38 protein-coding genes and 1 pseudogene (1 of these 39 running past the window's edge) are annotated in these 47,793 nt (G+C 73.2%); 27 read left to right on the top strand and 12 right to left on the bottom strand.

What is annotated here, in order from left to right:
- Positions 1-188: 188 nt before the first annotated feature.
- The 4 genes from AB8A24_RS14810 to AB8A24_RS14795 all read left to right on the top strand — a co-directional run bounded on the left by AB8A24_RS14810 (position 189) and on the right by AB8A24_RS14795 (position 3,151).
- Positions 189-1,133 carry a hypothetical protein gene (locus tag AB8A24_RS14810; protein ID WP_030719245.1) on the top strand — a complete coding sequence of 315 codons (945 nt, stop codon included), beginning with the start codon at positions 189-191 and terminating at the stop codon, positions 1,131-1,133.
- 154 nt (positions 1,134-1,287) lie between these two features.
- Complete coding sequence (locus AB8A24_RS14805) at positions 1,288-1,776, top strand: hypothetical protein (RefSeq protein ID WP_328964336.1); 489 nt, start codon at positions 1,288-1,290, stop codon at positions 1,774-1,776.
- Positions 1,757-2,587 carry an inositol monophosphatase gene (locus AB8A24_RS14800; protein ID WP_328964337.1) on the top strand — a complete coding sequence of 277 codons (831 nt, stop codon included), beginning with the start codon at positions 1,757-1,759 and terminating at the stop codon, positions 2,585-2,587. Before AB8A24_RS14805 ends, AB8A24_RS14800 begins: the two co-directional genes overlap by 20 nt.
- Positions 2,588-2,722: 135 nt before the next feature.
- The gene (locus AB8A24_RS14795) at positions 2,723-3,151 is read left to right on the top strand and encodes a hypothetical protein (RefSeq protein WP_369475999.1); all 429 of its coding nucleotides are present in this window, start codon (positions 2,723-2,725) and stop codon (positions 3,149-3,151) included.
- 148 nt (positions 3,152-3,299) lie between these two features.
- Here the strand turns inward: AB8A24_RS14795 and AB8A24_RS14790 are convergent, their stop codons facing one another.
- Entirely contained in the window at positions 3,300-4,490 is a 1,191-nt protein-coding gene (locus AB8A24_RS14790; RefSeq protein ID WP_328964339.1) for an SLC13 family permease, read from the bottom strand.
- 156 nt (positions 4,491-4,646) lie between these two features.
- Here AB8A24_RS14790 and AB8A24_RS14785 point away from each other — a divergent pair, with 156 nt between their 5' ends.
- Together AB8A24_RS14785 and AB8A24_RS14780 are read left to right on the top strand one after the other, a co-directional pair.
- Entirely contained in the window at positions 4,647-10,499 is a 5,853-nt protein-coding gene (locus AB8A24_RS14785; protein WP_369475997.1) for a TIR domain-containing protein, read from the top strand.
- Between the two features lie 45 nt (positions 10,500-10,544).
- Complete coding sequence (locus tag AB8A24_RS14780; protein WP_328964341.1) at positions 10,545-11,474, top strand: aminoglycoside phosphotransferase family protein; 930 nt, start codon at positions 10,545-10,547, stop codon at positions 11,472-11,474.
- Between the two features lie 16 nt (positions 11,475-11,490).
- On the opposite strand, the gene AB8A24_RS14775 is transcribed toward AB8A24_RS14780, so the two are convergent.
- Positions 11,491-12,081 carry an isochorismatase family protein gene (locus tag AB8A24_RS14775; RefSeq protein ID WP_328964342.1) on the bottom strand — a complete coding sequence of 197 codons (591 nt, stop codon included), beginning with the start codon at positions 12,079-12,081 and terminating at the stop codon, positions 11,491-11,493.
- Between the two features lie 167 nt (positions 12,082-12,248).
- Here AB8A24_RS14775 and AB8A24_RS14770 point away from each other — a divergent pair, with 167 nt between their 5' ends.
- Positions 12,249-13,244, top strand: coding sequence for a DJ-1/PfpI family protein (locus tag AB8A24_RS14770; protein WP_328964343.1), 996 nt, complete (start codon positions 12,249-12,251; stop codon positions 13,242-13,244).
- A gap of 23 nt (positions 13,245-13,267) precedes the next feature.
- Here AB8A24_RS14770 and AB8A24_RS14765 read toward each other — a convergent pair whose 3' ends face one another.
- Complete coding sequence (locus AB8A24_RS14765) at positions 13,268-14,026, bottom strand: anti-sigma factor (RefSeq protein WP_328964344.1); 759 nt, start codon at positions 14,024-14,026, stop codon at positions 13,268-13,270.
- Positions 14,023-14,607: a sigma-70 family RNA polymerase sigma factor gene (locus AB8A24_RS14760; RefSeq protein ID WP_328964345.1), complete on the bottom strand. Its 585-nt coding sequence runs from the start codon at positions 14,605-14,607 to the stop codon at positions 14,023-14,025. The genes AB8A24_RS14765 and AB8A24_RS14760 overlap by 4 nt, the downstream gene beginning before the upstream one ends.
- 222 nt (positions 14,608-14,829) lie before the next feature.
- On the opposite strand from AB8A24_RS14760, the gene AB8A24_RS14755 reads away from it, so the two are divergent.
- From AB8A24_RS14755 to AB8A24_RS14740, 4 genes are all read left to right on the top strand, one after another.
- On the top strand, positions 14,830-15,468 hold the full coding sequence (locus AB8A24_RS14755) for a fasciclin domain-containing protein (RefSeq protein WP_328964346.1): 639 nt from the start codon (positions 14,830-14,832) through the stop codon (positions 15,466-15,468).
- A gap of 114 nt (positions 15,469-15,582) precedes the next feature.
- Positions 15,583-17,163, top strand: coding sequence for an SDR family oxidoreductase (locus AB8A24_RS14750; protein WP_328964347.1), 1,581 nt, complete (start codon positions 15,583-15,585; stop codon positions 17,161-17,163).
- Between the two features lie 76 nt (positions 17,164-17,239).
- A complete protein-coding gene (locus AB8A24_RS14745) occupies positions 17,240-18,619 on the top strand; it encodes a deoxyribodipyrimidine photo-lyase (RefSeq protein WP_369475992.1) in 1,380 nt (459 codons plus the stop codon).
- A 45-nt stretch (positions 18,620-18,664) separates the two neighbouring features.
- The gene (locus AB8A24_RS14740; protein WP_369475990.1) at positions 18,665-19,603 is read left to right on the top strand and encodes an alpha/beta fold hydrolase; all 939 of its coding nucleotides are present in this window, start codon (positions 18,665-18,667) and stop codon (positions 19,601-19,603) included.
- Here AB8A24_RS14740 and AB8A24_RS14735 read toward each other — a convergent pair.
- Positions 19,591-20,697, bottom strand: a complete 1,107-nt coding sequence (locus AB8A24_RS14735) for a MerR family transcriptional regulator (protein WP_369475988.1) — start codon at positions 20,695-20,697, stop codon at positions 19,591-19,593. The genes AB8A24_RS14740 and AB8A24_RS14735 overlap by 13 nt on opposite strands.
- A gap of 99 nt (positions 20,698-20,796) precedes the next feature.
- Here AB8A24_RS14735 and AB8A24_RS14730 point away from each other — a divergent pair.
- From AB8A24_RS14730 to AB8A24_RS14690, 9 genes and pseudogenes are all read left to right on the top strand, one after another.
- Positions 20,797-21,366: pseudogene (locus AB8A24_RS14730) on the top strand (sigma-70 family RNA polymerase sigma factor); the annotation flags it as partial.
- Between the two features lie 194 nt (positions 21,367-21,560).
- Complete coding sequence (locus AB8A24_RS14725; RefSeq protein WP_328966066.1) at positions 21,561-22,823, top strand: FAD-dependent oxidoreductase; 1,263 nt, start codon at positions 21,561-21,563, stop codon at positions 22,821-22,823.
- The gene (locus tag AB8A24_RS14720; RefSeq protein ID WP_328964351.1) at positions 22,820-23,611 is read left to right on the top strand and encodes a DUF1365 domain-containing protein; all 792 of its coding nucleotides are present in this window, start codon (positions 22,820-22,822) and stop codon (positions 23,609-23,611) included. The genes AB8A24_RS14725 and AB8A24_RS14720 overlap by 4 nt, the downstream gene beginning before the upstream one ends.
- On the top strand, positions 23,608-24,906 hold the full coding sequence (locus AB8A24_RS14715; RefSeq protein WP_369475986.1) for a class I SAM-dependent methyltransferase: 1,299 nt from the start codon (positions 23,608-23,610) through the stop codon (positions 24,904-24,906). Before AB8A24_RS14720 ends, AB8A24_RS14715 begins: the two co-directional genes overlap by 4 nt.
- Complete coding sequence (locus AB8A24_RS14710; protein WP_369475984.1) at positions 24,903-25,718, top strand: DUF1295 domain-containing protein; 816 nt, start codon at positions 24,903-24,905, stop codon at positions 25,716-25,718. Before AB8A24_RS14715 ends, AB8A24_RS14710 begins: the two co-directional genes overlap by 4 nt.
- On the top strand, positions 25,715-26,374 hold the full coding sequence (locus tag AB8A24_RS14705) for an alpha/beta fold hydrolase (protein WP_328964354.1): 660 nt from the start codon (positions 25,715-25,717) through the stop codon (positions 26,372-26,374). The genes AB8A24_RS14710 and AB8A24_RS14705 overlap by 4 nt, the downstream gene beginning before the upstream one ends.
- 382 nt (positions 26,375-26,756) lie before the next feature.
- Positions 26,757-27,884, top strand: coding sequence for an ATP-binding protein (locus AB8A24_RS14700; RefSeq protein WP_328964355.1), 1,128 nt, complete (start codon positions 26,757-26,759; stop codon positions 27,882-27,884).
- The gene (locus AB8A24_RS14695) at positions 27,872-28,546 is read left to right on the top strand and encodes a response regulator transcription factor (RefSeq protein ID WP_328964356.1); all 675 of its coding nucleotides are present in this window, start codon (positions 27,872-27,874) and stop codon (positions 28,544-28,546) included. Before AB8A24_RS14700 ends, AB8A24_RS14695 begins: the two co-directional genes overlap by 13 nt.
- Positions 28,547-28,653: 107 nt before the next feature.
- Positions 28,654-31,605, top strand: coding sequence for an AAA family ATPase (locus AB8A24_RS14690; protein WP_328964357.1), 2,952 nt, complete (start codon positions 28,654-28,656; stop codon positions 31,603-31,605).
- Positions 31,606-31,626: 21 nt separating this feature from the next.
- Here the strand turns inward: AB8A24_RS14690 and AB8A24_RS14685 are convergent, their stop codons facing one another.
- The 3 genes from AB8A24_RS14685 to AB8A24_RS14675 all read right to left on the bottom strand — a co-directional run bounded on the left by AB8A24_RS14685 (position 31,627) and on the right by AB8A24_RS14675 (position 36,152).
- Positions 31,627-33,225 (bottom strand): ATP-binding cassette domain-containing protein, encoded by a 1,599-nt coding sequence (locus AB8A24_RS14685; protein WP_369475980.1) that lies wholly within the window; start codon positions 33,223-33,225, stop codon positions 31,627-31,629.
- On the bottom strand, positions 33,222-35,915 hold the full coding sequence (gene lanKC / locus AB8A24_RS14680; protein WP_369475978.1) for a class III lanthionine synthetase LanKC: 2,694 nt from the start codon (positions 35,913-35,915) through the stop codon (positions 33,222-33,224). Before lanKC ends, AB8A24_RS14685 begins: the two co-directional genes overlap by 4 nt.
- 111 nt (positions 35,916-36,026) lie before the next feature.
- The gene (locus AB8A24_RS14675) at positions 36,027-36,152 is read right to left on the bottom strand and encodes a class III lanthipeptide (RefSeq protein WP_199810350.1); all 126 of its coding nucleotides are present in this window, start codon (positions 36,150-36,152) and stop codon (positions 36,027-36,029) included.
- A gap of 256 nt (positions 36,153-36,408) precedes the next feature.
- On the opposite strand from AB8A24_RS14675, the gene AB8A24_RS14670 reads away from it, so the two are divergent.
- The 7 genes from AB8A24_RS14670 (at position 36,409) to AB8A24_RS14640 (ending at position 43,603) form a co-directional block, all read left to right on the top strand.
- The gene (locus AB8A24_RS14670) at positions 36,409-38,754 is read left to right on the top strand and encodes a WD40 repeat domain-containing protein (protein ID WP_369475975.1); all 2,346 of its coding nucleotides are present in this window, start codon (positions 36,409-36,411) and stop codon (positions 38,752-38,754) included.
- Between the two features lie 143 nt (positions 38,755-38,897).
- The gene (locus AB8A24_RS14665) at positions 38,898-39,572 is read left to right on the top strand and encodes a hypothetical protein (protein ID WP_328964361.1); all 675 of its coding nucleotides are present in this window, start codon (positions 38,898-38,900) and stop codon (positions 39,570-39,572) included.
- 88 nt (positions 39,573-39,660) lie between these two features.
- The gene (locus AB8A24_RS14660; RefSeq protein ID WP_369475973.1) at positions 39,661-40,314 is read left to right on the top strand and encodes a M15 family metallopeptidase; all 654 of its coding nucleotides are present in this window, start codon (positions 39,661-39,663) and stop codon (positions 40,312-40,314) included.
- 232 nt (positions 40,315-40,546) lie between these two features.
- Complete coding sequence (locus AB8A24_RS14655; RefSeq protein WP_328964363.1) at positions 40,547-41,149, top strand: hypothetical protein; 603 nt, start codon at positions 40,547-40,549, stop codon at positions 41,147-41,149.
- Positions 41,150-41,251: 102 nt separating this feature from the next.
- A complete protein-coding gene (locus AB8A24_RS14650) occupies positions 41,252-41,725 on the top strand; it encodes a helix-turn-helix domain-containing protein (RefSeq protein WP_328964364.1) in 474 nt (157 codons plus the stop codon).
- A 155-nt stretch (positions 41,726-41,880) separates the two neighbouring features.
- Positions 41,881-42,444: a hypothetical protein gene (locus AB8A24_RS14645; protein ID WP_369475970.1), complete on the top strand. Its 564-nt coding sequence runs from the start codon at positions 41,881-41,883 to the stop codon at positions 42,442-42,444.
- A 142-nt stretch (positions 42,445-42,586) separates the two neighbouring features.
- Complete coding sequence (locus tag AB8A24_RS14640; RefSeq protein WP_328964366.1) at positions 42,587-43,603, top strand: serine/threonine-protein kinase; 1,017 nt, start codon at positions 42,587-42,589, stop codon at positions 43,601-43,603.
- A gap of 57 nt (positions 43,604-43,660) precedes the next feature.
- Here the strand turns inward: AB8A24_RS14640 and AB8A24_RS14635 are convergent, their stop codons facing one another.
- From AB8A24_RS14635 to AB8A24_RS14620, 4 genes are all read right to left on the bottom strand, one after another.
- Positions 43,661-43,891 (bottom strand): response regulator transcription factor, encoded by a 231-nt coding sequence (locus tag AB8A24_RS14635; RefSeq protein WP_266388474.1) that lies wholly within the window; start codon positions 43,889-43,891, stop codon positions 43,661-43,663.
- 198 nt (positions 43,892-44,089) lie between these two features.
- Positions 44,090-46,528 carry a SpoIIE family protein phosphatase gene (locus AB8A24_RS14630; protein WP_369475967.1) on the bottom strand — a complete coding sequence of 813 codons (2,439 nt, stop codon included), beginning with the start codon at positions 46,526-46,528 and terminating at the stop codon, positions 44,090-44,092.
- Between the two features lie 129 nt (positions 46,529-46,657).
- Entirely contained in the window at positions 46,658-47,323 is a 666-nt protein-coding gene (locus AB8A24_RS14625) for a 4'-phosphopantetheinyl transferase superfamily protein (protein ID WP_328964368.1), read from the bottom strand.
- Positions 47,320-47,793 carry the end of an aminotransferase class I/II-fold pyridoxal phosphate-dependent enzyme gene (locus tag AB8A24_RS14620; RefSeq protein ID WP_369475965.1) on the bottom strand. Its footprint extends 4,395 nt past the window's final position, so only the last 474 of its 4,869 coding nucleotides appear in the window; the start codon falls outside the window, past its right edge; the stop codon is at positions 47,320-47,322. The genes AB8A24_RS14625 and AB8A24_RS14620 overlap by 4 nt, the downstream gene beginning before the upstream one ends.

Genomic DNA, 47,793 nt, shown 5'->3' with positions numbered 1-47,793 from the left:
CAACCACCACCGCTGCCACACCGCACTCGACGGACACCCACCCATCAGCCGAGTCAACAACCCTGCGAGTCAATACACCTAGGGGGTGTCCTGTCGATCAGGGCGTCCGCGCGACGTGAAGTCGCTCTGGTGGCGCCACCGGCGCATCTCCTACCATCGGAACACGGGTGGGGGAGGGGGGTGCGTTCATGGCAGCGCACGTAGGGCGGTTGGAACGCTTCGTTGCCTGGGTGCTGCGGAACGCCGACGTCGTGGTCGCCCTGGGCATCGCGATGGCGGTCGGACTCCTCGACATCTTCGGCGACGTCATCAGTGACGACGTCTCCTCCGGCGCCACCCTCGTCGTCCTCGGCCTCCTCGCGACCGGGTCGATCGTGGAGCGGGTGCGCCGGCCCGCGAGCATCCAGGAGGCGATGAGCGGGACCCGGCAGGCCCTGGAAGACCTGGCGATGGTGCGTTCGCTCTCGGGCAACGAGGTCGGCGAGGCGCTGCGCAAGGCCCGCCAGCACACCAACCTCTGGTACTTCAAGGGCGGTACGGGCACCTACCTGCGGGCGGTCACACTGCCCCTGTGCGTGGCCGCCGCGAAGGAACAGCGCTCGCAGCTCAACGTGAAGATCGACATCGTCAATCCGGCCGACGAGCGGGCCTGCGCCGCGTACGCCCGGTTCCGGCAGATGTTCGGCGCGCAGCGTCGCGGAGACGATCTGTGGACCACCGACCGGGTCCGCCGGGAGTCGTACGCGACCGTCCTCGCCGCGTGCTGGTACCAGCGGCAGCTGACCACCCTGGAGATCAGCGTGCATCTGTCGGCCGCCGTGCCGACCCTGCGCTTCGACCTGTCCGAGACCTGCCTCATCATCACCCAGGACGATCAGTCCCGGGTGAACCTGCTGGTGGAGCGCGGGCAGCCGCTCTACGACTACTACGTGACCGAGCTGCACCAGAGCCGCGAGCAGGCGACCGTGCTCGACCTGCGCGTCGCCTCCCCGCTCGGCCAGGAGCCCACCGTCGACGAAGTGCGGACGCTCTTCGACGACCTGCGGCTGCCACTGCCACGCGTCTTCACCGACAGCGACATCGGCAAGATCATCGAGAAGGCCCTGCACGCGGAGGACCCCTACAGGAGGTGATGCGCTCCGGCGCGTGCCCATGGACCCCGAGCTCGAAAGCACTCTCGTCACCTTGGAGGAAATAGCCTCCGGCGCCCGGGAGTTACATGCCGTCCGACATCCGCTCGGATTCCTCTGCCTGCCATTGCTGAGAGAGGGGCCACGCGGAATCTGCGTGCATCTCTTCGAGATCGGCAACCGCGCCGATCCGGACGCGTCACCGATGCACGCCCACAGCTGGGAACTGCGCAGCCGCGTGCTGTACGGGCGGGTGGCCAACCTGCCCGTACGGACGAGCGCGGTGCGGGACCGCGAGGAGGGCGCCACCCACCGGATCTTCGAGGTGTTCAGCGGGAGCGACGGCGTGGACGAGATCCGGCCGACCTCCCTCCTGGTACGGAGCGAGCCCGGACCCGCCCACATCAGCGCGGGCGGGGAGACGTACACGCTGGCGGCGGGCGAGTTCCACGCCACCGCACTGGAGGGGGCGGAACCGGCGGCCACCCTGGTGCACGGGACGTCGATCCCCGGGCAGCTCGACCTCTCGCTCGGCCCGCTCGACGGCCGACCGCGCCGCACGACCCGCCGACTGTGCGACACCGCGCAGACCGTGCGCAGCGTCCACACCGTCCTCAGGAGGATCGATGCCCAACAGCGGGCCTGACTTCGACCACGAGAGGCAGGTCGCCGTCGCCGCGGCGGAGGAGGCGGGCGGCCTGCTGCGCAGGCGCTTCGGCACGGCGCGGTGCGTGCGGACGAAGGGCGCTTCCGGGGACGTGCAGATGGACCTCGACCTCGCCGCCGAGAAACTCGTACTGAGCCGGATACAGCGCCACTTCCCGCGGGACCGGATCCTGTCCGAGGAGGCAGGGCTCCTCGACGCGGCGGGCGAACGCACCTGGCTGGTCGACCCGTTGGACGGCAGCAACAACGTCGTGATCGGGCTGCCCACCTACGCGGTGGGGATCGGGCTGTGCCTGGCGGGCACCCCCGTGATGGGAGTGGTGCACGAGCCGGTCACCGGGGAGACCTGGCACGCGGTCAAGGGGTACGGAGCCCACGGACCGTCCGGCGAGCTGCCCGGCCCCGCCCGCACCCTGCCGCGCCCCGGGCCCGTCGTCGCCTGGACCCAGGGATACGCCGTGGAACGGGGCGACCCGACGGCGGTGGCCCTGCGCGCGGTGCTGGAGCTGCGCTGCCGGCGCGTCCTGCAGCTGTGGGCGCCACTGCTCGGCTGGAGCCTGCTGGCGCGCGGCACCATCGACGCCTTCGTCGGCTACCGCGCCGAGGGCGTGGACCTGCCGACCGGGGCGCTGCTCGCCGCCGAGGCGGGCGTGGAGCTGCGCACGCTGTCCGGGGCGGAGTTCAGACCCGGTTTCGCCGGGGCCGACACCGGGCGCAGCTTCGTCGCGGCCCGCGGCGAGACCCTCGCGTACCTGCTGGAGGAGGTGGGGGCCGTCACCCCGAGCGGCTAGGGGTGCTGCGACCGGGAAGGTTCACCGGGCCGGGCCGGGTCGGGTCCTGCCGGGCCCGGCAGGCGGTCACCGTTGTCAGACCCTCTTGTTACCGTCGCGAACCTCGCGAACCCGAAACGATCGAGGGCGGTCTTGATGAGCGACAACGAAGTGCGGCAGTTCGGCATCCACACCTACGACCGGTGGACGGCGATGTGGAACGGTGATCTGGACCTTGCCGAGAAGATCATGGCGCCGGAATTCGTCCTACGTTACGCCCAGGCAGGCACCGAGGCCTTCGACGACGTCCGCACTCCGCAGCAGCTCGCCGACATCATCGCGGCCTGGCACCGAGAGCGACGTGGGCTTCGCTTCGTCGCCGAGGGTGCGGCGGTCGTGGACCTCGCGCTTGTCGATGGCGCACCGACCGGCCTGGTCGCCCGCCCCTATCTCGCTTCCGTCAGGGACGAAGACGCCCGAACCGTCGCCAGGAGCGGGACCGACACCCTGAGGATCACCAACGGTTTGATCAGCGAGGTGTGGTCCGTTTCCTCCGGCTCCGGCGGCCGGACCTTCTACCGCTAGGCCGGCTCTTTCGGATCTTGCCGGGCCCGCGCCGCCCGGCACCGCACCTCGCGGCGTTGTCGGAGCGTCCGAGTACGTCCGGTACAAGGGAGCCCCTCCGCCTTGCGATGCACGGCACCGGACGACGCGGGCTCGGCCGACAAGATCCCTAGGTCGTGGCCGCCAGGGCCAGCGTCGCCGCCAGCGTGCCCGCCACCGCCAGCACGACGCCCGTACCGAAGAAGCGGCCCAGGTCGATCCGGGTTCCGTGCCAGCGGCACCGCTCGAACCACAGCAGGGTGGCCAGCGAGGCCCACGGCGTGATGACCGGCCCCACGTTGACGCCGATCAGCTGGGCGAGCAGCTGCTCGTGATTGGCCACCGGAATGGCCGCCTCGCCCGCCAGATAGGCCGGGAGGTTGTTCAGCACGTTCGAGAAGCCCGCACCGACCGCCGCCGACCTCAGCATGCCGACGACGTCGTTGTCGGACCCCATCGCCGCCGCCAGGATGTCGTGCAGCCCGTGGGCGTTGACCGTCTCCACGACCAGGAACATCCCCGGGACGAGGACGAGGAGCCGCCAGGGGATCAGGGAGAGGCGCAGCGTCTCCCGGCTGCGGAACCAGAAGGCCACGACCACGATCAGCGCGGCCGCCATCGACGCCGACCACAGCGGCACGTCGGCGAGCAGGATCGCCAGCAGGAATCCGGCGCACGCCACCGCGCTCACCCGGAACAGGACCCGGTCCGCGGGCCGCGGCAGGGGCGGCGGCGTGTAGCGGGTCTCGGCGCGACGCCCCGGGCGCCAGTAGAAGCCCCACAGGCAGGCCATCGTGACCGCGATCGCGGCCAACTGCGGCGCCCACATGGTGGCGGCCATCTCCGACGGGGTCAGCGCGATGCGGTCCGCGGCCAGCAGGTTCGTCAGGTTCGACACCGGAAGCAGCAGGCTGGCCGTGTTGGCCAGCCACACCGTGGTCATCGCCAGCGGTACGGGCGCGATACCGACCCGGGTCGCCAGCGCCAGCATCACCGGGGTCAGCAGGACCGCCGTCGTGTCCAGGTTGAGGGTGATGGTGGTGACGGACGCGAACAGCACGCAGAGACAGAAGAGGAGGGGGTATCGGCCGCGCCCCGCCCGGGCCACCCAGGTGGCGACGACGTCGAAGACCTCCGCCTTGCCGGTCAGCTCCGCGAGGACGATCACGGTGGCCAGGAACACCACCAGCGGACCGATGCGCTGCAGCACGTCCGTGGCGGGTCCGGTGGGCAGCAGGCCCGTGGCGACGCACAGTGCACCGAGTGCGAGCAGGCCGCCGGCCAGCCAGTCCAGTGGATGCAGACGCCTGAGGAGGGACACGGCGAACAGGTTCGCACATACACACGCCCCGGCATCAGACGGGGCGGAAGGAATCGGACAGTCCCGCCCGGGCGGCGGGTCCGGCGTCCCGCGGGGGACCACCTCGTCCTTGCCGGGACAAACCCGCAGACGGGGGCACGGCCCTACGATGGACTCATGATGACGGACGGGCAATTCGGCGCTCCCGCAAGAGAGTTCGACTTCTTCATCAGTTACTCCCCGGCAGACGAACAATGGGCCGCGTGGATCGCCTGGACCCTGGAGGAAGCCGGCTACCGCACGGTGGTGCAGGCCTGGGACTTCGTACCGGGAACCAACTTCATAGACTTCATGGACAGGGGCGTCAGCGAGTCCCTGGCGGTCATCGCCGTACTGTCACGCCACTACGAGCGTTCCACCTACGGTCGCATGGAATGGCAGGCCGCGCTCCGGGCCTCGCCCGAGTCGCCCGAACGGAGGCTGCTGACCGTCCGGGTGGACGAGATCCCGATCGAGGGACTCCTCGCCACGATCACCTACGTCGACCTCGTCGGCGTCGCGGACATCGACGCGGCCCGCTCCCTGCTGCTGAACCGGGTCGGCCAGGCCGTCGACGGCCACGCCCGCCCGGGCCGCCGCCCCGGCTATCCGGGGAGCGGGCCGGGACCCGTCCGTCACCCGGAGCAGCCCAACCCCGGGCAGCCGCAGCCGAGCGCGCTCGCCGGCCCCGGCTGGTCCGGGCGCCGGCGGGCGGCCAGGGCGCCGCTCTACCCGCAGGCCGCCGCGGCCGGCCACAACCCCCAGGACACCGTGACCGTCCTGCACCTGGCCGGGCCCGACTTCGGGCGCGGCCGCGAACCCGACTCGCTCAGCCGGCAGATCCGCGGCGACCTCATCATGCTCAGGGACGCCGGGGCACCCGCCCCCGATCTGATGGTCGTCACCGGCGACCTCACCGCGTCCGGCAGCCCGCGCGAATGCGACCAGGCCCTCAGCTTCCTCACCGCCCTGCGATCCCAGCTCGACCTCTCCCCCCAGCGCGTGATGGTGGTACCGGGCGCGCAGGACGTGAACCAGGCCGCGTCCCAGGCCTACTTCCACACCTGCGAGGCCGACGAGGTGGCACCGCAGCCGCCGTACTGGCCCAAATGGCGCCACTACACCAGGCTGTTCCGCGGCCTCTACCAGGGCCTGGACACCGTCTTCGACAGCGACCAGCCCTGGACCCTCTTCCCGGTGCCCGAACTGAGCACGGTCGTCGCCGGATTCAACTCCTCCATGGCCTACAGCCACCGCCCCGAGGAGCAGTACGGCTTCATCGGCCGCGACCAGGCCGCCTGGTTCGCCGAGGCCATGCGCCGCTACGAGGAGGAGGGCTGGCTGCGCGTCGGCGCGCTCCGCCACCCGCTCACCGACGGCCGCCGCCCCGGCGACGCGGTCGGCGGCCCCGGCGGGCTGCGGGACGCCGACACCTTCGCCCGGCTCGCCGCCCCGCGGCTGCACCTGCTGCTGCACGGGCCGACCGGCGGCCCGCGCAGCACCACCTCGGCCCCCAGCCGCACCCAGCTCGCCGGGACTTCCGGCGCCGCCGCCGCTGCCGGAGCCGGCGGTGAGCTGCCCCTGTTCGGCTCCGCCGCCCCCGCCAGGTTCCAGCTGCTGCAGATCGGCGCCCAGGGCGTGACCCGCTGGGACGACCGGATCACCTCCGCGTCCGAGACCTTCCCCGCCGCATGGCGACAGACCCGCCGGGTCTTCCCCGTACCGGAACTGCCCGCCGTCATCGACGTCGAGCGGCCCGGCGGACGGGCTCCCCTGGACGACCCGGCCGCCTCGCTGGCCGAGCGCGTCAAGGAGATCTGCCGGGTGCGCCGGGAGGGCGTGCGGCTGCGCGACGTCCCGCGCCGCGAACCGGCCGACATGGCACAGATCATGGCCACCTGGCGGGAGCAGGAGGACGGCGTCGTCCAGCAGCAGCGCATAGCCGTCCACCCGGGGAGCCCCACCGAGGAGGAACTGGACCGCTTCATCGCCCAGGTGCACGCCACCGACACCGGCTCCGAGGCCGTCCTGGTGTACGCGGGCGACGCCCCGGCCGCCGGGCTGCGCCGCCGGGCCGCCGCCCACGGCGTCCGGGTCCGGGTCCGCAGCTTCATCGAGTTCCAGGGCCTGCTCGACCTGCGGGGCTACGTCGCCGCGCAGACGGCCCGGCTCAGCAGCAGCGAGCAGTACGCCCCCGGCCTCTACCTCCCCCAGCGCTACCGCGACGCCGACCGCCCCGACGGCCAAGAACGTGACGGACTCGTCGAGGAGCTGCTGGAACTCCTCGAATCCGACCACGGCCGGTTCGTCCTGCTCCTCGGCGACTTCGGACACGGCAAGACCTTCGCCCTGCGCGAGCTCGCCCGGCGCATCCCCGAACAGCTCCCGCACCTGACCCCGTTGCTGATCCCGCTCAACTCCCTGGACCGGGCGCACAGCCTCGAAGGCCTGGTCGCAGCCCATCTGGCCGGCCACGACGTCGACACCATCGACCTGCGCGCCCTGCGCTACATGCTCGCCCAGGGCCGCGTCGTCCTGCTCTTCGACGGCTTCGACGAACTGGTCAACCGGGTCAGCTACGACCGGGCCGCCGACCACCTCCAGGTCCTCCTCGACGCCGCCGTCGACCACGCCAAGATCGTCGTCAGCAGCCGCACCCAGCACTTCAAGTCGCACGCCCAGGTCCTCACCGCGCTCGGCGAGCGCGTCGGCCTGCTCCCGCAACGCAGGATCCTGGCCGTCGAGGGCTTCACCCCGGCCCAGATCCGCTCCTACCTCGTCCGCAGCTACGGCGACGAGCACGCCGCCGACCGCCGCTACCAGCTCCTGCGCAACATCCCCGACCTCCTGATGCTCTGCCGCAATCCCCGGCTGCTCTCCTTCGTCGCCGACCTGAGCCAGGACCAACTGCGCGCGGTCGCCGGAGCGGGCCGCGCGCTCAGCCCCGCCCGGCTGTACGAGGACGTGTTCACCTCCTGGCTCGGTCACGAGGAACGGCGCGGCCAGGGCGGTCCCGGTGCGCCGCCCGGGCTCACCCTCGACCAGCTGTGGGCGGCGGTGACCGCGCTGGCCTGGCGGTTGTGGGAGAGCGGCCGCAGCGCCCTGCGGCTCGACGAGCTCACCGAGACCGTGGCCGGCACCCTCAGCGAACTCACCGAGTCCCCGCTCACCGCGTCCGAGCGCGCCCAGGCGGTCGGCGCGGGCAGCCTGCTGGTCCGCAGCGACGACGGGGTCTTCCAGTTCATCCACGGCTCCGTCATCGAATGGTTGGTGGCGCGGGAGGCTGCCCGTCAGCTCGCCCGCGGGCAGCACACCGTGCTGCTCGCGCGCCCGCTCAGCCAGCTCGCCGTCGAGTTCTTCTGCGACCTCGCCGACCACGAGCAGTGCGCCCGCTGGGTGCGCGAGGTCCTCGACTCCCCGGGGCGGGCGGTCAGCGAGGCCGCCCGCGCCAACGCCGTACGGATCTCCGACCGGCTGCGGGTACCGGCCAACGCCGATCTGCGGGGCGCCCGGCTGGCCGGCGAGGACCTCTCGCACCGCGACTTCTCCGGGGTCGACCTCTCCGACGCGGATCTGACGGACGCCCGGCTGATCGGCGCCAACCTCTCCGGCGCCCTGTTGCGGGGCACCCGGCTGACCGGCGCCCGTCTCGACCGGGCCGACCTGAGCCGGGCCGACCTGTCCGGCGCGAACCTCAGCCGGGCGCGGCTGACCCGGACCGATCTGCGGGGCGCCCTGCTGACCGGCAGCCGCTGGCACCGGGCGGCGCTCATCGACGTGACGATGGACGACGAGGTGCGGGCCGCCCCCGAGCTGGGGACCGCCGCGATCGCCCCCGGGATGCCCGTGGACGCCGGGTTCCGGCCCTCCGCCGTCGGGGTCCCGTACGGGTTCGGCATGCGCACGAGCCGCCTTCCCGAACCCATCGCGTACAGCAGCGACGGCGAACTCCTCGCGGTCGGCAGCGAGGACGGCTCCGTCCTGGTCTGCGGCGCCGACGACGGCCGGGCCGTGCGCACCCTCCAGGGGCACGAAGGGCGCGTGTACGCCGTGAAGTTCCGGCCGGACGTCATCGCCACCGGCGGCTCCGACGGTGCGGTGCGGCTCTGGGACCCGGTGACCGGGGTCTGCCGCCACCACCTGCGGGTCCACCCCGACGGGGTGTGGCCGGTCTCCTTCGACGCGGCCGGCACACTGCTCGCCACGGGCGACCGCGAGGGCCTGGTCACGGTCTGGGACGTGGCCACCGGCGAGCCCCTGCAACGGATGCCGGGCCACACCGCGCCCGTCTACACCGCGGTCTACGGACCGGACGGCCTGCTGCTCACCGGGGACGCGAGCGCGAAGGTACGACTGTGGGACCTGACCACCGGGCACTGCGTCCGGGAGATCGAGGGCCATCAAGGGGCCGTCTACCGGGCCCGGTTCAGCCCCGACGGGACCCTCTTCGCCACCGCCGACCGGGGCGGTCCCGGACAGGGCGGCACGGTGCGGATCTGGCGGACGGCCGACGCGCGGCTGCTGCACGAGTTCACCGGACACACCGGGCGTGTGTACGTCCTCGACTTCCACCCCGAGGGAAACCTCCTGGCCAGTGGTGACACGGACGGCCAGATCCGGCTCTGGGACCCGGTGGTCGGGACCCCCGCCGGAATCCTCGAACGGGGCACCGGCGCCGTCTACCAGGTGCTCTTCGGCGACGACGGGAAGCTCCTCGCCGCCTGCGACAGCAACGGCGCGGTCCGGCTGTGGACGGTCACCGGGCGCCCCCACGGGTACACGATCGCCCTTCATCTCCAGCAGCCGACCGAGCACCGCGGCACCGCCTGGGCCTGCGCCTTCCGGCCCGGCGACAGCCAGTTGCTCACCGTCGGCAACGACGGCGGCGCGCAGATCTGGGACGCGGCCACCGGCCAGGGCAAGCGCATCCTGCGCGGCCACGGCCGCCGGATCAGCGGGGTCGCCTTCAGCGCGGACGGCACGCAGCTGGCGGCGGCCGGCAACGACGGGGTCGTACGGCTGTGGGAGACGCGCACGGGCCGCCGTACGGACGAACTCACCGGGCGCGGCGACCGGCTGGTCTCGGCGGCCTTCAGCCCTGTCGAAGCCGTCCTGGCCACGGCCAGCAACGACGGCGACATGTACCTCTGGAACCCGGTGGGCGGCGAGTACCTCAGGGAGCTCGACGCCGAGACCGAGCACGTCTGGGCGGAGGCCTTCAACGCGTCCGGGACCCTGCTCGCCACCGCCAACGACGACGATTCCGTCCGCGTCTGGTTCCGCCCCACGGGTTCCCCCGTGTCGACGCTGACCGAGCACCGGGGCCGGGTCCGCTCCATCGCCTTCCGCTCGGACGCCGATGTCCTGGCCACCGGCTGCGACGACAGTTTCGTCCGGGTGTGGGACGCCCGGAACGGCGCCCTCCTGCATCAGCTCGGCGGGCATGCCGACCGGGTGTACGGCGTCGCGTACGGCCCGGGGAGCGACTGGCTCGCCAGCGCGAGCTGGGACGGTACGGCCATCGTCTGGCGGGACGGGCAGGCCGGTCCGCGGCTGCGCGGACGCGGCGGCCGGCTGTGGGCGGTGGCCGCCCACCCGAGCCGCCCGCTGCTGGCCATCGGCGGCGACGACCGGGCCGTCGCCCTGTGGGACGCCGTGACGGGCGAGCACCTGACCGACCTCGTCGGGCACACCGGACGGGTGCTCTCGCTCGCCTTCTCCCCGGACGGTACGACCCTGGCGAGCGGCGCCGAGGACGGCACCGTACGGCTCTGGAACGTCCCGGCGGACGGGGAACCGCCGTCCCCCCGCGCGACGCTGATGGGTATGGCGGGCGGCTGGGCGGCGCTGACACCGGCCGGCGGGTACAAGTACGAGGGCGATGTGGCCGGTGAGTTCTGGCACGTCGTGGGCATGTCCCGGTTCACGCCGGGCGAGCTCGACGAGTACCTGCCGGGCATCCACCGGCTGCCGCTCGGCGAGGACCTCTGAGTCCCGCCGGCTCTGCGCAGGCGGTCCCGACTACGGTTGGCGCGTATGACACATACCGAGACGCACGACCGGACAGAGGTCACCGCGGAGCTGGTCCGGGACCTGTTGCGCGATCAGCACCCCGACCTGGCGGACCGCCCCGTGCGGTTCGGTGCCCGTGGCTGGGACAACCAGCTGTGGCGGCTCGGGGAGGACCTCGCCGTCCGGCTGCCCTGGGCGACGCCGGCCGCGGACGCGCTGCTGCGCAAGGAGCACGCCTGGCTGCCCGTCCTCGCCCCGGGCCTGCCGCTGCCGGTTCCCGTACCGCAGCGCATCGGCGAGCCCTCCGAGAGGTTCCCGCGTCCCTGGATCGTCACCACCTGGGTGCCCGGTGAGCCCGCCGACCGCGCCCCCGCCACGAACGCCACGGCCGCGGCCGACGCCCTGGCCGCCTTCCTGACGGCCTTTCACCGACCGGCTCCCGAGGGGGCACCCGTGGGCAACCACGGCCGTGGGGGGCCACTGGCCGAGCACGCCGACGCGTTCGCCGACGGGCTCGCCACCGCCGCCGACATGGGGCTGATCCCCGACCCGGACGCCGTTCGCGCGGTCTGGGAGGACGCCGTCGCCGCGCCCGTCTGGGCGGGCCCGGCGATGTGGCTGCACGGTGACCTCCACCCGGCCAACGTCCTCACCGCGGGCGGCACCCTGTGCGGCGTGATCGACTTCGGTGATCTCTGCGCGGGCGATCCGGCCTGCGACCTCGCCGCCCCGTGGACCCTGCTGCCGGACGGCGCCGTCGACCGCTTCCACGCCTCCTACCGGCCGGCCGTGGACGACGCGACCCGGCGCCGCGCCCGTGGCTGGGCGGCGCAGCGAGCCCTCGGCGGCATCCTCATCGGCGAGGCGGGCGTCCGCGGCCGCCCGGGCGGCAAGCCCACCTGGGGCCCACCCGCCCAGGCCGCCCTGCGACGCCTCGTGGCGACGGCGGGCTGACGGACCGGCCGCCGCCTCAGCCGAGGGAGGAGACGGACGGGACGACGACCCCGTAGAGATCGGCGATCGTCGCGAGCGCGGCGTGGTGGAGCTGTTCGGCGGACACCTCGGCCACCGCCGTCCGCAGCGGCCGGGTCGCGCACGCGTCCGCGACCACGGTGGGCCGGTTGCCCCGCAGGAACGCGCCCTCCGCGGTGAAGGTCACGCACATGTGGGTCATGAACCCGGCGAGGAGGACGTCCTTGTGGCCGGCGGCGTCGACGTGGTCGCCCAGGTCGGTCTCGACGAACCCGTTGGGGACCGTCTTGACGACCACGACCTCGCCGTCGACCGGAGCCACCCGGGGATGGATCCGGCCGATCTCGGCCCGGATGTCGTACGGGCTTCCCTCGCCGCCGTCGTTGATCACATGGATGACCTTCGCCCCGGCCGCACGGGCCCGGTCCAGCAGCGCGGCGCCGGCGTCGAGGGCGGCCTCCCACCCCGTCAACTCCATCACGCCTCGGGTGTAGGTGTTCTGGTAGTCGATCAGGATCAGCGTCGCCTCGGCCGGTGACGCCGGGTTCCGGTCGAGGCCGATCAGATCGCGCAGGGTCGCCTTGGACATGGAAATACCCTCCTGGGGTGTCGTTCGAGAGGTTCCGGGCCGCGGAGCGGCGGCCGTGCTCTCCACGCTATGACCGCCCCCGGATGTCGGCAATGTCATCCAACCCGCAGAAACCGACATACGGTGGGTCCTGACACGACCGTCGTCGCACCGAACGGAGACACCCCTTGAGCACCGCCGGACGGTTCATCGTCGTCGTCCTCTTCGACGGCGTCGACCTGCTGGACGTCACCGGCCCGCCGGAGGTGTTCGCCCTGCTGCGGCGGGAGCTGGGCGAGGCGTCGGGCTACCGGGTGGCCCTGGCCGCCGAGACCATGGACCCCGTCACCACCTCCGCCGGGGTCCGCATCCTCCCGGACACCACCTTCCAGGAGGTGGCCGGGCGGAGCATCGACACCCTGCTGGTGCCCGGGTCGGTCGAGGTGGACGAACGGGGTCGGGTCCGCGCCGTCGCCGACCCCGCCGTGGTCGACCGGGTACGGACCCTCGCCGCCACGGCCCGGCGCGTCGCATCCGTCTGCGTGGGCGCGCACATCCTCGCCGACGCCGGGCTGCTGGACGGCAGGCGGGCCACCACCCACTGGTCGACCGCCCGCCAACTCGCCGACGAGCACCCCTCGATCGAGGTCGACGCCGATCCGATCTTCATCCGGGACCGGGACGTGTGGACCGGCGCCGGCATCAGCTCCTGCCTCGACCTCTCGCTCGCCCTCGTCGCCGACGACTTCGGCGAGGCCGTCGCCCTGCGCGTCGCCCGGCAGCTGGTGATGTATCTGAAACGGCCCAGCGGACAGAGCCAGTTCAGCGTTCCGCTCGAACCGGTGTCGACCACGCGGCGCATCGAGGACCTGCGCCACTACATCACGCGCAACATCGCCGAGCAGCTGACCGTCGCCGACCTCGCCGAACAGGCGCACGTCGGCGAACGGCAGCTCACCCGGATCTTCAAGACGGAACTGGGCATGACCCCGGCCGCCTACATCGAATCCGCCCGGGTCGAAGTGGCCCGCAACCGGCTGGAGTCCACGGACGACACCCTCGAACGCGTCGCGACCGTCTGCGGCTTCAACACGACCGACACCCTCGTCCGTGCCTTCCGCCGCAAGCTCGACACGACGCCGACGGAGTACCGCAACCGCTTCCGGGCGTCCTCCACGGTCTGACCGGGGAGGGGCCCGGAGGCCGGTCAGACCGTCGGGAAGGTCAGCAGGGCCACCGGATTCGAGGTCGGCCGCGGCGAGCCGCCGGCCGGTTCGACGGTGACACCCATCCCCGACGCCGTGTCGACCGGACCGTCGAGGAGCGTGGCCGTCGCCGGGGTACCGGAGCCCATCAGGCCCGCCGGACGCATCTTGCCGCCGCCGTCGTTGTACCAGAGCTGGTACACCTTCCCGCTGGGCGGCGCCGGCAGCCCGGAGGCCGCGAAGACCGCCTGGTTACGGGAGTCCGAGACCACCACGGTGCCCACCGCTCCGTCCCGCAGCGGCGCCGTGGCCACCCGGGCGTCGGCGGCCGCGAGGACCGCGCCCACGGCATCGTTCGCGAGCCTGGCCCGCTGCGCCTGCTGCCGGGCGTCCTCGGCCTGCTCGTACTGCGCCACGGCGACACCGCCCAGCGCCACGGCCCCCGCGAGGCAGGCCGCCAGGGCCCAGCTCGGCACCGGCCGCCAGCGGGGCCGTACGTGGCCGCCGCGACCGGTCCGCGCCGTCGTGGGTGGATCCTGGCGTACGGTCGCGATCCGGCGCAGCACCTCGTCGCGCAGCGCGGCACTCGGCGGCGCCGCGACGGCGAGCCCGAGGCGCGTGACGGTCTCGGAGAACTCCCGGACCTCCTGGGCGCAGGACGCGCAGTCGGCGAGGTGCCGCTCGACGGCGGCCCGCTCGCCCGGATCCAGGGCGTCGAGCACGTACGCGCCCGTCAACGTGTGCAGATCCGCGGTGTTCACACGCCCACCCCCAGGCAGTCACGAAGCCGGATGAGCCCGTCGCGCAGCCGTGTCTTCACGGTACCCAACGGAAGGGCCAACAACTCCGCGACCTCCCGGTGGGTCAGGCCGCGGTAGTACGCCAGAGTGACCGCCTGGCGCTGCATCTCGCTGAGTCCGTGCAGACAGCGCCGTACCTGCTCGCGCTCCAGCCGGCTCTCCACCTGCTCCACCACCTCGTCGTAGGCCGTGGTGTGGTCCAGCAGCGCCGCCCGCTTCTCGCGGTTGGTCGACGCCTGCGCGGAACGCACCCGGTCGACGGCCCGGCGGTGGGCCAGGGTCAGCACCCAGTTCATCACCGAGCCCCGCGCGGGTTGGTAGCGGGCGGCGGTCCGCCAGAGCTCGACCAGTACCTCCTGGGCGACCTCCTCGGACTGGGCCGGGTCCCGCAGCACGGACCGTACGAGGCCCAGTACGGGGCCCGACACCGCCTCGAAGACGGCCGTGAACGCCTGCTGATCACCGCGGGCCACCCGGCCCATCAATTCCGGCAGGTCGGGAGCGGCCGACGGGTGCCGGCCTATGCGCACGTTCTCTCTCACCGGGGAGGTCCTCCAGGAGTACTCGGTTGCACAGCTCGTTCGGAGCCGAGGGGCAGGCGGATGGGTCGCGGCGGGCGGTGCCTTCGGCAGCCCCCGGGCCGTCGATCGGCAGCTTGTACGAGCTGCCACTCGTTCGGGTGAGGAGGCCATCCGGATGAGGGCCCGTGCCGAATTGCCGGCGTGATTCACCGATGGGTGGGTCCCGTAGACGCAGGAGAGACCATGAGCATTCACACCTTCCGTCGTGCCGCCCTCGCGGTGACCGCCGCAGTGCTGCTTCCGCTGGCACTGTCCGCCTGTTCGGAGGAGAGTACGAGCAATGAGGGGGCCGCCGCGCCCGACGCGGTCTCTTCGCCCGATCCGATCGGCGACACCGGCCCGGGAGCGGGCGCTCCGTTCGGCCCCGCGTGCGCCTCGGTGCCCAAGAGCGGCGCGGGTTCCTTCGACGGCATGGCGCAGGACCCGGTCGCCACCGCCGCCTCGAACAACCCGGCGCTGTCGACCCTGGTCGCGGCCGTGAAGAAGGCCGGCCTGGTGGACACGTTGAACAATGCCCAGAACATCACGGTGTTCGCGCCGACGAACGACGCGTTCGCGAAGATCCCGAAGGCGGACCTGGACAAGGTCCTCGCCGACAAGGAGACCCTGACCAAGATCCTCACCTATCACGTGGTGGGCGAGAAGCTCACCCCGACGCAGCTGGGGAGCGGCTCCTTCCAGACCCTCCAGAAGGGAATGATCACCACCAAGGGCTCGGGCACCGCCTACCAGGTGAACAACACCTCCAAGGTGGTCTGCGGCGACGTCCCCACCGCCAATGCCACCGTCTACATCGTCGACACGGTCCTCATGCCGAAGTAGGCGCGCTCGCGCTCCGCACGATCACCTCGTGGGCGGCGGTCCGTGCATCCGGCCGGACCGTACCCCCGGAAGAACTCCGGGGGAGCACCCGCGACACCCGATCGGAGCAACTCGATGACGGACGCACAAGGACCCTCGGCCCCGGGCACACTGTGCCTGGTCACCGGAGCCACCGGCTACATCGGCGGCCGGCTCGTCCCCGAGCTCATCACCGCCGGCCACCGGGTGCGCTGCCTCGCCCGCACTCCCGAGAAACTGCGCGACCACCCCTGGGCCGGGCAGGCGGAGATCGTCCGCGGCGACGTCACCGACGCCGTGTCGCTCGCCTCCGCCCTGCGGGGCGTCGACGTCGCCTACTACCTCGTGCACGCCCTCGGCACCGGGCGCGACTTCGAGCACACCGACCGCCTGGCCGCGCGGAACTTCGCCGAGCAGGCCCGCGCCGCCGGCGTCCGCCGCATCGTCTACCTGGGCGGACTCACCCCGGGCGGGGTGCCCGACCGCGACCTCTCGCCCCATCTGCGCTCCCGCGCCGAGGTCGGGCGCATCCTCCTGGCCTCCGGGGTCCCCACCACGGTGCTCCGCGCCGCCGTCATCATCGGCTCCGGCTCGGCCTCCTTCGAGATGCTCCGCTACCTGACCGAGCGGCTGCCCGTGATGGTCACCCCCAGCTGGGTGCGCACCCGTATCCAGCCCATCGCCGTCCGCGACGTGCTGCGCTACCTGGTCGGCAGCGCCCGGATGCCCGCCGAGGTCAGCCGCGCCTTCGACATCGGCGGCCCCGACGTCCTCACCTACCTCGACATGATGCGCCGCTACGCCCGCGTCGACGGGCTGCCCCAGCGGCTCATCCTGCCCGTACCGGTCCTCACCCCGCGGCTGTCCAGCCACTGGGTCGGCCTGGTCACCCCGGTGCCCCGCGCCATCGCCCGCCCCCTCGCCGAATCCCTCAAGTACGAGGTCGTCTGCGACGAGCACGACATCGCCACCTGGGTGCCCGACCCGCCCGGCACGCCCCTCGACTTCGACACGGCCCTCACCTACGCCCTCAGGAAGGTCCGGGACGCCGAGGTCCTCACCCGCTGGTCCTCCGCCTCGGTGCCCGGCGCCCCGAGCGACCCGCTGCCCACCGACCCGGACTGGGCCGGCGGCAGCCTCTACTCCGATGTCCGTGAGCGCACCGTCGAGGCCTCGCCGCAGGCCCTGTGGCGGGTCGTGGAGGGCATCGGCGGGGAGAACGGCTGGTACTCCTTCCCGCTCGCCTGGGCCGTCCGCGGCTGGCTCGACCGGCTCGTCGGGGGCGTCGGACTGCGCCGGGGCCGCCGCGACGCCGCACACCTGAGGGTCGGCGACTCCCTGGACTTCTGGCGGGTCGAGGAGATCGAACGCGGCCGGCTGCTCAGACTCCGCGCCGAGATGCGGCTGCCGGGCCTCGCCTGGCTGGAGATGCACGCCGAGCAGGACGGGGACGGGCGCACCCGATACCGGCAGCGGGCGCTGTTCCACCCGCGCGGCCTGGCCGGTCACCTGTACTGGTGGAGCGTCTCCCCGTTCCACGCCGTGGTCTTCGGGGGCATGGCCCGCAACATCGCGCGCACGGCGGAGGCGGGTGACGACCGCGGGCCGGCCGCGTCCACGGAACCCGCCGCGGCCGGCGCGTCCGGTGCATCCGCCGCGGCCGCCCGCGCCGAATGACGGGCAAGGCCAGCCCAGCGACCACCGCGCGGCACCCGCAGGGTCCGCCCGGTGGCCCGATGCCAGGAGCAGCACCATGAACGTCTCGGTCGTCCTGTTCACCTCGGACCTCCGCGTCCACGACCATCCGCCGCTGCGCGCCGCGCTGGGTTCGGGGAACGAGACCGTCCCGCTCTTCGTCCGCGACCCGGCGGTGGACCGCGCCGGCTTCGCGGCCCCCAACCGGCTCGCCTTCCTCGCGGACTGCCTCGCCGGACTCGACGCCGGGCTGCGCGAGCGCGGCGGCCGGCTCGTGGTGCGCTCGGGGGACCCCGTCGCCGAGGTGTGCGCCGTCGTACGGCAGGCCGACGCCGACGAGGTGCACATGGCGGCCGGGTGCAGCGCCTTCGCCCTGCACCGCGAGCAGCGGCTGCGCAGCGCCCTGGAGGCCGACGGGCGACGGCTGTACGTCCACGACGGTGTCGTCACCGCCCTGCCCGCCGGCGCCGTGACCCCCGGCGGATCCGATCACTTCGCCGTCTTCACCCCCTACTTCAGACGCTGGTCGCGCGAGCGGCTGCGCGAGCCGCTCGCCGCTCCGCAGCAGGTCCCGGTGCCCGGCGCGATCCGCTCGGAGGCGCTCCCGTCCCGCGACGAGGTCGCGTCCGTCTCGGCGGGCCTGGCCACCGGGGGCGAGCGGGAGGGCCGGCAGCGGCTCACGGACTGGCTGGGGGAGTACGCCGACGGGTACGAGGAAGGCCACGACGACCTCCCCGGCGACGCCACCTCCCGCCTCTCCCCGTACATCCACTTCGGCGCGGTCTCGGCGGCCGAGGCCGTGCACCGGGCGCGATCCCGGGGCGGAGCTGGCGCCGAGGCCTTCGTACGGCAGCTCTGCTGGCGCGACTTCCAGTACCAGCTCCTCGCCGCCCGCCCCGGCGCGGCCGTCCGGGACTACCGCTCCCGGGCCGACCGCTGGCGGCGCGGCAAGGCGGCCGAGGCCGACCTGCGGGCCTGGAAGGAGGGCCGCACCGGCTATCCCGTGGTCGACGCGGCCATGCGGCAACTCGCCCACGAGGGCTGGATGCCCGGCCGGGGCCGGCTGCTCGCCGCGTCCTTCCTGACCAAGACGCTCTACATCGACTGGCGCGCCGGAGCCCGTCACTTCCTCGATCTGCTGGTCGACGGCGACGTGGCCAACAACCAGCTCAACTGGCAGTGGGTGGCCGGTACCGGGACCGACAGCCGCCCCAACCGGGTGCTCAATCCGGTGATCCAGGGCAAGCGGTACGACCCCGACGGCGCGTACGTGCGGCGCTGGGTCCCGGAACTCGCCGAGCTGCCGGGCCCGTCGGTGCACGAGCCCTGGCAGCTGGCCGGCCTGGAACGGGCCCGGTACGACTACCCCGACCCCCTGGTCGGGCTCCCCGAGGGGCTGGCCCGCTTCCGCCGGGCCCGCGGCAAGGACGGTCCGTGACCCCACCGGCTGTCGGTGGTCACCGCACGGTGCCAGACTGGACGGGTGTTCGGAAGTCGCCCGGTCCGGGCCCGTCACGTGTCCGCCGCCGTCGTCACCCTCACCGTCTCGCTCGCGCTGTGCGCGGGGGCGGTGCCCGTTGCGGCCGCGGACGACGGGGCCGACCCGGCCCGCCCGGTGGACATCGGCGGCGCCCGCCGCGTGCTGCTGGACTGCCGCGGATCCGGGTCCCCCACGGTCGTGCTCGTGTCCGGGGCCGGGGGCGCGTCGGACGAGTGGACCCACATCGTGGACGCCGCCCGGCCGGAAGCCGAGCCGAAGCCCGATCCGTCGGCCGTGCTCACGGAGGTCGCCCGGTTCACACGGGTGTGCGCCTACGACCGCCCCGGCACGACCCGGCTGGACGGCACGCCGAACCGTTCGACGCCGGTCACCCGGCCCACCACGGCGGCGGCCGGCGTCGAGGACCTGCGGGCGACGCTCGCCGCGGCCGGTGAGCATCCGCCGTACGTCCTGGTCGGCGCCTCCTGGGGAGCGATGATCGCCTCGCTGTACGCACGGACCGAACCGGCGCGGACCGCCGGGCTGGTGACCGTCGACGGGGCCTCCCCGTTCCTGAAGGACACCCTGACACCGGCCCAGTGGGCGACGTGGATGGACAAGATCCGGGCCGCGGACTCCGGGAAGGGCCTCGAAGCACCCGACTACCCCGCCGCCGTACGGGAACTGCGCGCGGCGCCGGCCCCGCCGCGCGGCCTGCCCGCCGTCGTGCTCACCTCCGACCGTCCGTGGGACCTCGCGGTCGGAGGCGGATCGACCTGGCCGGCCTGGTTGGCCGCCCAGCGGAGCCTGGCCGAGGAGTTGCGGGCCCGGCACGTCACCGACACCGACAGCGGCCACGGCATCGCCGTCGAGCGGCCGCGACTCGTCGCCCGGGCGATCCGCGACGTGGTCGAGCAGGCCCGCGCCGGTCAGGAGCGTTGAAGGGCCGCTCCGCCGCCGCTTCCCGCTCCGCCGCCTCCTCCCACCGACCCGTCGCCTCCTCCTCCCGGCGCGGTCGTCGCCGCCTCGCACAGTCCGCGCAGCAGGCCCAGGGCTTCCCGCAGCCCGCCGGGGCGCAGCATGCCCGGAGCGGGCGCCGGCCCCGCCCAGCCGGGGCCCGCCAGGAGGACCGTGGTCCGGGCCCGGGCGCCCTTGACCCCCCAGGCGGTGTCGGCGACATGCCGGGCCAGGGCATGGTGCGCGGTGGAGCGGGCCTGGGCCCACAGCACGACCGCGCCGGGCCCCGTCCGGCGCACGGCCTGGACGAGCGCCTCCGGCGGTACCGCTGCCCCGAACATCCGGGCGGGCAGGCCCAGTTCGGCGAGACCCGCGGCGAGCGCCTCCAGTGGGAGGGTGTGCTGCTCGCCCGGTACGCACGCCAGCAGGATCGGGGGAGCGCTCGCCCGGGGCCCGGACAGCGCCCCGATGCTCACGCGGCGCAGCGCCGTCGAGACGTGCCAGGAGAGCAGGTGCTCGACCTCGACGTACTGGTCGCCCGAGGTCTCCCACTTGCGCCCCACCGCGTGCAGGGTCGGCACCATCACCTCCTCCCAGGTGGTGACCAGGCCGTACTCGCCGATCAGGGAGCCGAGCATCTCGTCCATGGTCGGCGAATCGAGGCGGACGGCGGCCCGGCCGAGCCCCCGGCACTCCTGGCGCACATCGCCGAGCGGCAGGCCGTTGCCCGATCCCGGCTGACGGGCCGGCGCGGGGGAGGCAGCCGCAAGCGCGACGGGCACCGACCGGGCCCGGGCGGCGCGTGCGGCCTCCGCGGGCGGCACCCCCGACGCGGTCAGGCGGCACATCTCCTGCAGGACGGCGATGTCCCCGGGGGTCCACCGCCGGTGCTTGCCATCCTCGCGGGCGGCGGGCCCGATGCCGTACCGCCGGTCCCAGGAGCGCAGCGTCGTCGGGGCGACCCCCAGCCGGCGTGCCACGGCGCCGGTGGTGATTCCGTGCGCGGGACCGGCGGGCTCGGCGGTCCCGCCGGTCCCGCGGATCCCGCCGATCTCGCCGGGCTGTGCGGACTCGTTCATGGATCCATCATGCGACGCACAAACGATGCGAGTGGAATCGATGCGCGAGCGGGTCGGAATCTGGACGGGAACCGGACCCGGCCCCGAGGAGCAGTCGCCATGACCGCACAGAGCGTCACCGCCCGGCCGTCCCCCGTGTCCGCCGTCCGGGAGCAGCTCCTCGACCACGAGGTCGTCGAGGGTTTCGTGCGCGGCGACGAGCGGTGCCTGAGCGCCGCGTACCGCCGCTGGGGCGGCCTCGTCCTCGCCCTGGCCACCCGCACCCTCGGCGATTCCAGAGAGGCCGAGGACGTCAGCCAGCAGGTCTTCCTGGCCGCCTGGCAGGGCCGCGCCAACTACCGGCCGGAGCGCGGGCCGTTTCCCGGCTGGCTGGTCGGCATCACCCGGCGGAAGATCGCCGACGCCCTCACGGCCCGGACCCGGCGGCTCGACCTGGTCGCCGCGGCCGGCGCCGCCCTGCCGCCCACGGACGCGCCGCCGGCGGGCCCGGAAACCGTCCTGGACCGGCTGCTCCTCACCGGCGAACTGGCGAAACTGCCCCGCGCGCAGCGGGAGGTACTGGCGATGGCCTTCTACGCGGACCTCACCCAGGCCCAGATCGCCGAGCGCACCGGACTGCCGCTGGGCACCGTCAAGAGCCACGCCCGGCGGGGGCTGCACCGGATGCGCCACTGCCTCGGCGGCGAGGCGCGCGCCGGCGCCAGTGGCAGCGGCAGCGGTGGTGTCAGCGGTGGTGGGGCAGCGGTTCCGGCCGGCCCCCGGCGCCCGTCGGAACAAGATTCCCATCCGCGGGTCGACCGGCGCCGAAGTACCCGTGAAACGCCCGGCACCGGTCGTGCCGGGCAGGCGAGCGCGAGGGGTTGATCGACGTGGACCGGCGGAGAGTCGCTGTGGTGGGCGGGGGCGTGGCGGGACTGACGGCCGCCCACATCCTGCAACGCGCCTACGACGTGGTGCTGTACGAGGCGGACGACCGCCTCGGCGGACACGCACACACCCATGAACTGACCACCGAGGACGCGGGAACGGTCCACGTGGACAGCGGATTCATCGTGCACAACGAGCGCACCTACCCGCACCTGCTGCGGCTGTTCCGGGAGCTCGGCGTCACCACGCAGGAATCCGAGATGAGCATGTCCGTACGGTGCGACGGCTGCGGCCTGGAGTACGCGGGCGCCCGGGGCGCGGCCGGACTGCTCGGCGGAGGCAACCTGCTGCGCGGCCGCCACCTGCGCATGCTCGCCGAGGTGCCGCGCTTCCACCGCGCCGCCCGGCGACTGCTCGCCTCCCCCGACAGCGGGCAGACCCTGGGGGAGTTCCTCGACGGGCACGGCTTCTCCCGCTACTTCGTCGGCCACTTCGCCATCCCGCTCGTCGCGGCCGTCTGGTCGTGCGCGCCGGACACCGCTCTCCAGTACCCCGCCCGGTACCTCTTCCGCTTCCTGGCCCACCACGGACTGCTGTCCGTCAAGGGATCCCCGCAGTGGCGTACGGTCACGGGCGGTTCGGCCGACTACGTGGCCAAGGCCGCCAAGCACCTCACCTCCGTCCGCACCTCGACCCCGGTCCGGGCCGTCGTGCGGGCCGCCGACCACGCGCGCGTGCTCACGCCGGACGGCGACTCGACCCCGTACGCCGCCGTGGTCGTCGCGGTCCACCCCGACCAGGCGCTGCGCCTGCTGGCCGATCCGACCGAGGACGAGGTCCGGATCCTCGGCGCGTTCAGCTACTCCCGCAATCCCACGGTGCTGCACCGCGACACCTCGCTGCTGCCCCGCTCCCCGCACGCGCGCGCCTCGTGGAACTACTGGCTCCCCTCCTGCTCCGCGCGGCCCGAGAGCGTCCAGGTCAGCTACGACATGAACCGGCTCCAGCAACTGCCGACCGCCGAGCCGCACATCGTCACCCTCAACGCCCGCGGCCGGGTCGACCCCTTCGACGTGATCGCCCGCATGGTGTACGAACACCCCGTCTACACTCCCCGGTCCGTCGCGGCGCAGGAGGAACTGCCCCGGCTGAACACGTCCGTGATCGCCTTCGCCGGCGCCTATCACGGCTGGGGCTTCCACGAGGACGGCTGCCGCTCCGGCGTCGCCGCGGCCGAGGCCCTGGGGGTGCGGTGGTGAACGGCATCTCCGCCGGGCCGGCCGCCCCGCCCCGCGTACCGGCCCTCTACACGTGCACGGTGGCCCACACCCGCACCACCCCGGTCCGGCACGCCTTCCGGCAGCGCACCTACCTGTGGCTCATCGACATCGACGACCCACCCCGCATACCCCGGGCGCTGCGCCCGCTGGCCCGGTTCGACCCCCGCGACCACTTCGGTGGCGAGGCCCCCACCCTGCGGGCGGGCCTGCAGGCCGAACTCGCCGCCCACGGCGTGGCGGACGCCGACGGCCGCGTGCTGATGCTCGCCCACGCCCGGGTCCTCGGCCACGTCTTCAACCCGCTCACCCTCTACTGGTGCCACGACCGCGCCGGCACCCCGGTCTGCGTCGTCGCCGAGGTCCACAACACCTACGGCGAGCGCCACTGCTACCTGCTGCGCCCCGGCGCCGACGGACTGACCGACGTCCCCAAGGACTTCTACGTCTCGCCGTTCTTCGCGGTCGAGGGCTTCTACCGGATGCGGCTGCCCGTACCCGGCGACGACCTCGACCTGACCGTGCAACTGCGCCACGGCGACGGGACCTGCCCCTTCACCGCGACCGTGCGGGGCAGCCACCGCCCGGCCGGCGTCCGCACCCTGCTCGGGGCCGCGCTGCGCCACCCGTGGTCCACCGCCCGGGTCTCCCTCGGTATCCGCTTCCACGGCATCCGCCTCTTCCTCCGCGGCCTCCCGGTCCGTCCCCGTCCCGTCCGTCCCGTCCGCCCCGCCTGTCCCGTCCGCCCCCCGCAGGAAGGCACCCTGTGACCGTCTCGTACATCCCGGCCCACGAGAGCGCGCTCGCACCCGTCGACCCGGCGCGCCGGCCCGACGTGGTCCCGCCGCCCCGCACCTCGGCCCTGCGTACCGCCGTCGCCGAGCGGATCCTCCGCCGGGCCCTCGCCCGGCTCCCGCTGCGGGTCCGCAGCGGCCTCCGGGAGCCGGCCGCGTACGACGTGCCCCGGCAGGCCGGAGCGCTGCCCACCCTCACCCTCCACGACCCCGAGGCCTTCCACCGCCGGATCGCCGCGGACGGCCTGATCGGCTTCGGCGAGTCGTACATGGCCGGGGAATGGGACAGCGACGACCTGGTCGGCGTCCTGACCGTGCTCGCCACCCACGTCGACGACCTCGTGCCGGCGCCGCTGCGCCGGCTGCGCGACGCGTGGGTACGCCGACGCCCGGAACAGCAGCGCAACACCCCCGAGGGGGCGCGGGAGAACATCCACCGCCACTACGACCTGTCCAACGAACTGTTCACGCTGTTCCTCGACCGGAGCATGAGTTACTCCTCGGCGGTCTTCGCCGCCTTCCCCGCCCAGCCCGCCACCTTCACCGCCGCCCAGCACCGCAAGATCGACCGGCTCCTCGACCTCGCGGACGTCGGACCGGGCACCCGGCTGCTGGAGATCGGCACCGGCTGGGGCGAGCTGGCCGTCCGGGCCGCCTCCCGGGGCGCCGAGGTACTGACCGTGACGCTCTCCGCCGAGCAGCGCGACCTGGCCCGCGAGCGCATCGCCGCGGCCGGTCTCGGCGACCGGGTCACCGTCGAACTGCGCGACTACCGCCACGTCGAGGGCTCCTTCGACGCCGTCGTCAGCGTGGAGATGATCGAAGCGGTCGGCGCCGAGTACTGGGCCACCTACTTCGCCGCCCTGCGCCGGCTCCTCGCCCCGGGCGGCCGCGTCGCCCTCCAAGCCATCACCATGCCGCACGAGCGCATGCTCCTCACCGCCCGCACGCACACCTGGATCAGCAAGTACATCTTCCCCGGGGGGCTCATCCCCTCCCGCGAGGCGATCGCCCGCACGAGCGCGGCGGCCGGTCTGAGCACCGTGGCGGACGACGGCTTCGGCGACCACTACGCGGAGACGCTGCGGCTGTGGCGCGAGGAGTTCGACCGACAGGCCGACTCCGTCGCCGCCCTCGGCTTCGACCGCACCTTCCACCGCATGTGGGAGCTCTACCTCGCCTACTCAGAGGCCGGATTCCGCTCGCGCTACCTGGACGTACGCCAACTGCTGCTCACCGCCGACGATCACGGGCCACTGGAGCCCCGATGACCCTCGAATGGGGCGCGCTGTCCCTCAACCTGGCCGCCGCGGCCGGCGCCGCGTTCGCCGTCATGCTGGCCACCTTCGCCGTCGCCACGGTCAAGGGCCTGCACCGGATCGTCGACATCGCCTGGGGGGTCGCCTTCGCCGCGGTGGCCCTCACCAGCTGGCTGCTGTCGGCGGGGTACGGCGACGACGGCCGGCGTCTCGCGGTCGCCGCGGCGACCGTCGTGTGGGGACTGCGCCTGGCCCTGCACATCGCCGGGCGCGGCCGGGGACACGGCGAGGACCCGCGCTACGCCCGCATGCTCGCCCGGGCACCGGGCAGCACCCGGCTGTACGCCCTGCGCAAGGTCTACCTGCTCCAGGGCGCGCTGGTCTGGCTCGTCTCGCTGCCGGTGCAGGCCGCGTCGTACGTGCCCGTACCGCTCGGGCCGCTCGCCGCCGTCGGCCTGCTGCTGTGGGCGAGCGGACTGCTCTTCGAGGCGGTCGGGGACCTCCAGCTGGCCCGCTTCAGGCAGCGCCCCGAACACCGGGGCACGATCATGGACAGGGGTCTGTGGAGCTGGACCCGGCACCCCAACTACTTCGGCGACTTCCTCGTCTGGTGGGGTCTTTATCTGTTGGCCTGCGCCACCTGGCAGACTGCGGCACTCACGCTGGTCTCACCGCTGGTGATGAGCGCGCTGCTGATCTGGGGCAGCGGCAAGAGACTGTTGGAGGCGCACATGGCGGACCGGCCCGGCTACGCCGACTACGCGGCCCGCACCAGCGGGTTCTTCCCGCGTCCGCCGCGCCGCATAGGCCAGGAGGCACGGTGACGGCCGGGACCGAGCGGGACACGGAGTCCACCGGCCAGGGCCGCTCCCTCGTGCTCCGTACGTCCCCCGCGACACCGGCGGCCGCGGTCCTGCTGCTGCACGGAGGGCGCGAGGAGGGGCCGGAGCCGCCTCCCCTGGTCAACCTGCCCGCGCTGCGGATGCGGCCCTTCGCGGCCGCCGTCGCCCGCGCGACGCGCGGGCGCGACGTCCTGGTGGCGGAGGTGCGCTACCGCCACCGCGGCTGGAACGGCTCCCGCTGCGACGCCGCCCGCGACGCGGAGGCGGCCCTCGCGCGGCTGCGGTCGCTCGCCGGGGACGTACCGGTGGTCCTGGTCGGCCACTCGATGGGGGGTCGAGCGGCACTCCGGGCGGCCGGCGCACCCCTGGTCCACGGCGTGGTGGCCCTCGCGCCCTGGTGTCCGCCGGGTGAACCGGTGGACCACCTCGCGGGCCGCCGGCTCTACCTGTTGCACGACGAGGAGGACCGGGTCACCTCGGCCGCCGGGTCCTGGGAGTTCGTCCGCCGGTCCCGGCTCGCGGGCGCCGACGCCACCGCCATCCCGATGTCCACGGGCGGGCACGCGATGCTCCGTGGCGCGGGTGCCTGGCACCGGCGCACCGCCGCGCTCGTCACCGGCCTGGTCACCCGGGACTGAGCCCCGCCGACCGAGCCCCTCGAGGGAACGCGGCCCACGGCATCGACCGCGTCGAGATCCGGATCGACGAGGGGCCGTGACAGGAGGCCGATCTCGCCATCGAGGACACCCGCGACACCTGGTGCCGGTGGCCGGCATGCCGTCGTCGTCCTGGCCGGACGGCCGTCGCCATGGCGTCGGACCGGCGTCGGGAACACCTTTCCGGCCGACCTGTGGTGCCCCCTCGGCCAAGCCCGTGAGCAGGCCGGTACGCGCCTATTTGACGTGCACCTGCTAGGGCAAAATGGCAGATGTCACAGGCAAATCGGTACGGGAGGGTGTGGTCTTGGCGTTGCTGTCCTTACCGGTACGGCGCATACGGGCACTACGGGGGACGAGCGGGGTGGGATCCGGCCTGCAACGCGCCCAGTCCTTCATGATCGTGGCCACCCTCCTGTACCGGGCGAGCCATCTGACCGTGGGCGCCCTCGCCGTCGCCCAGCGCCGGTCGGAACTGCCCCTGCAGTACGCGGGATTCGCCGCCGCCCTGGGACTGAGCGCGCTGACCTACGGCACCGCCCTGCGGCGCGGCTGGTTCGACCGGCGGCACATCTGGGCGGACGCCCTGATCGTCGGATGCCTACTGCCCCTGGTCCTCTGCACCTGGGGCGGCCTGCGCGAGCCGCCCGCGATCGCGTGGGCCATGTTGCTCGGCGGATCGGCCAGCGCCGTCGCGGCCATCTCCCTCGAACGACTGCACGCCCTCGTCGTCATCGCCCTGCTCGTGGTCACCCACTTCATCGGCTACCAGGCGGTGGGCGCGAGCCCCGCCGTGATTCTCGGCCATCTCAACTCGATCGTGTCCTCGGCCGTGATGACCTGGCTCTTCCGCTGGTACCTGCTGCGCCAGGGCCGCCTCCTCGACGAGGCCAACGCCCGCGCGGTGGCCGCCGAGGCCCACAAGGCGCGCTACGCCGAGCGGCTGGAACACCACCGGGCCCTGCACGACACCGTCCTCGCCACCCTGACCACCCTGGCCTCCGGTTCGGTCGACGCCAACGCCCCCGAGGTGCGTCGGCGCTGCGCGCGCGAAGCCGCGTACCTGCGCCGGCTGATCCAGCAGACCGCGGACGAGGTCCACCACAGGGAGATCGGCACCGCCCTGGAGGAGGCGGTCGGCTCCGTCGAGAGCCTCCAACTGCGGGTCACCGCCCAGTACCACGACCTGCCGCAGGTGCCTCCCGAGGTGGCCGCCGCGCTCGGCGACGCCGTCCGCGAGGCCCTGAACAACGTACGGCGCCACGCGGGCACCGGACACGCCTACCTCACCGCCACCAGGGACCCGGACGGACGCGGGGGAGCCCTCGTCACCGTGGTCGACCGGGGTCCCGGATTCGACCCCGAGCAGTACCGGCCCGGCCTCGGCCTGCGCCGCTCGATCCACGACCGGATGGTGGAGGTGGGCGGCCGGGCGACCGTGGACACCGCCCCCGGCGAGGGCGTACGGGTGGAGCTGAGATGGCCCGGGTGATCACCGTTTCGGTGGTCGACGACGACCGGATGCTCCTCGACGGCCTGCGGGCCTGGCTCGGCGGCGTGCCGGAGCTACGGCTCGTGGCGACCGCCGCCACCGTCGGCGAGCTCCTCGGCGCACCGGACGCACAACCGCCCTACGGCTTCGGCGCGACGGCCTGCTCCCCGCCCGACATCGTCCTCCTCGACCTCGTCCTGCGCGACGGCTCCGCCCCCGCCGACAACATCCGGCGACTGCTGCGGACCGGCAGCCGCGTCCTGATGATCAGCACGGTGCCCGACCGCTCCCGGATCATCGAGGCCATCCGGGCCGGCGCCGACGGCTACCTGACCAAGGACCACGACCTGCCCACCCTGGTCGCCGCCATCAAGGACCTGGCCTCCGGCCAGGGCGCCCTCTCCGCGGAACTCGCCTTCGCCTGCGCCTACGACGACAGCCCCGCCCGCCCCCGCCTCTCGCCCAGGGAACGGCAGATCCTCCTCGACTACGCCTCCGGACTGACCCTGAAGTCCGCCGCCCGGCGGGCCGGTATCACCGTCCACACCGCCAAGGACTACCTGGACCGGGTCAAGGCCAAGTACCAGCAGGCGGGCCGCCCCACCTACACCAAGCTCGACCTGGCCCAACGGGTACGGGAGGACAGTCTCGACGGGGGCTGACCACCCCCACAAGCCCCCCAAACGGACGGCTACAGGGGGCACACGCGGCGTCCATATCGTCATCCCCGGCGGCGCCTCGGACGGCCCGCCGGAAAGGGGACGAGCCGGTGTCCATCTTCTGGCCGGCGCTGCCGGAGGACTGTACCGTCGCGGGCCCGGACGGTGGCCCGCACCCGAGGCGAGGGGAACTCATCGGCCGCGGCGCCGAGATGGGGCAGATCATGCGCGCGCTCGCGGGCGCCCGCTCCGGGCGCGGCGCGGCACTCTTCGTGACGGGAGAGCCCGGTGTCGGCAAGACCCGGCTCGCCGCCGAGGCCCTCGCCGTGGCCGCCGAGACGAACATGGTCACGGTACGGGGGCGGGCCAGCGCGGTCGGCTCACCCGTCCCGTACCGGCCGCTGGTCGAGGCGTTGCTCCTGCTGTCCCGGGCCGGCCTGCTGCCCGACCCGGACGAACTCGGCCGCTACGGCCCGGTCATGGCCCGGCTGCTGACCGGCGCCCGGGACACGGGCGCCGACGCCGCCTCGCACCTCGTGGTCGCCGAGACCATGCTGCGCCTGCTCACCGTCGTCGGGGAGCGCCATGGCTGCCTGCTCGTCCTCGACGACCTGCACGACGCCGACGCCGCGACCCTGGCGGTCGTCGACTACCTCCTCGACAACATCGGGCACCAGCCGGCCGTCCTCCTCCTCGTCACCGGATGCGCACCCTGCGCGGCGACCGAACTCGCCTCGAGGGCACGCGGACGCGAAGCCGCCGCGGTACTCGACCTCGGCCCCCTCAGCCGCCCCGACGTGCACCTGCTCATCGCGGCCGAGCTGAGCGTCCCCCCGACCGAGGTCTGCCCCGACCTCGTCCACCGCGCGGTCGAGAGCGGCGCCGGCATCCCCTTCGTCGTCAAGGAACTCGTCCACGACCTCACCGGCCGCCCCGCCCGCCACGACCCGGGGACGCCGGCCGTCCCGCCCACCGTCGCGGACAACGTCAGACGCCAGGCCGAGCGGCTCGGCCCGCTCGGCGTGGAACTCCTCGGCATGGCCGCCCTGTTCGGCCGCCGCTTCGCAACTCCCGTACTGGAGCGCGCCATCGGCCGCGACCACGCCGAACTGTCCGCGGTCCTGCGCGCCGCGGTCGCCTCGTACCTGATCACGCCGGACGGTCCGGGCGCCCAGTGGTACACCTTCCGCTACCCGCTGGCGGCCGAGGCCCTGCTGGACGACCTCGGCCCGGGGGAGCGGACCCGGTACGTACGGCGGGCCGCGCGCGCCCTCACCGAGCTCCACCCCGGGCTGCCCGGGACCTGGTGCGAGCACGCCGCCCAACTGCACGAGCACGCCGGCGACACCCCCGAGGCCATCCGTCTGTACTGCGAGGCGGCCGGGCGGGCGACGGGCGAGGGCGCGGTGGACCGGGCCGTGGAACTCCTCACCCGGGCCCACCGGCTCGTCGAACCGGACACCACGGCCGAACTGCGCGCCACGGTGCTGGAACGCCTGCTGGACGCCGTCGCCCGCTCGGCCCGGTTCGACGGCCTGCCCACACCCGCCGCCCTCCTGAACACCCTCGGCGGCGACGGCGGCGAGCACGAGATACCCGCCCAGCGCCGCGCCGGCCTCCACGCCCGGCTGAGCGACCTCGCCACCCTGACGGGCCGCCCCGCGGAGGCCCTGTGGCACCTCGACATCGCCCGCGCACTGCTCGGAAGCCACCCGGACGACCAGTACGCCGCCCTCGTGGACCTCTCCGCCGTGCACGTGGAACTGAGCCGGCTCGCCCCCGACCGGCTGCGCACCGCCACCCGGTACGCCCTCCGGGCCCTGCACGCCGCCCAGCGCGTCGATCTGCCCGACGTGGCCTGCAGGGCCCTGCTGCTGCTCGGGCAGCTGGCCCGGGAACAGGACGAGCAGACGGCCGCGGCCCACTTCCGGCGGGCCCGCGCCATCGCCCTCGCCCGCCGGCTCCCCGTCCCGCGCGTGGCCGCCGACGTGCACCTGGCCATCGTCGCCGCGAGCCACGACGGCCGGCCCACCCGGATCGAACAGGCCCGGCAGGAGGCCCTCGGCATGGGGCTGCTGCCCCTGGCCCACGAGACCGGGTTCGTCCTCGCGCTGGACCGGATCCAGCACGGTCGCTACGACGAGGCCCGGGACCGGATCCGGGAGGCCGCCGCCGACGCCTCACGGCTCGGACTGGGCCGCCCCCTGGCCATGCTGCGGCTCGCCGAGGCCGTCCGGTACGCCCACCAGGGCCGCCGGGCCGAGATGCGCGGGGCCCTGGAGCGGCTGGCCCCGCTGCTGGACGTGGCGCCCGGCGTACGCGCGATGTCGTACGGGCTGGCACGGGCCGTCTGCTCGCTGCTGGAGGAACGGCACGAGGCGGCCGGGCAGGAGTTCGCGCAGGCACTCGCCTACGACGCGGAGAACCCGGCGATGGGCGGCTTCGGCAAGCACGGCATCATCCTGCTGCTCGGCGTGCTGGCCGGCCGCATGGGCCGGCCCCACCACGCCGAGGTCACACGGGCGAGCGCCGGCGCCACCCGCTGGAACCACCAGTTCACCGGCCTGGCGCACGCCGTGCTGCTCGGCCGCGAGGGCCGCCCCGACGAGGCGACGGCCGCCGCGAGCACGGCGTTGGAGGCGGCCGAAACCTTCCCCATGGCACGCAGGCTGTGTCTGCGCCTCGTCGCGCAGTCGGCGTACGACGACGGCTGGGGCACGCCGGTCGAGTGGCTGCGCGAGGCCGAGGAGTACTTCCACGACGCCGGCCTGCAGGCGGTCGCCGGAGCGAGCCGGGCGCTGCTGCGCGGGATGGGCGCCTCGGTGCGGCAACGGCGCACGGGCACCGAGCGGGTGCCGGCGGACCTGCGCCGGTGCGGGATCACCGTCCGGGAGTTCGAGGTGGCCCGGCTGGTCGCCGAACGCATCAGCAACAAGGACATCGCCGGCCGGCTGCACATCTCGCTGCGCACCGTCGAGAAGCACGTGGCCAGCCTCCTGCAGAAGACCGGCCACCCGAACCGGACGGCCTTCGCCACCGCCACCCGCGACCTGGTCGCCTGACCACTCGCCCGCCCGACCGCCTCAGGAGAGGCGGGCCAGCGGGTGTCCGGCCGCCAGGGTCACCACGCGGTCGAAGCGGCCGTCGAGGTCCTCGTCCCCGTGGTGCACGACGAGCAGCGCCCGCCCGGCGGTCCGCTCGCGCAGCAGCCGGAACACCAGCTCCCGACCGCGGTCGTCGAGGTTCGCGAACGGCTCGTCGGCGAGGTACACCTCGGCGTCCTCGCACAGGAGCGCGGCGACCCCGGCGCGCTGGCGCTGGCCCGAGGACAGCTCCGACGGCAGCCGGTCGGCCGACTCGTCCAGGTCCAGCGCGGCGCGCAGCCGCTCGTCGGGGACGAGGTCGCGCACCGGCAGCGGGGGCAGGTTCACCGGCGCGGTCAGGCTCGCCACCCGGGGCGGCAGGGTGACCGACCCGGCGTCGGGGGCGAGCGTCCCGGAGATGATGTGCAGCAGCGTGGTCTTCCCGCAGCCGTTGGGACCGCGCAGCAGCACGTGCTCGCCGGCGTGCAGCTCGAAGGCGTCGAACGACACCCCGGCCACCCCGGCCACCCCGGCCACTCCGGTCCCGCCGCTCCCGCCGCGCTCGTCCCCGTCCCGCTCCCCGTCCGCGCCGCCGTACACGACACGGGCTCCGTGGACCCGTACCAGCGCCCCCTCGTCGTGGTACGGGTTCTGACGGGACTCCCGTAGGAACTCGATCCGTTCGAGGACGGCGGTGCTCCGGCGGGCCTGCGGAATCATGTTGATGAGGTCGAACATCCCGGTCACCGCCCGCCACAGCGAGTTGACGAAGGCGAGGAAGCTGCCGAAGGTCATCCGGCCGGAGAAGACGAAGAAGGCTCCGACGATCATCGAAGCGGTGTCCGACAGGTTCATCACCAGGTCGCTGAGGGTCCGCTGGCGCTGCGCGAGTCGGAAGTTGACGAAGGTGATGCCGAGGAAGCCGCGCAGCGCGTCCTGGTTCGCGCGGCGCGTGCCCGGCAGCAGGGACGGCAGCCCGCGCAGGGCGGGGAAGGCCTCCAGCGTCCGGGTCAGCGTGTTGATGTAGCGGGCCTCCGCCTCGCGTTCGGGACCGGTGTTCTCCTCGATCCGCCGGCCGAGCCGGTTGCTCACGAACACCAGCGGCGGCACGATCACCAGCAGGACCAGGCTGGCCTGCCAGGACAGGTACAGCAGCACCCCCAGGAAGACCACCGAGGTGACCGCCTGCCGCGCGATGCGCAGGGACACGTCGACGGCAGGCAGGACCCCCTGGGACACGTCGTTGTGGATGCGGCTGACGTACGAGGCGTTGCCCGCCCGCGCCATCTTCCGGCCGTCCAGGCCGAGCGCGCGGCCCAGCAGCTCGCTCTCCAGCACCAGCGTGAACGCGTTCTCGAACCGCTTGCGCCGGCAGGCGATCCAGTACCCCGTGAGGTTGAGGGTCAGCCCGAGCGCGAGGTAGGTGAGGCCGAGGAACAGGAAGCGCCGCGGGTCGGCGGTCAGGATCGCCTCGTCGAACAGGGCCTTGAGCAGCAGCGGGTGCAGCAGGGCCTCCAGGCCGCTCATGGTGACCTCGGCGACGAGGATCACCACGAACGGGGTCCGGTGACCGCGCAGCGTGCGCCAGAGCTGCCTCACCGCCCGACCTCGTCCAGCAGGAAGTCGGCGGGGCCTCCTCGGTTCACCCGGTGGAGCACCCGCAGCACGCCCGCCGAGCCGGTCAGATAGTCGGTGGAGCAGCGCAGCAGTCCGTCACCGGGGAGACCCAGCAGGGGCGGCCGGCCGTCGGCGCGCGGCAGCCCGAAGCGCTCGGCGGGCTCGAAGAGGAAGACCCGCCGGACGAAGTCGAGCTGACGCAGCGCCGTGTCGCGGTACGACCGGTCGCCGGTGAACTCGGCCGCGTCCAGCAGCGCGTCGGCGACCCCGGCCATGCCGAAGGCGTAGCCCGGCATCACCGAGTACCGGACGTCCAGCCCGCGCAGGACGGTGCGGGCCGCGTCCGTGTCCCCGTAGCGCAGCAGCACCTTCAGCACGCCCGCGGAGCCGACCTCGACGTACGGCTCCATCGTCCCCTCGTGCTCGAACATGACCGGGCCGCCGTCGTCGTCGATGGGTGCGGCATGGGCCATCTCCCAGGCGAGGGCCTCCCGCCCGAGCCGCAGGTGGCGCGCCTCTCCCGTGATCTGGTGCATGCGCAGCAGGAACATCGCGACACCGGCCTGCCCGAAGCCCAGCCCGGTCAGCGGCCCCCTCGCGGAGAACTCGTTCAGCCAGTGGGCGTGGCCGCCGTCCCGCCGGGCCGTCTCGTGCAGGGCCTGCGCGCACTGCTGCGCGGCGGCGAGGTCGCGGGGGTCGTGGCCGCGCAGGAAGAAGCGCAGGTTGGTCATGCCGACCCCGGAGAGGCCGTAGTAGAAGGTGTGGTCGCCCGTGTCCACCGCGCGCTCGTTGGCCCGGGTCAGCAGCTCCCTGGCCGGTACGCCGAGCCCGAGGGAGTCGGCCGCCCAGGCGATTCCGGACAGGCCGTTCATGAGGCCGTCCGGGTAGCGGGCCGGATCGATGTCCGCCAGCCTGCGGCCCAGCCAGTCACGCCACCGCGGCCGGATCGGGACCCCGCCGGCGTGCAGCGCCCACAGGACACCGCTCGCCCCGAAGCCCAGGCTCAGCGGGTTGGTGACGTGCGCGAAGGGGTCCACGGGGAAGAGCGTGTCGCGGTCGGTGTCGGCGCTCGCCGCGATGAAGGCGGCCACCCCGTCCTCCGCGTCCGCGAGCCCCAGCTCCTCTTCGACGACCGGGAGCACCGGGGCGGCCTCGACCCGGTCCAGCAGGTCGTCGCCCTCGTCCTCCAGGGCCTTCAGCAGGCCGGTGAGGTCGATCCGGTCCCGGGCCAGATCGGTGATCAGCCGGTGCACCCGATCGGGCCAGCCCAGTCCCTCGGTGATGAAGATCCGATACAGGTCCAGGACGTCCTCGCGCAGGTACGACATGGCGGCGATCGGGAAGACGAAGTACGCCATGGTGGACGCCAGCGCGTACCGGTCGCCCTCCGGCCCGTACGCCTTGAAGCGGTTGCGGGAGAGGCTGAATCCCGGGGTGTAGAGCTCGACCGGCTTCGCCAGGGCGTCGTCACCGCTCTCGGCCAGCCGGCAGGCCTCCAGGTCGACGATGGTCACCTCGTAGGTGTCCGGGTCGATGAGCAGGTTCGCGGCGGTGAAATCGGTGAGGATCACCCCACGGTCGTGGGCGGCCCGGATCGCGCGGGCCAGTCCGCGGAAGACGGCGAGGAAGATCCGCAGGTAGTCCCGCGACCGTTCGACGTCGAACCCCGGCCGCGCCAGCGGGTTGCGCTCCAGCAGTACCGAGCGGATGTCGGAGCTGTCGACGAACTCCTCGGCGATGTAGTGGTGTTCCCAGTGCCGGAACGTCGCGATCGGAGCCGGGTACGCGCCCGTGTCGGCCAGCCGGTTCAGGAACATCCACTCGCGGCCGAGGATGTCCACGGCGTCGTGGTCCTGCCGCGGGTTGATGTTGGTGTGCGGGCGGGCCTCCTTGAGCAGCACCGGGCGGTCGTCGTCCGCGGTGTCCTCGGCCGTGTACACGCCGCCGCTGTTGGAGAACTGGATCGCGCCGGTCACCCGGAAGCGGCCCCCGAGCAGGCCGTCGTCCCCCTCGCCCTCGTCTACGGGCTGCTGCCAGTCGTCGAACGGCCAGGGCACCCAGGAGGGTTGCGCGTGGCCCGGGCGCCGGTCGTCGGGGACGGGTCCGTCCGGTCCGAGGATCCGCGGCAGGCTGCGGCCGAGGACGTCGACGGTGGGGGTGTGGAGGAACTGGCCGTAGCGGAAGTAGAGGGCCTTGCTGTCCCGGTACCGCAGGTCCGACAGGACGTAGGCGCCCTCGACGTCCTTCAGGAGGCGGGCCAGGTCCGCCAGGCACGTCCGGAACTCGTCGTCGTCGCGCGGGTAGACGGTGACGAGCTTGCCGCCGCTGCCCCGGGAGATGGCCTTGGAGTTGAGCATCTCGAAGATGTTGAGATCGAGAGCGATCTTGAAATCGATCTCGCGTTCCGTCAGGTGGCCGATCACCGAGGTGGCGACCTCGCGCACGTGGCGGTGGCTCGACGAGATGTGGATCTTCCAGCCCTGCGCCGGCAGGTTCTGGTTGTGGCGGAAGCTCCACCAGATGCCGCTGCGGACGAACCGGGCCCGCACCCGCTCGTCGAACGCGGCGAGGAAGTGGTCCGCGTTCGGCTCGTAGAAGACGTCGAGCGGGTCGAAGAACAGTGTGTCGTTCCACGCGAAGAGGAAGCGGTAGACCCAGCGTTCGTTGCGCATGTCAGCCTCTGTGATCGTCCGGGGCCGCCGGCAGCAGCGGCTGCGACAGCGGCCGTCGGGAACGGTGGGTCCGTGCGGGGGCGCGCCGAGCCCACGCACGGACCCGGCGGTTCAGTTCGGGTTCTGCGGCTCGCGCGGAGCCTTGCAGCAGTCGCTGCTGCTGCTCGTCAGGCTGATGGTGGCGGCAGCACTGGGCGTGACGCGGGCCTCCATGTTCTGAAGCTTGAGGACGCTCATCCGGATCACCTCCTCGAAGGTCGGGTGCGTGGATCGTGCTGTGACGTGGATTCCTTGCCGGCCGATCGGCAGGTCCGACTCAACGCCATTCGCGCCACCCGCACATGGGCGGTGGCCGCGCATAATCTCCGCCCGCGCCCCCCACCGAAGTACCGCCCCGCACGGGGCGAAATGGTGGTGGTCCCCACCCTCCGGCCGGCGGCTCCCGGTGTGGTAGGGAAGGGCGATGTCAGAGGCGGTGTCTAGCCTCGGGGGTATGTACGAGACCTCCACGGGTGCGCCCGACGACGTGAATGCCCCGCTGTCCGAGCCGCGGTGGACCGTGCAGTGGGCCGACGGCCCCGTACCGGACCAGCGGCGCCTGCGTCCCCTCACGGGGCACAGCGGCCCGGTGCGGACGGTGGCCACGGCGATCGTCGACGGCAGGCCGGTCGCGGTCTCGGGCAGCCGGGACAACACCGTGCGCGTCTGGGACCTCGCGACGGGTGAGCAACTGCACGATCCGGTCACCGGCCGCACCGACCCGGTGTCCTCGATGACCGCCGAGGTGCTGTCCGTGGCCACGGCGGTCGCCGACGGCAGGCCCGTGGCCTTCAGCCTGCACGGCGACGACTCGGTCCTGGTCTGGGACCTGGCCACCGGCCGCGCGGCCGGGGAGTTCGTCAGGCTGGTGGAGAGCGCCGTCCTGGACGAGCGCCGGGTCCTGCTCACCCTCGGGGCCGACGGGACCCTGTCCGTGGCGGACCTGCTGACCGGCCGCCGGGTCGCGGGCTTCCCGTCGGCGACCGGCATCGCGATGCTGGATGGCCGCCGGGTCGTCCTCACCGTCGACGCCGTCGACGTGGACCGGACGGTACGCGTGTGGGACCTGGCCACGGGCGGTCAACTGGCCCGGTCGCTCCAGGTGGTGCGGACCGTCGACCTCGACGGACGGGTGCTCGCCGTCACCGCCCGGGAGGCGGACCGGGAGCCGGACCGGGAGCCGGACCAGGAGGCGGACCGGGAGGCGGACCCGGGGGAGGGGCGGCTGTGGGACCTGGCCACCGGCGAGCCGTTGGACGCCGCCGAGGCCGCCGAGGCCGCCGCGGCTCTGTCCGGCGGCGCGGCCCGGCTCGGCGTGACGACCCTGACGGTGGTGCACGGCCGCGCCGTCGCCGTCGGCCTCGACGGCGAGGAGCCCCGCTTCATCGGTCCCCTGGCCCTCGCCCGCCGGAACGGCGCCCTGGTACGCACCCGGGCGCGGGAGACCGCGCTGCTGGACGGACGTACCGTCGCCCTCACCGCCGAAGCGGACGGGACCCTGCGCATCTGGGACCTGACGGACGACCGGCCGCGCGTGCACGGCATGCGGGTGATCGATGCCGTCGGCGCGAGCGGCACGGCGCCGGCCTTCCCGCCCGGCCCGGAGCGGGAGGCGGACCTGTGGCACCGGATCTCCGGCCGCGGGAACGGTCCTTCCGGCAGCGCCGATCCGGTCCTGCTCACCGTGGAGCAGGGCGACACGGTGGTGGTACGGGACCGCGCCACCGGACAGCCCGTCGGCCGGCCGCTCACCGGCCACACCGGCAAGGTCTGGGACGTGGCCACCACCGTCGTGGACGGGCGGCCCGTGGCCGTCACGGCGAGCGCCGACCACACGCTCCGGACCTGGGACCTCTCCCACGCCCTCGCCCACGGGGACGGTCCGTCCCGTGCCGGCCACACCGCAACGGTCACGGCGGTCACCACAGCCGTCTTCGACGGGAGTCCGGTGGTCGTCACGGCAGGCGCCGACCGCACCCTGCGCGTCCGGGACCTGAGCACCGGCCGGCAGGTCACGGCCCCCGTGGCGGGCCTGGAGGGCGAGGTGACCGCGATGGTCGCATCGGAGGTGGACGGGCGGCCGGTGATCGTGACCGCGGGTTCCGGTGACACCCTGCACCTGCTGGATCCGGTGCGCGGGGAACACGTCGGCGAGCCCGTCACCAGCCACCACGGCCGGGTGCTGGCCCTGGCCGGCGCGACCCTCGGGGGCCGGCCGGTCGTGGTCACGGCCGGCACCGACCGCACCGCGGCGATCTGGGACCTCGCCACCCGCCGCCCGGTCGGCGAGCCGCTCACCGGCCACACGAGCCGGGTGACCGCCGTGGCGACGGCGGAGCTGGCGGGGCGGCTCGTCGCGGTCACCGGCAGCTGGGACAAGACCGTACGGCTGTGGGACCTCGGCACGGGCCGGCAGATCGGCGAACCCCTGACCGGCCATACCGACTGGGTGACGTCGGTGGCCACCAGGCTGATCGACGGCAGGCCCGTAGCGGTCAGCAGGAGCCGGGACAAGACGGTGCGCCTGTGGGACCTGGCCACCCTGCGGGAGACCGGCGAACCCCTGACCGGTCACACGGATCCGAACGGGCCCGTGGTCGTCACCACCGGGGGTGCGCGGCCGGTGATGGCCATCGGCCAGGGGCAGGCCGTGCGCTTCTGGGACCTCGCCACGGGGTGCGAGGTGGGGAACGAGTACGCGCTGCCGCTCCCGGCGGCCGCGCTCGCGGCGGCACCGGCCGGCCGGCTCGTGGTCGCCTTCGGCCCGGAGATCGCGGTGCTGCGCCCGGCGGCAGATTGACTCGATCGGACCGTATGCCTCCGGTAGGTCGGGAGAATTCCGGGAGCAAGAGGCGGTGATCGACGTGCGGGCCGGTGGCGAGTGAATTCGCCGCTGTCCTACGGCGGTTCACCGATCCCCCCAGCACCGTGAGAGGCACCACGATGACCACACACCGCGTCAGGCGTTACGCGGCCCGCGCGTTGACCATGACGATGGCGGCCTGCGCCGTCGCTGCGGCGACCACCCTTCCGGCGTCCGCCGCCGACCAGCCGACCCGGCCGCAGCTCATGGCGGACTGCGCCTCGGGCGAGGGCAAGTGCACCTTCAACTCGCCCGAGCTCGGGGAGGCGTACCTGGGTCAGTTCCGCCAGGTGTCGAACTCCCTGTACAACTGCAGCACTTCCGACTCGTCCCAGTCGATGACCTGGGACGACACGGTGGGCTCCACCGACTCGCTGGGCGTCTCCGTCACGGCCGGCGGTAACATAGCGGGCATCGTTGACCTGAGCGTAACCGCGAGTTACAGCCATAGTTGGTCGAGCAGCCACTCGGAGAGCAGCTCGCTCAACATGACGGTGAAGCCGGGCGAAGTCGGGTGGATCTCGCGCGCCCAGGTGATGCAGAAGGTCTCCGGCACCTGGCAGACCCACTACGACAGCCCCAAGTGGAGCCACTACTACTGGTTCTTCCAGGACACGATCACCAGCCCGGCCAAGAACGGCACGGACGGCAAGAGCAACGCCGTGGTGGTCAAGACCCGCAAGATGACGGCCGCGGAGAAACGCTCCTGCGCCGCCGAGGGCCACCAGGGCCGCACGTTCGCCCAGACCCGCTGAACCATCCCGGCCCCGCCCCGTTCCTCGGGGCGGGGCCGGCCGCATTTTCGACCTCTGGGACGTGAAGACGTAGATGAGCATCATTTTGATGTCCGACCCCCGCGTGGCGGCCGTCCCGGTCGCCGAGAACGGCGCACCCCTCGTCGACATCCGCGCCGACGGCGCGCTGCGGTGCGACGACCGCCGCACCGACCCCGCCGGCGCCTTCGCCCGCCTGAGATCGGGAGTCGCGGACCGGCTCCTGCACGCGCAAGAGCTGCTGCCCGACGACCTGCGCCTGCTCATCGTCGAAGGCTTCCGCCCGCCCGCCCTCCAGAACCGTTACTACGAGGAGTACGCGGCCGAGCTGCGCACCGCCCACCCTGACTGGACGGGAGCGGAGCTGAGGGCACAGGCCGCCCGCTACGTCGCGCCGCCGGAGATCGCCCCGCACAGCGCCGGAGCCGCCGTCGACCTCACGCTCGTCGACGCGGAGGGGATCGAGCTGGACATGGGCACCCCTGTCAACGCCACCCCGGAGGAATCGGCGGGCGCGTGCTACACGCTCGCCGACGGCCTCTCCCGCCGGGCCCGCCTGCACCGCACCACCCTGTCCGATGCCCTTACGGCCTCCGGCCTCGTGAATTACGGGACGGAGTGGTGGCACTGGTCCTTCGGCGACCGGTACTGGGCGCTGATGACCGGACGGCCGGCCGCCCCCTACGGGCCCGCCCACCTGCACGGCGTCGACCGGGCCGGGTGAGAGGGGGGGCTTTTATCCCGCATTCATGAGGGTGTCAAGTCCCGAGTTTCCGGAACATGACCCGGGTGTGGCCCCCGGGGCTTACTTGTGGTGCGGGCCTCACCGGAAAGAAAACGAGGCAGACGAAAGAAACGGAATACCTCTCCGAGGATCCCTTCTCTCGCCGATATCACCGCACCGTCCCGGAAATCCGGGTACGGCAAACACCCCTCTTGATCTGTAGGAGAAAGTCATGAACCGCAAGATGCACACCAGCAATGGCACCCGTTCCACCCGTCGCGGTTTCCGCGTCGCCACTCTGGTCGCCGCGGCCGCTGTGGTCACAGGAGGAGTCATGCTTCCGGCGTCCATGGCCTCGGCCGCTCCGGTCGCCTCCCACGTCGCTACGGCCCTGCCGAACGGTGGAGGCGCCGGAGGTGACGGTGGCAAGGGCGGTACCGGCGGTCTCGTCGGTGGCGCCGGTGGTGCAGGTGGCTCCGGTGGCGGCAGCGTCCTGGGCACCGGTGGCAAGGGCGGCAACGGCGGTACCGGTGGAGACGGCTTCCTGGTCGGCGGCGCCGGTGGCGGTGGCGGCGGTGGCGGCGAAGGCCGGATCGGCGGCGCCGGTGGTAACGGTGGCGACGGCGGCTTCGGCGTCCTCCAGGGCGGCAACGCCGGTGGCGGCGGCGGGGGCGGCGACGGCTTCCTCAAGGGCGGCAAGGGCGGCAACGGCGGCAACGGCGGCTTCAGCTTCTTCAACGGAGGCAACGGCGGCAAGGCCGGCGACGGCGGCCTCGGTGGCCTGATCGGTGGCGCCGGCGGCAACGGCGGCGCCGGTGGCGGCAGCCTCTTCTGACCGCTCCCCGTAGGACCCGGCTCAACGGGGTGGAGGCCTTAGGGCCTCCACCCCCACCCTCCACCCCCCCTCTCGGTATGTGCCGAAACGGAGAAACCCCTCATGTTCACGAAGTCCTGGCAGCGTCCGATCATCCTGGCCACGGCCTCTCTGGCCCTCGTCACCGGTACGGCGTGCGCCGCGCAGGCGTCGCAGTCCCACACCCCCACGAACATCAGCGCCTCGGCCCCGGCCGACCAGCCCGAACACTGCGTCGGGTTCGGCGCCGGCGGCAAGGGCGGAGAGGGCGGCAAGGGCGGCCGGGGCGGCGAGCCCGGTCAGCCGGGTGAGCCCGGTCAGCCCGGCGGGGTCGGCTGCTTCAAGTTCGAGGACCTGCCCGACAAGTCGAAGGCGGATCTGACCGTGGTCGACAAGGTGCGCATCGCGATCATCGTGTTGGCGGCCGACGACGAGGACGAGACCACGAAGAAGATCGCCGACAAGTACAAGATCTCGGAAAAGCAGATCGACACCTGGAAGAAGTACTACGTCGACGGCGACTGGTTCGCCCTGATGGCGGACGACGTCCGCCCGTGAGGCCTCGACGCCCCGGTGCACGACAGGCCGGGGCGTCGGCGAAAACCTCGGGGAAACGAACGGCCGGACATCGATCTGGCCCACTCGACAGGAACGCGGAAAGCGGGACATCGCAGCCGCGTCACGGAATGCAATTCCAGGCAAGGGAGATTCTCATGCGTGCGCGATCCACGAAGTTTCGGCTCGGCCTCATCATTTCCGCGACTCTGATCGGCGCGGGTGCGATCGCACCGGTCGCCACCGCGGCCCCGGCCCCGTCCGTCCGGACCGTCTCCGCGTTCGGCAGCGGCGACACGCATCCCGGCGGCGGCCGGTTCCACGGCAAGGCGGTGCTCGGCGACGTCAAGGTGGACAAGGGCAGCGTGCGGGTCGGTGACCGGGTCTGTGCCGGCAACTGCGACGGATCGGTGAACGGAACCAACGGCGGCAAGGGCGGCATCTGTGCCGGGCTGTGCAACGGGAGTGCCAACGGCGGCAACGGCACCACGGGCGTACCGAGCGGCAACGGTACGAACGGCGGCAAGGGCGGCATCTGCGCCGGGACCTGCAACGGCAGCGCCAACGGCGGCACCGGCGGCACCGGCGGGGTCGCACTGCCCGGCGGCGACGGCGGCAAGGGCGGCACCGGCGGCGACGGCGGCCTCTGCATCGGCTTCGGCTGCGGGACCACCGGTGGCCTCGGTGGTAACGGCGGCGCCGGCGGCAACGACGACGACTGACCGCCATGGACGCGCACGCGTGTCCGCCCCGACCGTCCCGGTCCACGGCGCGCGCGGGTGGGGCGGTCGATAGACTTCCAGGTATGGAAGAGCGGCCTGCCGCGTCCGGCGGCGTCACACGGCCGGGCGAGGGGGACGTCCGATGAGCGAGGTGTCGAACCTCAGCGTGTACGCGGGCCGCGCCTCCGGCCTCATCGGCAAGCAGATCGCCGGCTACCGGGTGGAGCGCATGATCGGCCGCGGTGGCATGGCCGTCGTCTACTGCGCGAAGGACCTGCGCCTCGACCGTACCGTCGCGCTCAAGCTGATCGCCCCCGAGCGCGCCCGTGACGAGACCTTCCGGCGCCGCTTCACACACGAATCGCGGGTGGCCGCCTCGATCGACCACCCGCACATCGTGCCCATCTTCGAAGCCGGTGAGACCGACGGCGTCCTCTACATCGCCATGCGCTACGTCTCCGGCCTGGACCTGCGCGCCCTGCTGGACCGCGAGGGCCCACTGCCGGTCGCGACCGCCCTGCGCATCGCCGCCCAGGTGGCATCGGCGCTCGACGCCGCCCATGACCACGATCTCGTGCACCGCGACGTCAAGCCCGGCAACATCCTGGTCGCCGCGGGCACCGACAGCGACCACCCCGAGCACATCTACCTCACGGACTTCGGGCTGACGAAGAAGTCGCTGGCGCTGACCGGGTTCACCACGGACGGGGAGTTCGTCGGCACGCTCGACTACATGGCGCCGGAACAGATCTCCGGCAGGCCGGTGGACGGCAGGTGCGATCTCTACAGCCTGGCGTGCGTCGTCTACGAAACCCTCGCCGGCGGGCCGCCCTTCCAGCGCGAGGAGGACGCGGCGCTGCTGTGGGCGCACCAGTACGACCCCCCACCCCCACTGACGGAAAGGCGGCCGGGAATCGCTCCCGCCGCCGCCGACGTACTGACCAAGGCTCTGTCGAAGGTCCCCGAGGACCGCTACGGGTCCTGCCTCGAATTCGTGGCCGCGCTGCGCGACGCCACAGGAGGCGGCATCGGCCGTCACGCCGATCCGCCGTCGCGGGAGGGTTCCCGTCCCCCCGTCCCCCCGGGGGACTCCGTGCCCCCGCGGGAGCCCCCGGTCTGGGCCCGGCCGGTCTTCTACGGCCTGCCCGGCGGCCCGTAGACCGCCTCGCCCGTCACGGGCGTCTTCCGTCTTCCCGTCGAGTCTTTCCTGCGGCTGTCACAGCCCCATCGAGATGGCCAGGCGGGTCATCTCGGCCGTGGTGCTGATGTTCAGCTTGGCGCGGATGCGGCGCAGGTAGGCGTCGACCGTGTGCTTGGAGAGCCCCATCTGGCGGGCCGTCTGCAGGTAGGTGCAGCCTGCGGCGATGTGTCGCAGGGCCTCCTGCTCGCGCGGGGCGAGCGTGGGGGCGGTGGCTTCGGTCTGCGGGGCGACGAGGGTGAGAGTCATGATTTCCTCCGACGGGTCGGCCTGGTCATCACTGCTCACGTCCTCGGAAGCAGGGGACGTATACCTGAATGTCGGTGTTTGTCCCTGATAAAGAGCTTGTCGGCGGGACTTCATGGAGGTGTCCGTCGACTGTCACAGGCGCGTCACAGGGGACATTTCCGTGCATACCGACCGGCTCTGTACGCGTCCTCGTCGTCCTCAGAACTCGGTGAGGGACTGCTCCGCCCAGATGGTCTTGCCGATCTCCGCGTGCCGGGTGCCCCAGCGCTGGGCGAGCTGGGCCACCAGCAGCAGACCCCGACCGCCCTCGTCGAAGGTCCGGGCCCGCCGCATGTGCGGGGCGGTACTGCTCGCGTCGGAGACCTCGCAGATCAGGGTGCTGTTCTTCTCGTGGATCAGCCGCAGCTGGATGGGCGGCTGACCGTACCTGATCGCATTGGTCACCAACTCGCTGACCAGGAGCTCCGTGACGAAGGCGGCCTCCTCCAGCCCCCAGGCCGTCAACTGGTCGGTGGTCTGGCGCCGCGCCGTGGCGACCACAGAGGGCTCGGAGGGAAGGTCCCAGACGACGACCTGGTCGGCGTGCAGGCCCCGGGTCCGGGCGACGAGCAGGGCCACGTCGTCGTCCGGGCGGTGCGTGAGCATGGCCGTCAGGACGCGGTCGCACACCGCGTCCAGGGTGTCCGCCGGCCGGACCAGGGCCGCGAACATGCTGTCCAACGCGTCGTCGATGTCGTGGTCGCGGGCCTGCAACAGACCGTCGGTGTACAGGGCGAGGATGCTGCCCTCGGGCAGTTCGACCTCGAGCGTCTCGAACGGCAGGCCGCCCAGGCCCAGCGGGGGACCGGCCGGGACGTCCAGGAGGTACACGGAGCCCTCGGGGGAGACCACGGCCGGCGGCGGGTGGCCGGCCCGGGCGACCGTGCAGCGCCGGATGACCGGGTCGTAGACCACGTAGAGGCAGGTGGTGCCGATGCCCCCGGCCGTCTCCCCGCCGGATTCCTGGTCGCCCTCGTCGGCGGACAGGTGGATGACGAGGTCGTCGAGGTGGGTGAGCAGCTCGTCGGGGCCCAGGTCGACGTCGGCCAGGGTGCGTACGGCGGTGCGCAGTCGTCCCATCGTGGCGGTGGCCCGGATGCCGTGGCCGACGACGTCCCCCACGACCAGCGCCACCCGGGCGCCCGACAGCGGGATCACGTCGAACCAGTCGCCGCCCACACCGGCCTCGCCGGCCGCCGGCAGGTACCGGGAGGCGATCTCCAGCGCCGCCTGGTCGGGCAGCGTGTGCGGGAGCAGGCTGCGCTGCAGCGTCATGGTCGTGGTGTGCTCCCGGCCGGACCGGTACGCGTTGCGGATGCCGGCCGCCGCCCGGGCCGTGAGTTCCCCGGCCACCCGCAGGTCCTCCTGCTGGAAGGGCTCCCGGCGTCGGTGCCGGCTGAAGACGGCCACCCCGAGCGTGCCCCCGCCGGCCCGCATCGGCACCACCATGATCGAGTGGGCCCCGTACTCCCCGATCCAGGCGGCCTCCGGATCCTGGGCCGCCCACCGGGCGAGGGCCGGGTCCATGGCCCCGTACACGGCGCCCCGGCCCGCGACCAGCGCTTCGACGGGCGGTGACAGCGGCGGATAACTGGTCGTGTCCCCGACGGCGACCCTGGACTCCGGGGTCCCGTCGAGCACCGACCGCGCCGCGGCACGGCACACGGTGACCGGCACGTCGGCCTGGACCGAGGACGGCTCGTCCCCGCGCGGGAGCGGCTCCAGCAGGTCGACCACCGCGAAGTCGGCGAACCGGGGGACTGCGGCGTCGGCCAGTTCGTGCGCGGTGCGGACGCTGTCCAGCGTGGTCCCGATGGGGGCGGTGTCGACCTCGTCCGTCAGGAGCATCTGGTGCTGGACGCTCTCCACCGCGCTCCGGTCGTGCGCGGCCAGACATACGGCGTGCACCCGGCCGTCCGGGTCCCGCAACGGCGCCAGCGAGGTGGCCCAACCGTGCTCCCCGCCGACGCCCGTCGGGTGGATGAAGGCCTCCATGTACTGCGGCTCACCGGAGTCCAGCGCCAGGCGCATCCGGCGCTCGGTCTCGTCGCTCACGGGATCCGGTGCGATCTCCGGCAGCCGTAGTCCCCGCATCTCGGCCTCCGTGAGCGAGAGCGTGCGCTCCATGCCCGCGTTCGCCCGCACCAGGCGCAGATCCGTGTCGAAGACGGCCAGGAAACAGGGGGACTGGGTGAACGCCCATTCCTTCAGCGGTTCCTCCCAGGGCGCGCGGGGCGCGCCCCCGACGGCGGACACCACGAACCACTTGGTGGTTCCGCCGCTGGACGTCCAGCGGTGCGCGAGCAGTGCCACCTCCATGCGGTGACCGTCCCGGTGGCGCAGCGCCACCGTGCCGCTCCACCGCTCCTGCTCGTCCGGCAACCGTCGCGCCGCTTCGCTGAGGACGTCGGCGAGCCGGTGGGCGGCGGGGAGTCCCACGACCTCGGACGGCACATAGCCCAGCAGCCGGGTCGCCCCCTCGCTCCACTCGGTGACGATGCCCTGTTCGTTGATCGTCGCCGAGGCCGTGTAGGTCGACTCGAGGGAGGCGCCCGTCTCCTCGGGCCGCTCACCAGGAGAGGTGGGAACTCGCTCCATCGCCACTCATCTCGCCCTCGCTCGTTCCGCTGCCGCCGTCCCACGGGGACGTGCACGGCCAGGCGCTCCTCTGACCAGAATGATCCAGCCGGGCAAGGAGCACCAACGCAGTGCCGTCACGCGGGGCACTCAACCACCCGGGTGCGCGAGGACCAGGGCGAGCGCAGCGTCACCCACCCGCCACACCATGGCGCGGCGCCGTCCGCCGAGGACGGGCGGCCGGAGACAGCGGATCGGGATGCCGCGCGGAGCCGCGCCGAAGACCCCGCTCCGGTCGGCCTTGACCGCGGCCTCCTTCAGCGCCCAGGCCCCGGTCATGGCGTCGGGCCGTTCCGTGTCGATGAGGGAGAGCTCCTCGGGCGACAGGAAATGGTCCGCGACCCGGCGTACGGCGTCGGCCGAGTCGATCTCGCACAGGTCCACCCCGACCGGTTCCGGCGCGAGCGCCGCGGCGACGTGCCGGGCGGTGTGGCTGATGGAGAGGTGCAGGGCGGGCATCGGGCCGCCGCCGACGAGGACGCGGGGACTGCCGTCCTCCCGGGGGAGGATCTCCACACCGTCCGCCGGCCCGGAGACCACCTCACGCACCAGCCGCTTGGCGAGGAACCGACCCGCCGTCCACTCGGCCTGCCGCCAGGCCGGCAGCGCGCGGAGCACGCGCCGTTCGGCCGGTGAGAGTGCGGGCACCTGCCCGAGGTCACAGGCCCGGGCGACGATCAGGCGGGCTCCGCCCCACCGGTGGACCCGGCCCGGCGCGATCGCCCGGAAGCCGGCGTCCACGGCGGCGGCGCTCATGAGACCGGGGCCGTGTCGAGGAGCAGCAGCTCGCGGGTCAGGGCGGCCACGGTCCGGCGGATCTGCCCGGGCGTGTGGTCGTACGTGAGGAAGAACCGCAGCCGGGCCTGCTCCTCCGGTACGGCCGGATGGAGGATCGGGTTGACGCTGATGCCCTGCTGGAACAGGGCCTCCGCGAGCCGCAGGGTCTTCAGCGAGTCCCCGACGATGCACGGTACGACCGGCGTGTCATGGCTGTCCCCGGTGTTGATGCCCGCCTCGCGCGCGAGGTGGACGAAGAGCGCCGCGTTCTCCGAGAGCCGCGCCACCCGCTGCGGCTCGGCCCGCAGCATGCGCAGGGCGGTCAGTGAGGCCGCGGTGTCGGCCGGGGTCATCCCGGCGCTGTAGACGAAGCCCGGCACGGTGTAGCGCAGGTACTCCACGACGGGGCGGCTCCCCGCGACGTAGCCTCCGCAGCTCGCCAGCGCCTT

It is taken from the genome of Streptomyces sp. BF23-19, from assembly GCF_041106355.1.
Classification (GTDB): Bacteria; Actinomycetota; Actinomycetes; order Streptomycetales; family Streptomycetaceae; genus Streptomyces; species Streptomyces virginiae_A.
The sequence above is the reverse complement of the archived record's forward strand: the minus strand, read 5'-3'. Positions and strand labels throughout refer to the sequence as shown.

Coding starts and splice junctions, on each gene's coding strand:
- AB8A24_RS14675 (WP_199810350.1), bottom strand. CDS start 36,152: ATGAGCGTCCTCAAGCTTCAGAACATGGAGGCCCGCGTCACGCCCAGT.
- AB8A24_RS14710 (WP_369475984.1), top strand. CDS start 24,903: ATGACCCTCGAATGGGGCGCGCTGTCCCTCAACCTGGCCGCCGCGGCC.
- AB8A24_RS14640 (WP_328964366.1), top strand. CDS start 42,587: ATGAGCGAGGTGTCGAACCTCAGCGTGTACGCGGGCCGCGCCTCCGGC.
- AB8A24_RS14810 (WP_030719245.1), top strand. CDS start 189: ATGGCAGCGCACGTAGGGCGGTTGGAACGCTTCGTTGCCTGGGTGCTG.
- AB8A24_RS14625 (WP_328964368.1), bottom strand. CDS start 47,323: ATGAGCGCCGCCGCCGTGGACGCCGGCTTCCGGGCGATCGCGCCGGGC.
- AB8A24_RS14645 (WP_369475970.1), top strand. CDS start 41,881: ATGCGTGCGCGATCCACGAAGTTTCGGCTCGGCCTCATCATTTCCGCG.
- AB8A24_RS14780 (WP_328964341.1), top strand. CDS start 10,545: ATGACACATACCGAGACGCACGACCGGACAGAGGTCACCGCGGAGCTG.
- AB8A24_RS14660 (WP_369475973.1), top strand. CDS start 39,661: ATGTCCGACCCCCGCGTGGCGGCCGTCCCGGTCGCCGAGAACGGCGCA.
- AB8A24_RS14750 (WP_328964347.1), top strand. CDS start 15,583: ATGACGGACGCACAAGGACCCTCGGCCCCGGGCACACTGTGCCTGGTC.
- AB8A24_RS14650 (WP_328964364.1), top strand. CDS start 41,252: ATGTTCACGAAGTCCTGGCAGCGTCCGATCATCCTGGCCACGGCCTCT.
- lanKC (WP_369475978.1), bottom strand. CDS start 35,915: ATGCGCAACGAACGCTGGGTCTACCGCTTCCTCTTCGCGTGGAACGAC.
- AB8A24_RS14785 (WP_369475997.1), top strand. CDS start 4,647: ATGATGACGGACGGGCAATTCGGCGCTCCCGCAAGAGAGTTCGACTTC.
- AB8A24_RS14800 (WP_328964337.1), top strand. CDS start 1,757: ATGCCCAACAGCGGGCCTGACTTCGACCACGAGAGGCAGGTCGCCGTC.
- AB8A24_RS14630 (WP_369475967.1), bottom strand. CDS start 46,528: ATGGAGCGAGTTCCCACCTCTCCTGGTGAGCGGCCCGAGGAGACGGGC.
- AB8A24_RS14775 (WP_328964342.1), bottom strand. CDS start 12,081: ATGTCCAAGGCGACCCTGCGCGATCTGATCGGCCTCGACCGGAACCCG.
- AB8A24_RS14795 (WP_369475999.1), top strand. CDS start 2,723: ATGAGCGACAACGAAGTGCGGCAGTTCGGCATCCACACCTACGACCGG.
- AB8A24_RS14635 (WP_266388474.1), bottom strand. CDS start 43,891: ATGACTCTCACCCTCGTCGCCCCGCAGACCGAAGCCACCGCCCCCACG.
- AB8A24_RS14735 (WP_369475988.1), bottom strand. CDS start 20,697: ATGAACGAGTCCGCACAGCCCGGCGAGATCGGCGGGATCCGCGGGACC.
- AB8A24_RS14745 (WP_369475992.1), top strand. CDS start 17,240: ATGAACGTCTCGGTCGTCCTGTTCACCTCGGACCTCCGCGTCCACGAC.
- AB8A24_RS14665 (WP_328964361.1), top strand. CDS start 38,898: ATGACCACACACCGCGTCAGGCGTTACGCGGCCCGCGCGTTGACCATG.
- AB8A24_RS14670 (WP_369475975.1), top strand. CDS start 36,409: ATGTACGAGACCTCCACGGGTGCGCCCGACGACGTGAATGCCCCGCTG.
- AB8A24_RS14695 (WP_328964356.1), top strand. CDS start 27,872: ATGGCCCGGGTGATCACCGTTTCGGTGGTCGACGACGACCGGATGCTC.
- AB8A24_RS14755 (WP_328964346.1), top strand. CDS start 14,830: ATGAGCATTCACACCTTCCGTCGTGCCGCCCTCGCGGTGACCGCCGCA.
- AB8A24_RS14655 (WP_328964363.1), top strand. CDS start 40,547: ATGAACCGCAAGATGCACACCAGCAATGGCACCCGTTCCACCCGTCGC.